Consider the following 56,660-nt stretch of genomic DNA (forward strand, 5'->3'; position numbering starts at 1 on the left):
AACTGCTTGCCATCGATGCGCCGGTTGAAACCGCAGTACCCAAGCCGGCACCGAAGATCATTTCGGTCGAGGAGCCGGCGTCCGACCCGGCGTGACCGGACACATCTAATCGAATTGAACGGAGCCGGCACTTTTCATGCCGGCTCCACGCAGAAAGAATTCTATCCGGCAGCGAAGACTCTCGGCAGGAGCGCGCTTCGCGGCTCCGTGACTGATCGCTTCCTGTTGCATGTCGTTGATGAGCAGACCGAAAAAGAGTTCGGCCAAAATCTCTGGCTCGTAGAGCATCGCGACGCCCTGCGCCTTCCAGCGACTGAACAGTTCGACCAAGGCGAGCCGCGTACGCTGTGCCTTGGTTTCGAAGAACAGCTTGGCGAAATCCGGCTCTCCGATGCTTCGCGCTATCACCAAGCGGGTAAGGGCAACGTCTTCGGTGTGTAGAAACCGTGCGTGTAGCCCCATCCCGATGCGTGTCAGGGTCTCTGCGGGCGACGCATTCAGCGCGGCCATCTCGCGCACTATGGTGACGCCGGGCCGCATCTTCTCTTCCACTACGGCGTCGAACAGCCCCTCCTTGTTACCGAACAGCTTGTAGATCGTCGCGAGCGAACCGCCGGCTTCCTGCACCACCTGCCCGAGAGTTGTCCGCTCGAACCCCTGTTCCAGAAACAGTTTGCGCGCGGCCGCGATAAGCGCGTCGCGGCGTTGGTCGAGCCTGCTCGAAGCTGTCTGCGTACCCATGGTTTCTGTTTTCACGATCAGAAACGCACTTGCAAGCAGAACTGTAATGCCTATTACACCTTCGCACCTGCAACATCGCATCGTCCGAGGCTCCATGCGCAATCTGATTTTCCTTCTCGCAATGCTGCTCGGCGCATGTTCGGCCCCAGAAGAGGCTGCCCCGCCCCCCGCGACCCCTGTTCGCACCATCACCGTCGCACCGGCAGCCATACCGAACATCATCGAATTGCCCGGCCGTGTAGAGCCCGTGCGAGAAGCCGAAGTTCGCGCCCGGGTCACCGGCATCGTGCAACAACGGCTGTACGAGGAAGGCACCGATGTGCGCGCAGGACAGCCATTGTTCCGTATCGATCCGCGCGAACTTCGCGCCAGCTACGCGCAGACCGAAGCCAGCCTCCAGCGGGCCCGCGCAACTGCGTCGAACGCCAGCGCTGTGGTCGATCGCTATCGCCCCCTGGTGAGCGAAAACGCCATCAGCCAGCAGGAATACGACGCGGCCGTCGCTGCCGCACGCGAAGCCGAAGCAAATGTTGCGCAGATACGCGCGCAGCTTGATGCCGCATCGCTGCAACTCGGATATACCACTGTCCGTGCGCCCATCGCTGGTCGGGCGAGTCGCGCGCAGGTTACGGAAGGCGCCCTGGTCAGCCAGACGGAGGGAACGCTTCTAACGCGGATCGAGCAGATCACGCCGGTCTATGTAAGCTTCTCCCAATCGGCGAGCGAAGTTCTCGCGATCCGGCGCGCGATTGCCGCAGGTGAGCTCGATCTCGGAGAAAACGAACAGGTCGAGGTGCGCCTGCAGTTCAGCGACGGAACCGAATATCCCATTCCAGGCTATATCGACTTTCTCGATTTCTCGGTCGACGAAGAGACGGGCACGGTCGATCTGCGCGCCGAATTCCCCAATCCTGAAGGCATTCTTCTGCCGGGCGAGTTCGTTCGCGCGCGCATTTACGCCGGTCGTATTTCTAATGGCATCGCGGTGCCCCAGCGTGCGGTGACCGTGAACGAGGACGGCGGATCGGTCTTCGTCGTCGATGGCAAAGGCATGGCAGCGCTTCGCCCGGTCCAGCTCGGCTCCATGGCCGATGGGCGCTGGGTCATCGAAAGTGGCTTGCGTCCTGGCGACAAGGTCATCGTCAGCAACCTCCAGAAAATTCGCCCCGGTGCTCCGGTAACGATTGCGAACCAGGCATCGCGCGGAAACACCCAGCAACGGGCACGCCCTGCACCGGCCGAGGCACGCTGAGATGCCTCGTTTCTTTATCGATCGCCCCATCTTCGCATGGGTTATTTCCCTCGGCATCCTGCTTGCCGGCTTCCTTGCCCTGCGCGCGCTGCCGATCGAACAATACCCGGAAGTCGCGCCGCCTTCGCTCACTATCGCCGTCGCCTATCCGGGCGCCGATGCGGAAACGCTCGAGCAGAACGTTACGCAGGTTATCGAGCAGCAGCTGAACGGCGTCGAAGGCTTCCTCTACATGGCCTCCAACAGCCGCTCGAACGGAACGGCGGAAATAACGCTGACGTTCGAAGCCGGGACCGACATCGATATCGCACAGACCGAGGTGCAGAACCGCCTCAGCACGGTCGAGGCGCGCCTTCCCGAAGAAGTGCGCCGACAAGGCATCACCGTCCGGCAGGCCAATGCCGGCTTCCTCATGATCATTGCGCTGACATCGGAGACCGGCAGTCTCACCACGACCGATCTCGGCAATATCGCGTCAAACCAGGTGCTCGACGAACTACGCCGCGTGAACGGCGTCGGCGATGTGACCTTGTTCGGCTCGCAATATGCGATGCGTATCTGGCTCGATCCCGAAGCCCTAGCCTCCTACAATCTGTCGCCCGCCGCAGTGCTTGCCGCGATACAGGAACAGAACAGCCAGACCGCGGGCGGTTCGATCGGCGCTCTCCCTTTGACGGACGGGCAACAGATCACCGCCTCGATTTCCACCGACGGCCGCTTCTCCACGGTGCGCGAGTTCGAAAACATCATCTTGCGGGCCAATAGCGGCGGCGCGGCGGTGCGCCTCGGCGAGGTTGCTCGGATCGAGATCGGCGCACAGTCCTATGCCACCTCGACCGAACTCAACGGCCAGCCGATGGCCGGCATGGCCGTTCAGTTGGCAACGGGAGCCAATGCGCTGTCGACTTCGGAAGGCGTGAAGGCGCGGATGGAAGAAATCGGTTCCGGTCTGCCGGCGGGTGTCGACTGGTCGATCCCTTACGACACGACGCCGTTCGTGCAGGCCTCCGTAGACGAAGTGGTGAAGACCTTGGTCGAGGCCATGATCCTCGTCTTCCTCGTCATGTTCCTCTTTCTCCAGAATTGGCGCGCTACGCTGATCCCGGCATTGGTCGTGCCAATCGCGCTTGCGGGGGCCTGCCTCGGTCTCTGGGTTTTCGGCTTTTCGATCAATGTCCTCTCGCTGTTCGGCATGGTGCTGGCCATCGGCATCCTCGTCGACGATGCGATCGTCGTGATCGAGAATGTCGAGCGGATCATGCGCGAGGAAGGCCTGCCGCCGCTGCAAGCCACGCGCAAAGCGATGGACCAGATCACTGGAGCCATCATCGGCATCACTCTGGTCCTCATCGCCGTGTTCGTGCCGATGGCCTTCTTCCCCGGATCGACCGGCGGTATCTATCGCCAGTTCTCGATCACGCTGGCGATTTCGATCTTCTTCTCCGCTCTCTTGGCCCTGACTCTGACGCCTGCCCTGTGCGCGACATTCCTCAAGCCGATGGAGCACGGACCGGACGAGACCGAGGGCGAGGTTCGCGATCCGGTGCCTTTCCCGAAAGGCGGTACGCTACGGGAAAAGGCGTCATGGGCCCGGCAAAAGGCGGCGCGGCTATTCGCACGGTTCAACAGCTGGTTCGCCCGCATGACCAGCAAATACGGCCGTGCGAATGACAGCATCCTATCACGGCCCTTGCGCACCTTCGGCGTGTTCGCGCTGCTGGCAGCGCTGACCGTCTTCCTGTTTACGCGCCTGCCCGGCGGCTTCCTGCCGACAGAGGACCAAGGCTATCTCATTGCCGCGGTACAGGCCCCTCCCGGTGCGACGGTCGAGCGGCTCGACGAAGCGCTCGATCCGATAACGAGCTACTGGCTCAACAAGGAAGAAGTCGAGAACCTGGTCGTCGTCCGCGGGTTCAGCTTTTTCGGACAGGGGCAGAACAATGCTCTGATGTTCGCACCGTTCAAACCGTGGGACGAGAGAACCGGGGACGGCAGTAGCGCCGAAGCCATTCTCGGCGAAGCCATGGGTGTGTTTTCCCAAGTAGAGGGTGCAATCGCCTTCGTCATTCAGCCACCGTCGATCCAGTCGTTGGGGCAGGCGAGCGGCTTCACCCTGAAGCTCGAAGACCGCGGCGGTGTGGGGCGAGACACCCTTGTTGCCGCGCGCGATCAATTGCTGGGGCTTGCGTCGCAAAGCAATGTCATCGCCAACCTGCGGCCTGAAGACCAAGCGCCGAGCCCGGAGGTGGCCGTCGATATCGACCGGCTTCAGGCGCGCGCACTTGGCCTTTCCCTGAGCGACGTGAACGCGGCTCTCTCGATCACGTTCGGTTCCGCCTATGCCAACGACTTCAACCGCGAAGGCCGCGTGTTGCAGGTTCTGGTACAGGCCGATGCCCCTTATCGTATGACGCCGGAGGACATCCTCGCGCTGCGTATACCCAACGATCAGGGCGAACTCGTACCCTTCAGCGCCTTTGCCAAGGCCGAATGGTCCGCCGCTCCGAACAGCCTTGCGCGATATAACGGGTACCCCGCCATGACGCTTTCGGGCATGGCGGCCCCCGGCCAATCGTCCGGTGCTGCGCTGAACGAGATGGAAACCCTGGCGGCGCAACTCCCCGACGGTATCGGCTATGAGTGGACGGGCATTTCCTACGAGGAGAAGCAGGCAGGCGGCCAGATCGGTCTGCTGCTCGGCTTGTCGGTCGTGGTCGTCTTCCTCGTGCTTGCCGCACTTTACGAAAGCTGGGCCGTACCGCTTTCTGTCCTGCTGATCGTACCGATGGGTGTGCTCGGTGCCGTACTCTTCACAATGCTGCGCGGCCTTTCGGCGGACGTCTATTTCAACGTCGGCCTCATTACTATCATCGGCCTCGCGGCGAAGAACGCGATCCTGATCGTCGAGTTCGCGATCGAGGAAGAGGAGCGTGGCCGCTCGATCCTTGATGCCGTGAAAGAAGCCGCCATCCTCCGTTTGCGCCCGATCATCATGACCTCGCTCGCCTTTACGATGGGCATGGTGCCGCTCGTCTTCGCCAGCGGGGCCGGCGCGGCGAGCCGCATTGCCGTTGGCACCGGCGTGATGGGCGGCATGATTACGGCAACGGCCATCGGCATTTTCGTAATCCCTGCCCTTTATCTGATTGTGCGCCAGAGGCTCAGCCGTCAGGACCCGCATAGCGCCGGAGGTACGCCCGAGAAAATAGACCGCCTGCCCGGGGAGCAACCGGCGTGAGACTAACATCGTTCTTTACGCTCGCAGCCAGCGCTGTTCTGATCACGGGCTGCGTCAATCTCGCGCCTGAACACACGCGCCCCGAGCCGGCCGTGGGTCCGGCATTCGAAGCGCTGCTCGCGCCGGACGGAACCGCGGTGGCAGCGGAGATCCCCTACGACCAATGGTTCGTCGACCCCCAGCTTGTCACCTTGCTCGGCACTGCGGTCGAAAGTAACCGCGATCTCATGGCTGCGACTGCGCGCATCGAACAGGCACGCGCGCGCTACCGGATACAGGACGCACGCCGATTGCCGGAGGTTGTCGCAAACGGGAGCGCGACCCGCACGCGGCAGGCGCTGACTGACGGAACTGCTCTGGGCCAGGCCGGCGACGGCCAGCAATTTCCCAACTCGATCACCTTCAACCGTTTCCAGGTCGGCGTCGGCGTCAGCGCCTTCGAACTTGATTTCTGGGGCCGTATCGCGAATCTGAGCGAAGCTGCGCGAGCGGAATATCTTGCGACGATTGCTGCGCAGCGCGCTTTCTATCTCTCGCTAGTCGCCGATGTCGCAACGACCTATTACGAGATCGTCGAGACTCGCGAACAGATCGCTTTGGCAGAGGCGACGGCGGAAAGCCGCAGCGAGGCCTTACGCATCGCCCGTCTGCGTCTCGATCAAGGGGTGACCTCTGCGCTGCCGTACCGTCAGGCCGAAACACTGCTGACCCAGGCCCAGCAACAGCTTTCCTCGGAGCGGTTGGCGCTCGCGCAGCTGCGCAACCAACTCACCGTCCTGGTGGGCGGACGACTCCCCGAAAATCTCCCCGAGGGATACGATCTTGCGCGCCAAGGCAACGGACGGCGGCTGGATGCCAGCGTGCCTTCCACGGTGTTGCTGGTCCGGCCCGACATCATCGCGGCCGAAGAGCAATTACGATCTGCGCGCGCCAATATCGGGGCAGCTCGCGCCGCCTTCTTCCCCTCGATCTCGCTGACCGGAAATGCCGGCCTGACCTCGAACGATCTTGGCGGCCTTTTCGGACCTGATGGTTTCGGATGGACCTTTGGGCCGTCCATTAGCCTTCCAATCTTCGATGCTGGCGCGCGTCGCGCCGATCTCGATCTCGCTCAGGCGCTGGAAGTCGAACAGGTCGCGAACTACGATCGAACCGTGCAGACCGCCTTTCGCGAGGTGGCCGACGCTTTGGCAGGACGCGTTTATCTCACCGAACAGATAGACACGCTGGAACGCGCGGTCGCCGCGCAGGAACGGATCGCCCGGATCGCGCGGTTGCGGTACCGCGAGGGCGTTGCCGATTACCTCGAAGTGCTCGATGCCGAACGCAACCTGTTCAGCGCCCGCCAGCAGCTTCTGACCACCCGCCGCGCCGCCCTGCAGAACAGCGCTACGCTATACGTAGCGTTGGGCGGAGGCGAGGGGGCCGCGCGTACGGACGCACAAGCCGACTAGGCTACGCGGCTGTTCCCGCCATCGATCACGACGCATCGCGCCCTCAGGCTGTCCAGCTTCTGATAGATCTTTGAAACGTCTCTCCGAAGAGAAACTGTTTGGTGCGGTCGAGAAGACTCGAACTTCCACGGGCTTTCGCCCACAACGACCTCAACGTTGCGCGTCTACCAGTTCCGCCACGACCGCACACAGTCAGTATCGGGGCGCTGCCCCGCCGGTAGGTGCGCGCCACTAGCAGCGCATAGGACGGCCCGCAAGCGCCTTGTTGAGGTTAAAGCGGCGCCCAGCCGACATCGGCGAAGACCGCGTTGCGCGGAACGTCGGTGCGGGCCTCGTCGATGGTTACGGTTTCGCCCGGCGCGATCTTCGGCTGCGGCGGCTGAACGACCCAGCTGAAGACTTGTCGCTCACGCCCATCGAGCATTTTGATCAAGACCGGCGGCAGGTTCTGCGTTTCGCGCGACGTGTTCTCGATGACAATCCGTGCGCTGAATAGATATGTCTTGTTCGAAAGCTCGCGCCAGCTTTGCTGATCTTCCGGAAAAGTCAGCTCTAGCCCCGGCTTCGCCGCACCCCATTCGGCCGAACGAAGCGGCCACCATCCGGGCGTTCCGGCAATATTGAGGGTGGCCACGGCCCCCAGAGCCAATATGGCGAATATGGCTGCTGCCCAGGTCCAAAGACGCATCGTATTGCGCTGCGGACGAAACGGCGGTGCGCGATCGAAATGCGATACGCCGGTGTCGATATCATCGTCGCCAACAGGAGGCAGGGGTGAACGCTGATCCCGCGCGTAGGATGGCGGGCGTGTTTTGTCGAAATCGACGTCTTGCTTCGCTTCGACGGCCGTCTCGGAGGTCCCGTCGGCCGACACGGTTTCAGTCGGCTTGGCAGGGGCCGGATCCGGGCCCAGCTGCTCTTCGACGCCATCCTCGTCGGCAATCGCGTCGTGGTCCGCTTCATTTGTAGTCGTAGCGTCCGCAAAAGCGGCTTTGGGCGCGGCGCTCTCAGTGTCGATCGCCATTTCGGACGTCGCACTGTCTTCAGTCTTGGCAGCGTCCGGTTCCGGACCTTCCTGGAACCATGCGTGCTTGCATTTCGCGCAGCGCACCGTCCGCCCCTCTATCCCGATCGCGCTGTCAGGAACGACGTAACGCGTCTGGCAGGCGGGGCAGGCGATAATCATGGTGAACGCTGGCTTAGGGGCCGGCGCGAATCACCACAAGGTTCGCTTTTGCGCGCGAAAGGACCAAAGCGCCTTTTTTCCACACCGATGCATCGTTATAGCGCCATCGGGCGATGACGGGATACGGTCACATATCGGCAGGACCACGGTGTCCGGCATGAACGGCACCGATCCCGGTATCGTGAAGTTCGACAATGTCGGGCTGCGCTACGGGTTGGAAAAGGAAGTTCTGTCGGACATTTCCTTCACGCTGTTTCCCGGGCAATTCTATTTTCTTACCGGAGCCAGCGGAGCGGGAAAGACCTCACTCCTGCGGCTGCTGTATCTTGCGCAGCGGCCTTCGCGCGGTGCCATTCATATGTTCGACAATGATGTAATTGCCGCGCCGCGCGAAACCCTGCCCGCTTTTCGCAGACGTATCGGCGTCGTCTTTCAGAATTTCCGGCTGGTGGACCACTTGTCCGCTTACGACAATATCGCCCTCCCCCTTCGCGTTGCGGGCGTTTCCGAGGGGGAACTCGCCGAACCGGTGACGGATATGCTGGATTGGGTCGGCCTTGCGCAACGTGCAGACGCCCGCCCCGCCTCGCTATCCGGCGGCGAACAACAACGCGTCGCGATTGCGCGTGCGGTAATCTCGCGCCCTGAAATCCTCGTTGCCGACGAACCGACCGGCAATGTGGATGCGGAGATGGCAATCAAGCTCATCCGTCTGTTCCAGGCTCTCAATCGATTGGGCACGACGGTTCTGGTGGCGACGCACGATATGCAATTGCTGCGCAAGGTGCCCGACAGCTTGCTGATGCGGCTGGACAAGGGGCGCTTGTCCGATCCTACCGGTGTGCTCCGCTATCCGCCGCGCCGGGAGGACTGATCGTGGAGCGGCCCCCCGTGATCCGCCCTGCTAGCAAGCGCGGACTTGCCCCCTTTCGAGGTCGGCGGGCCGCATCGCTTCTGCCGCGCACACGGCTCGCCGGTCCGATGCCATGGGTGATGGCGATCATGGTTGCGCTTACGGTCCTCGCTGGCGGCGCCGCCCTTTCGCTCGACAATGTTGCCCAGACGGCCCGCGGAGAACTCGCTGCCGCTGCCACGGTTCAAATTCTTTCCCCCGACCCCGAACGCCGGACAGCGCAGGCGCTGCAGGTCGCCACGATGCTTCGAGAACAAACGGATGTTTCGCAGGTGCGGATCGTCCCTCGCCAAGAAGTCGCCGATTTGCTCGAACCCTGGCTTGGCTCGGCAAGCGGGGGGAATGTGGTTCCGCTCCCCGCCCTGATCGATGTCGTGCTTTCGCGTGAAGCCGATGCCAGCGCGGTGGCCCGTTTGAGAGCGAAGATCGTCGAGATCGCTCCGGATGCGCGGATTGATGCGCAGTCGGAATGGCTCGAACCGGTCCTTGCAGCAATTTCCACGCTGCGCTGGATGGCGGTCGGCCTCATTCTCCTCTTGGGTTTTACCGCCGCCGCTGCCGTATGGCTGGCTGCGCGCCATGCTTTGGGCATCAATCGCGATACGCTGGAAATCGTGCATCTGCTGGGGGGCAGCGACGCGCAGATCGCACGCGTTTTCCAGCGCTCCATCATGATCGATGCGGTTGCAGGCGGCGTTGCCGGCCTTGTCCTCGGCGCAGCTGCTCTTACGCTCATGGCGCGGCAGTTTTCGGCACTCGATTCCGGCATGATTTCCGCAGGCGGCTTGAGTGGTACCGACTGGGCGATCCTCGCGCTTCTGCCGCTTTGCGCAGTCGCGATTGCAGTCTACACGGCGCGCATGACGGTGCTTTCGAGCTTGAGGCGAATCCTGTGATCCTGCGTCTGTTTGCAGCTATCGTGCTCCTCTATGTCGGCGGTTTCCTGACATTTGCGTTGACCCTGCCGCAAGCGATGGCAGGAGCCGCGACCGATGCGGTGATCGTGCTGACGGGCGGGCCGGGGCGGATCCAGCGCGGGCTGGAGGTGCTCGACGAAGGGTTGGCGAAAGAGATGTTCGTCTCGGGCGTCGACCGGGAAGTGAAGTCTCAGGAATTCGCGGCGCAGTTCGATGTGGATGCGCGGACGATGGAATGCTGCGTGCAACTCGGCTATCTCGCGGTCGATACGCGCAGCAATGCGGGCGAGACGGCCCAGTGGATGAAGGATCACGGCTTCACCTCGGCACGCGTGGTGACGACCGACTGGCACATGGCGCGTGCCTTTTCCGAGGTTGCAGAGGCCATGCCTCCGGGCATCAGGCTGGTGCAGGATGCGGTGCCGTCCCACCCCGAACTTGCAACGCTATTTCTCGAATACAACAAGCTGCTCGCGTCCGAAGTGACGCGCGGCGTGCCGAGCCTGCGCGGATGATCTATCTGCGTAATGCCGCCTTCTACGGCGCGTTCTACTTCGGATCGGTATTCGTCACTCTGGCGGCGCTTGCCTGCCTGCCGTTCTCTCGCGCCGCATTTCGCAGGAGGGTCGAAAACTGGAGCGGAATGCAACGCTGGTGCGTGCGCCACCTGCTCGGATGTCCTGTGAGGATCGAGAACCAGCCGCCGCAGCGCCCCGTGCTCTACGCAGTGAAGCACGAAAGCTTTTTCGAGGCGATCGATGCGCCGACCCTGTTCGATACGCCGGCGGTGTTTGCGAAGAAGGAATTGTTCGACATTCCCTTCTGGGGCCGCGCTGCACTCGCCTACGGCCTCGTACCCGTTTCGCGGGGGGATGGCGCCAAAACCCTGAAGGCGATGATCCGCGCGGCGAAAGAAGCAGTGAGCGAGGGACGACCGCTGGTGATCTTCCCCGAAGGCACGCGTGTGCCGCATGGCGAGCGGGCCGAACTGAAGGCGGGGTTCGCGGGGCTTTACAAATTGCTGGGCCTTCCGGTGATCCCGGTTGCGGTGAATAGCGGCCCTCCCTATCACCGCGGCCTGAAGCGGCGCGATCCGATCACCTATCGCTTTGGCGAGGAAATCCCGCCGGGCCTGCCACGCGACGAAATCGAGACCCGCGTGCTCGACGCGATCAATGCGCTGAACTGAGAGCTAGTGGTCCCCGCGGCCGAAATCCGCTCGCCCATCGTCCTGACCCTGCTCGATCACTTGGCGGCGGATGGTGCGCGTGCGCTCGAACAGGTCGAACAGCGTTTCGCCGTCGCCATTGCGGATCGCGCGCTGCAAGGCGGTGAGGTCTTCGGTGAAACGCCCGAGCATCTCCAGCACCGCCTCGCGGTTGGAGAGGAACACGTCGCGCCACATGGTCGGATCGCTGGCGGCGATGCGGGTGAAGTCGCGAAAGCCACCGGCGGAATACTTGATGACCTCGCCCTGCGTCACCTCTTCGAGGTCTGACGCCGTTCCGACGATGGTAAAGGCGATGAGGTGCGGGATATGGCTGGTGACGGCGAGTACACGGTCGTGATGCGTTGCCTCCATGATCTCGACTCTCGCGCCGAGGCCTTCCCAAAGGCCCGACAAATCCCGCACCGCCGCGCCATCTGTGCCGTCGGGCGGGGTCAGGATGCACCAGCGATGGCGGAACAGTTCTGCGAACCCCGCGTCCGGCCCGCTGCGTTCCGTCCCGGCGACGGGGTGGGCGGGCACAATTCGCGCATCGGGCAGGATGGCGGCGAGGGTGTCGGCAATACCGGTCTTGGACGAGCCGACATCGCTGACGATCGCCCCCTTCGGCAGGTGCGAGGCAATGGCGGCGGCAGCGTCTTTCATTGCACCCACGGGCACGCACAGGATGACGCAATCGGCCTCGGCCACCGCCTGGCCCGCCATATCGTGCACCGTCCCGACCAGTCCGCGTTCGGTAGCCCGGCGACGGGTATCGGCGTCGACATCCCAGCCGGTCGTGACGATGTGCGGCAGGCGTCCGCGAAGGGCGAGGCCGATGGAGCCGCCGATGAGGCCCAGTCCGATGATGGCGACGCGGGCGATGGTCATGCGGTTGCTTGCGCTGCTTGGCGCAGGATTTCGGCGATTTCGTCCATCTGCGCGCGCGTGCCGATGGTGATACGCAGCGCATAGGGCAGGCCCTGTCCCGGAAGGTGGCGCACCGCATAGCCGCCCGCCTCTATAGCCGACATCGCGGCATCGGCGCTCAGTTCCCCTTCGAAAAGGACAAGGACGAAATTCGCCTCGCTCGGCACGGCGCGGATCCCGTGATTGCCTAGCGCGTCGATCGCGGCGGTGAACGCGGTGCGCGCTCCGGCATTTTCGGTCTGAGAATGCGAAAGAAACTGTTCGTCGGCCAATCCCGCGAGCGCTGCGCGCTGTCCGGTGGCGGAGACATTGAATGCTCCTCGCAACTTATTGATTGCGCCGACAAGCTCCGGCGCTCCGGTGGCCCAGCCGATCCGCTCGGCTGCCAGCCCGTAAGCCTTCGAGAAGGTCCGCGTCACGAGGACGTTGCCGTGCTCTGCCGCAAGGTCAAGCGCGCCATCGTCCAGTCCAACGCCCAGATATTCGGCATAGGCTTGGTCGACCACAAGCAGCACATCGCGCGGCAAGTTGTCATGCAGGCGCTTCACTTCGCGGAAATCGATCCAAGAGCCGCACGGATTGTTCGGATTGTCGAGCAGCACCACCCGCGTCCGCTCCGTCGCCGCCGCCAGAAGCGCATCGACCGAGACAACGTAATCGTTCATCGGCGCTCCGACCGGCTTCGCGCCGACCTTCATAGCCAGGAGCGGATAAAGCGAGAAGGAATATTCGGCAAACAGCATTTCGTCGCCCGGCCCGGCGAAAGCCTGCACCGCACATTGCAGCATTTCGCCCGACCCAGCCCCGCACGCGATCCGTGCCGGGGCGATCCTGTGCTTCGCACCGATCGCTTCGCGCAAGGCGGTCGCATCGGGATCGGGATAGCGAGCCAAATTGTCCGCATCGCGCAGCGCGGTCAGCGCGTCGGGACTGCACCCCAATGGGTTCTCGTTAGCGGACAGTTTTACGAGCGGCCTGCCCCCCGCCCCGGTCGAGCGGCCGGGGGTGTAGGCATGAATCGCCTCGATCCAGGGTTTCATCTGCGGAGTGTCGGGCATCGCGAATTGCGCAATATACAAATCCGACCCTTCGACAAGGTTAGGGTGAGCGGGTAGAAAGAGGTTACATCCGTTCGAGCCGAGCTTGTCGAAGCACGGCCTTTTGTCCAAAGCCCCGCCCACCGTGAACGCCGCCCTGCAATCCCTTACCCTGCCCGCGCCCCTTCCCCTCGACGGCGGGGGCGAACTGGTGGACGCACGGATCGCCTACGAGACCTACGGCACCCTCACCGCCGACCGCAGCAATGCGATCCTGCTTTGCCATGCCCTGACTGGCGACCAGTATGTCGCCAGCTCTCATCCCGTAACCGGCAAGCCCGGCTGGTGGGAGCGGATGGTCGGGCCCGGCAAGCCGATCGACACGAACCGCTACTTCGTCATCTGTGCCAACGTCATCGGCAGCTGCATGGGCTCGACCGGTCCGGCCAGCACGGCGAGCGATGGCCAGCCCTATGCCATGCGCTTTCCCGTCATTACCGTGCGCGATATGGTGCGTGGACTTGTCGGCCTGCTCGATGCGTTGGAAATCGAGACCCTGCACGCCGTCGTCGGTGGATCGATGGGCGGGATGCAGGCGCTTAGTCTCGCGGCGAACTGGCCGGAACGGGCGCAGCGCGTGCTCGCCATCGCCACTACCAGCCGCCATTCGGCGCAGAACATCGCGTTCCACGAACTGGGGCGGCAGGCGATCATGGCCGATCCGGCATGGGCAGGCGGCGACTATTACACGGGCGAGACCCAGCCCGATGCCGGCCTCGCCGTAGCGCGAATGGCGGCGCACATTACCTACCTGTCCGAAGCCGCGTTGACCAAGAAGTTCGGGCGCAATCTGCAGGACCGGGACGCAAAGAGCTTCGGCTTCGATGCCGATTTTCAGGTTGAAAGCTATCTGCGCTATCAGGGCAGCGGCTTCACCCGGCGGTTCGATGCCAACAGCTATCTCTATATCACGCGCGCGATGGATTACTTCGATCTGGCGGAAGAGCATGGCGGCCTGCTGGCCGACGCCTTCGCCGCTTCTCAGGCACGGTTCTGCCTCGTCAGTTTCGACAGCGATTGGCTCTACCCCACCGCTGAAAGCCGCCATGTGGTGCGCGCTCTCAATGCGGCGGGCAAGGCGGTTAGCTTCGTGGAACTGTCCGCGCCCTACGGGCATGACAGCTTCCTCCTCGATGTCCCCGCGCTCGACCGGGTGGTGAAAGGCTTCCTCGAATGAGCGCCCTGCGTCCCGATCTGCGCGCTATCGCCGACGCGGTAACGCCTGATGCCCGTGTACTGGATATTGGTTGCGGCGACGGCGCCCTGTTAGGAGCTCTGCGAGAGGAAAAGCGGGTCGATGCACGTGGTCTCGAACTCGATCCGACATGCGTCGAACGCTGCGTGGCGCAAGGGCTCTCGGTGGTGCAGGGCGATGCCAATCGCGACCTTGCCGACTATCCTGACAAGGGTTTCGACTACGCGATCCTCAGCCAAACCCTGCAGACCACCGACCGGCCCGACTGGATGCTCGACCAGCTGCTGCGCGTCGGGCGGCAGGCCTTCGTCAGCTTCCCCAATTTCGCCCACTGGCGCACCCGCGCCGCGTTGATGTGGGGCGGGCGGATGCCGGTGACCCGTGCCCTGCCGGTAAGCTGGTACGAGACGCGCAACATCCACCATGTCACGATCGACGATTTCCGCGACCTCGCTCGTGCCAAGGGCGCGCGGATCGAGCGGGAGTGGTTCTTCTCGGGCGAGAAACCGCGCAGCGCCGCGCCCAATTTGCTGGCGGAGTTTGCGGTGTTCCAGCTGAGCCGAGGCTAGAGTTTTTCAGAGCCTGTCGGCACTTCCCGCCGCGCGAACAGGGACCGGATGACCTTGCGCGCCGCAACGATCAGCCACATCATCAGCGCCAGCAGCACCAGTGCGATGGCCAGCGCCACGTAGGGAAACTGATAGGCGAGGAACAGCAGGCCGACGCTCGCCACATCCTCTGCCGAAGAGACGACCGCATTGCTCACCGGCTCGGGGCTGGCATTGACCACACCGCGCGCACCCGCCTTGCCCGCATGCGCCGTGAACGCCGCGCCGCCGCCCAGCAGGAACGCGACAACCTGCGTCGCCGGATCACCCGGATCGACGATCGCCAGCGCCAATAGCGCCCCGCCGAGCGGTCGCACGAAGCTGTGAATAGCATCCCATGCGCTATCGAGCCACATTACCTTGTCCGCGAGGAACTCGATCCCGGCAGCGAAGGCGGCGATGCCCATCACCCACGGGTTCGCCAGCACGTCGAGGCTCTGCAGATGATCGGGCAAAGGGATTGCGCCCAGCCGCATGGCGAGGCCGGTAGCGAAAATGCTCAGATACAGCCGCCAGCCGGCCAGCAAGCTGACGCTGCCGGCGATCCCGATTATTTCCATGATACCCATCGCGCACGTCCCCTATCGATGCGCGATCCGCTGTGTCATGACGGCTCGTGGATCGGGCACCCGTTCTTTTCTGCGCGAAAGCGGACCGAATGGCGATAGGTTTCCTGCCGCGCGCGGTTGGTATTGCCCATGGGGAGGTGGTCCATCACCCCGGTCCAGGGCGAGAAATGCAGGTTCTCGTTTACCTCACGCACCAATTGCTCGTCCCAGCTATCCTGCTTCGGCACGGTGAGGGTCGCGACCGGCTCGAACGGCGAAACGTCCTGCGGCCATTCGACCGAACTGTCCTCCACCGGCTGTTTCTCGATATCGCGCAAAAGCTGCACGCAGAACTCCCATTCCGCGTCGTTCTGCATGAACTGTTCGCGCACGTGGTGGCGCAGCGCATCCCTGTCGTCACCGATCTCGACCGCCTTGCCTTCCAGCGCCTTCATCCAGTCCGCCGCCGGACGCAGCAGGAACTTCGCGACATACTGGCCATAGCGGAACGGCGTGGCGGAGAAATATTCGAGCGCCAGCGGTTCGGAATGCGGAACGCCCCCAAGCGAGGCAAGCGCGGGCGACGGGTCGAGACCGACCTTCTGCCGCGCATCATTGGCTAGCTTGAACGTATCGGCGGCGACCTTCTTCAGCCATTCCGCCTTGTCGGTCGTCTTCGATGTCAGCTTCAGGTTCTTGGCGAACGCCTGCGCATCGGGCGCGGGAAAGGCCGGGGCATTGAGGAAAATAAAGTCCTGCGTGTCGCCGTCGGCATCCGGCAGTCGCGTGCCCTTCACGTCGCAAATCTTGAGCGCGAAGCCGCGCGGCAAGTGGATATTGTCGTGCAGGATATCGCCCGCATTGGTCGACATGCGAATATAGGCATCGTGGCTGCCGGGACGGGCGAAGATGCCCTGCGCCAATTCCGGTGCGAGGTCTTCCAGGACTGTGAAGGTACCCTTCGCGATCCCATGCGATTTGGCATGGACCGCGCGGATGGCGTGGCCCGAATTTTCGTAAGTCGTTTCGAGAATGTCATCGAAGCTGTCGTCGAGGTCGAGGATCGTATCCGCTTCCTTCTTCGGTTCGATGGTCTCGAGATCGGCCGAGAAGGGCACGGGGGCGGAATAGGGCATAACGAACCTCGAAGCAGTGAATATCAGATAGGTAACGCCTGCCCCACCAGTTCGGGTTCCGGTTGAAACGAAGAAGGGCGGCGCCGCTGCCGACACCGCCCTTCGTTTTCGCCTTGATTGAGCCGGATCAGAAGATCTCGAACAGCCCCGCTGCGCCCATGCCGCCGCCGACACACATGGTGACGACGCCGTATTTCGCGCCGCGACGCTTGCCTTCCAGCAATACGTGCCCGGTGCAGCGTGCCCCGGTCATGCCATAGGGGTGGCCGATCGAGATCGAGCCGCCGCTGACGTTAAGCTTGTCGTTATCGATGCCGAGCTTGTCGCGGCAATAAAGCACCTGCACGGCGAAGGCTTCGTTCAACTCCCAGATGCCGATATCGTCGACGTTCAGGTCGAAGCGCTTGAGCAGCTTGGGGATCGCGAAGATCGGGCCGATGCCCATTTCGTCCGGCTCGGTCCCGGCGACCGCCATTCCGACATAACGGCCAAGCGGGGTCAGGCCCTTCTGCTCGGCAATCTTGGCTTCCATCAGCACGCTGGCTGACGAGCCATCCGAAAGCTGCGACGCGTTCCCGGCGGTGATCGTGGTCGGATCGCCCATTACCGGCTTCAAGCTGCTCAGCCCTTCGAGCGTCGTCTGCGGACGATTGCCCTCGTCCTTGTCGATAGTGACTTCGACATCGGAAATCTCGCCGGTTTCCTTGTCCTGCACCTTGTGCGTGGTGGATACGGAGACGATCTCGTCGTCGAACCGGCCTTCTTCCTGCGCCTTGGCAGTACGCTGCTGCGACTGGAGGGCATATTCGTCCTGCTGTTCGCGGCTGATGCCGTAACGCTGGGCGACCGTTTCGGCGGTCTGCAGCATCGGCATGTAGATCGCGCCGTGCATCGCGATCAGTTCGGGATCGGGCATCACGCGCATTTCCTTGGTCTGCACGAGACTGATCGATTCCTGCCCGCCGGCGGCAACCACGTCCATCCGGTCGGTGATGATCTGCTTGGCGGCCGTGGCAATGCTCATCAGGCCGCTGGAGCACTGACGGTCGATCGTCATGCCGCTGGTGCCGATGGGGCAACCGGCGCGAAGGGCAACCTGCCGGGCGAGGTTGCCGCCCTGCGTACCCTGCTGGAGCGCGCTGCCCCATAATACGTCGTCGACTTCGCCGGGCTCGATACCGGCGCGCTCGATCGCGGGCTTCAGGGAATAGGAACCGAGGGTCGGGCCCTTGGTGTCGTTGAACCCGCCCTTGTAGGCACGGCCGATGGCGGTGCGGGCGGTGGAGACGATAACTGCGTCACGTGACATGATGATATCCTTCGTTTGGTAAAGACGTCCGATCTTCCGGGGAGGAGGTCGCGATCAGACGAAATACATCGTCATCCATTCGCAGATCAGGGCGGGCTTGTCCTCGCCTTCGATCTTGATCGTGATTTCCATGGTCTGCTGCCACTGACCCTGCCGCTTCTCGGTCATCTCGAGGAGCTTCCAATGTCCGCGGATGCGCTTGCCCGATTTGACGGGGCTGATGAAGCGCGTCTTGTTGCCGCCGTAGTTCACCGCCATCTTGATCCCGTCGACCCGCGGCACGTCGCTGTTCGCGGTGAGGTAGGGGATCATCGAAAGCGTGAGGAAACCGTGCGCGATGGTGCCGCCGAACGGCGTCATCTTGGCCTTTTCCTCGTCGATATGGATGAACTGGTGATCGCCCGTCGCGTCGGCGAACTGGTTGATCCGCTCCTGGCTCATCTCGACCCATTCGCTGGTGCCGACATCCTGACCGGTTTTCTCGGCGATTTCCTGAGGGCTCATCCATCTCTCCTTGTTCGTTGTATGCGTAAAGTCAGCGATGTCATGGCGCATGGGTTCCACCCGCGCAACAGGCTCGCCGGTGCCGCTACGGCATGGCGCGGCGGTCCGAAGGCACGGGACGGCGAGGCGCACGCCGAACACGACTTTCCGATTCGTTTCGGGACCACGGGCGGTTTCCTTGAGCCTTTCGCGCGCCTACATCGCGAACCGTCATGCGCCGCCAAGTCTCGCTTCTTCTTCGCCGTCGATGGTTTCCGGCCGTGGTGGCCGTGTGGTTCGGGCTCCTGGCTACCGGAACGATCGCTGTTCTGCGGGACGATCTACTAGGCGCGACGTTCGGGGAACTGGCTGGGATCGGCAGGTTCGGCCTCGCGCTCGCGATCGGGTTGGTCATTTTTATCGCCGTGTGGCTGGCCGTTGGATGGATGCTCCAAGACCGGTCGCAGCGGATGCGGGACGTGGACGAAGAAGACCTGGCTGCCGAAATCTACCAAGAAAAGCTGCACGAAGTCGATGAGGTTTCCGAGGCCGTCGAAGAGATCGAAGACGACACGGTCTCGCAGGACACCGAACACGACGAATTTGAGTCGGTCGACGAAAGCGGCCCTTCTGAAGACAATGCACCCGATCCCTTTTCCCCCAACGATGAGCCGATCGCGCGCCCGGGTTCGATGCGGCATGCCTGGCTGCTGCAAACCGGCGAACCCTTGCCGATACCGACAACCGAACTGCCGGCGGACGATCCGGTTGTCGAAGATAAGCCGGCCGAAACGCCTCTCCCCGCCGAACGACCCACCCCGGAAAGTGACGACGCGGCGGTAGAACACGTGGAGCGTCCATCACTTGCGCAGTTGCAGGAACGGTTGGCGGTCGCCATCACGCGCACGGACCGCCCGATGCCAGGCGACTTCGAACCGTCCGACGATCCCGAACCCGACGAAGACGACGACAGGCCGCTTCTGGACGAAGAGGCTCGTGAAGCTGTGAGGCGCGCGCTGGCAAAACTTGAGAGTTTCACCCGCGGCTAAGTTATGCTGCATATGCGTAAAGGCGGCCCGCGCTTGCCGTGCGCGAAATTTTCCTTCGCCGCACGGCCATTGCAAAATGTCGCGCCCTTCGTCAAAACCGGCATTCGCGAAACAATCGATGGTGCCTGTTCGCCACCGCACAAACGAACCGGTTGCCAAGGCGCGACGGCCCATCGGTCGCCGTGCGGAAAGATGACCTGATCACGATGGATAGTACGATGCCTTTTTCGCCCGCCCGCCAGGGCCTTTACGATCCGCGCAACGAACACGATGCCTGCGGCGTCGGCATGGTCGCGCATATCAAGGGCGAGAAAAGTCATTCCATTATCGAGCAGGGGCTCGAAATCCTCGCCAATCTCGATCATCGCGGCGCGGTCGGGGCCGATCCGCTGCTGGGAGACGGGGCGGGCATCCTGCTGCAGATCCCCGATCCGCTGATCCGCAAATGGGCGGCGGACGAAGGGCACGATCTGCCCGAACCCGGCCACTACGCGCTTGCCATGTGTTTCCTGCCGCAGGACGAAAGCGCCCGCGCCTTCGTGGAAAGCCAGCTCGAGCGTTTTGCCGAGAAGGAGGGTCAGAAGGTCATCGGTTGGCGCGACGTGCCGACGACCCGCGACGGGCTCGGCAAGGCTGTCATCGAATCGATGCCGGTCATCCGCCAGTGCGTCATAGCGCGCGGCCAGAACTGCACCGACCAGGCCGCGTTCGATCGCAAGCTGGTCGTCATTCGCAAACAAACGCTGAACCCCCTTGCCGCGCTGGAGGAAAAACACGGCATTCCGGGGCTGACGACGGCCTACATCCCGAGCTTTTCCAGCCGAACCGTGGTCTATAAGGGACTGCTCCTCGCCAATCAGGTCGGCAGTTTCTACGACGATCTGCGCGATCCCGATTGCGTCAGCGCCCTAAGCCTCGTGCACCAGCGTTTTAGTACCAATACCTTCCCCAGCTGGCGGCTTGCCCACCCCTATCGCTTCATGGCGCATAACGGCGAGATCAACACGGTTCGCGGCAATGTGAACTGGATGGAAGCCCGCCGCCGCGCGATGGAAAGCGAGCTGCTGGGCGCCGACCTCGACAAGATGTGGCCGCTCATCCCGCACGGCCAGTCGGATACCGCTTGCCTCGACAATGCGCTCGAGCTGCTAGTTACGGGGGGATACAGCCTCGCCCACGCGATGATGATGCTGATGCCGGAAGCGTGGGCGAAGAACCCGCAAATGGATCCGGCACGCCGCGCCTTCTACGAATACCACGCCGCATTGATGGAGCCGTGGGATGGCCCCGCCGCCGTCGCCTTCACCGACGGGCGGCAGATCGGCGCCTGCCTCGATCGCAATGGTTTGCGTCCTGCGCGCTTCTGCGTGACGAAGGATGATCTCGTCGTGCTCGCTTCGGAAAGCGGGGTGCTGCCGTTCGCCGAGGAGGACATTACGCGAAAATGGCGTTTGCAGCCCGGCAAGATGCTGCTGATCGACCTTGAGGAAGGCCGCATCGTCGAGGACGAGGAACTGAAAAGCGATCTTGCCGCCGCCGAACCCTATGAAGCATGGCTGGAGAAGGCGCAGTACAAGCTTGCCGATCTCGCCCATGTCGAGCCGGAATATGCCGAGATTGCCGAGGCGGAAGGCCCGCTGATCAATCGCCAGCAGGCGTTCGGCTATACGCAGGAAGACATTACCCGCTTTCTCGAACCGATGGCCGCCAATGGCGAGGACCCGGTCGGCTCGATGGGCACCGACACGCCGATCGCCGTGCTGAGCCGGCGTAGCCGACTTCTATACGACTATTTCAAGCAGAACTTCGCGCAAGTCACCAATCCGCCGATCGACCCGATCCGCGAAGAGCTGGTGATGAGCCTGCTTTCCATGATCGGCCCGCGCCCGAACCTGCTCGGGCGCGACGGGGGCAAACACAAGCGCCTCGAAGTCGACCAACCGATCCTGACCAATAACGATCTCGCCAAGATCCGCTCGGTCGAGGTCGGGCTGGACGGAGCTTTCCGCACGCGCACCATCGATGCGACGTGGGATGCCTCGACCGGGGCCGACGGGCTGGCGATGGCGCTGAAAGAAATGTGTTGGGCGGCGACCGAAGCAGTGCTGGGCGATGCCAACATTCTCATCCTTTCGGACCGCGCGCAGGGTCCTGACCGGATCGCCATACCCGCGCTGCTGGCAACGGCGGCGGTTCACCATCAGCTCGTGCGGCAGGGCTTGCGCATGCAGACCGGTCTCGTCGTCGAAACCGGCGAGGCGCGCGAGGTGCATCATTTCTGCGCGCTGGCGGGTTACGGCGCGGAAGGGGTGAACCCCTATCTCGCCTTCGAGACGCTTGAAGACCTGCGCGCCCGCAAGTTCGCACATCTCGATCCGGCGGAGGTTGAAAAGAACTTCGTCAAGGCGATCGGCAAGGGCATCCTCAAGGTCATGTCCAAAATGGGCATTTCGACCTACCAGTCCTATTGCGGGGCGCAGATCTTCGATGCGGTCGGCCTGTCGAGCGATTTCGTCGACACCTATTTTACCGGCACCGCCACCACCATCGAGGGCATCGGCCTTGCCGAAGTGGCGGAAGAAACGGTGCGCCGCCACGGCCAGGCCTATGGGGACAGTCCGCTTTACAAGGGCATGCTCGATGTCGGCGGCATCTACCAATACCGCCTGCGCGGCGAGGATCACGCCTGGACCCCGCAGAACGTCGCCAACCTGCAGCATGCGGTGCGCGGCGGAGATGCCAAGAATTACGAAGAATTCGCGCAAAGCGTGAACGAGCAGTCGGAACGGCTGCTGACCATTCGCGGGCTGATGGAACTGAAGAAGGCGGAGCGCCCGCTCGACATCGACGAGGTCGAACCGGCGAGCGAGATCGTCAAGCGGTTCAGCACCGGCGCAATGAGCTTCGGTTCGATCAGTCGGGAAGCGCACACCACGCTCGCCATCGCAATGAACCGGATCGGCGGTCGCTCGAACACCGGCGAAGGGGGCGAGCAGCCCGACCGGTTCCTGCCGATGGACAATGGCGATTCGATGCGTAGTCGGATCAAGCAGGTCGCGAGCGGCCGGTTCGGCGTGACGACCGAATATCTCGTCAATTCCGACGATATCCAGATCAAGATGGCGCAGGGTGCAAAGCCCGGCGAAGGAGGCCAGCTGCCCGGTCACAAGGTCGATAAGGCAATCGCCGAGGTCCGCCATTCGACGCCGGGCGTAGGCCTGATCTCGCCACCGCCGCACCACGATATCTACTCGATCGAGGATCTGGCGCAGCTGATTCACGATTTGAAGAACGTAAAGCCGACCAGCCGTATTTCTGTGAAACTGGTGAGCGAAGTTGGCGTCGGCACTGTTGCCGCCGGCGTTTCCAAGGCTCGAGCCGATCATGTCACGATCTCGGGCTACGAAGGCGGCACCGGCGCCTCGCCGCTGACCAGCCTGACCCATGCGGGAAGCCCGTGGGAAATCGGCCTTGCGGAAACGCAGCAGACGCTGCTTCTCAACGACCTTCGCAGCCGTATCGCGGTGCAGGTCGATGGGGGGCTGCGGACCGGACGCGACTGCGCGATCGGCGCGCTGCTGGGTGCGGACGAATTCGGTTTCGCCACCGCCCCGCTGATCGCGGCGGGCTGCATCATGATGAGGAAGTGCCACCTCAACACCTGCCCCGTCGGCGTGGCGACGCAGGATCCGGTGCTGCGCAAGCGCTTCGTCGGAACGCCCGAACACGTTATCAACTACTTCTTCTTCGTCGCCGAGGAACTACGCCAGATCATGGCCGAGATGGGCTTTCGCACGGTCGAGGAAATGATCGGCCGGGTCGACCGAATCGACACCCGCCGCGTGCGCCGCCACTGGAAGGCGCACGGCGTCGATCTCGGCCGGATCCTGCACCAGGTGCCGCTCGAAGACGGCAAGCTTCCCCGCCACACTGAAGACCAGGATCATGGCCTCGAAAGCGCGATGGATGTCGAATTGATCGAAGCGACGAACGATGCCGTCGCGAGCGGCACGCCCATCGTCCTCCAGCGCGAAATCCGCAACGTGAACCGCACCGTCGGCGCCATGCTGTCGGGCCGGATCGCAGAGGCGAAAGGGCACACTGGCCTCGCACCCGACACGATCCGCATCGAATTCACCGGTGTTGCCGGGCAGAGCTTTGGCGCATGGGCGGCGCACGGCCTCGTGCTCGACCTCACCGGCGATGCCAATGACTATGTCGGCAAGGGCCTTTCGGGCGGTCGGATCATCGTCAAACCGCCGAAAGGCGCGCCGCGCGAGCCGACCGAGAACATCATCGTTGGCAACACCGTCCTTTATGGCGCGATCGCGGGCGAGGCGTATTTCAGCGGCGTTGCAGGCGAACGCTTTGCAGTGCGAAATTCGGGCGCGGTCGCCGTGGTCGAAGGCACGGGCGACCACCCTTGCGAATACATGACCGGCGGCGTCGTCTGCGTGCTCGGCAGGACCGGTCGCAATTTCGGCGCGGGTATGAGCGGCGGCATCGCCTATGTCTACGATCCCAACGGCACGTTCGACACACGGGTCAATCCCGCCCAAGTCGATGTGCTGCCGATCGCGGCATCCGACGAGGGGTCCGAGCGTAGCTGGGGTGAACCGCAACAACGCCCCCTTTCGGTCGACAATTCGGGCATGGGCGATCCGCTTTATCACGACGCGGCGAGGCTGCGCATCCTGGTGGAGAGGCATCACCTTCACACCGGCTCGGCCCGGGCGAAGGCTCTGCTCGACGATTGGGACAACGCGCTCGGCAAGTTCCTTAAGGTGATGCCGCGCGATTATGCCCGGGCGCTGAAGGCGCTCGAGGAAGAGCGGGAAGACGCCGCGATGGAAGCGGCGGAGTAAGGATTACGATATGGGCAAGGAAACCGGCTTCCTCGAATTCGAGCGCGAAGAGCGTACCTACGCCGATCCGCAAGAGCGGCTGAAGCACTACAAGGAATTCGTCGTCCCGCACGACGAGGCGGCGCTGCAGAAACAGGCCGCGCGTTGCATGAATTGTGGCATTCCGTACTGTCACAACGGCTGCCCGGTGAACAACATCATCCCGGACTGGAACCACCTCGTCTACGAAGACGACTGGCGTAACGCATTGGAAGTGCTGCATTCCACCAACAACTTCCCCGAATTTACCGGACGCATCTGCCCCGCCCCGTGCGAGGCGGCCTGCACGCTCAACATCGTCGATGCGCCGGTGACGATCAAAAGCATCGAATGCGCGATCATCGACCGCGGCTTCAAGGAAGGCTGGGTCAAACCGCAAGTGCCGGAAAAGCAGACCGGCAAATCGGTCGCGGTGATCGGAAGCGGACCCGCCGGCCTCGCCTGCGCGCAGCAGCTTGCCCGCGCCGGTCATGCGGTCACCGTGTTTGAAAAGAGCGACCGGATCGGCGGCCTCCTTCGCTACGGCATTCCCGACTTCAAGATGGAAAAGCACCTCATCAACCGCCGCGCGGTGCAGATGGAAGCCGAAGGCGTGCAGTTCAAAACCGGCGCTGAAGTGGGCGTCGAAGTCAGCTTCGCGGCGCTGAAAGAAAATTTCGATGCAGTAGTACTGGCTGGCGGCGCGGAGGATGCGCGCAAGCTCGACGTGCCCGGCGCCGAGCTGCCCGGTGTGCGCCTCGCGATGGAATTCTTAACCCAGCAGAACAAGCGCAATGCAGGCGACGACGAAGTGCGCGCCGCCCCGCGTGGCAGTCTGACGGCCACCGGCAAGGACGTCATCGTAATCGGCGGCGGTGACACCGGTAGCGACTGCGTCGGCACCAGTAACCGCCAAGGCGCGAAGAGCGTCACCCAGCTTGAGATCATGCCCAAGCCTCCGGAAAAGGAGGACAAGCTGATGACCTGGCCGAACTGGCCGATGAAGCTGCGCACCTCGTCCAGTCACGAGGAAGGGGCTGACCGCGACTGGGCGGTGCTCGCCAAGCGCGTGATCGAGGAAGGCGGCGACGTTTCCGGCCTCGAATGCGTGCGGATCGAATGGGAAGGCCGCGAAATGAAGGAAGTCGCGGGCAGCGAATTCATCCTCCCCGCCGACCTCATCCTGTTGGCAATGGGCTTTACCGGCCCGCTGAAGCGCGGATTGCTGGATCGCGCCGGCGTCGAGCTGTGCGAGCGCGGCAATGTGAAGGCCGACGAACGGCGCTACGCCACCAGCGAGCCGAACGTCTACGCCTGCGGCGACATGCGTCGGGGCCAGAGCCTCGTCGTTTGGGCGATCCGCGAAGGTCGGCAAGCCGCCCGCGCGGTGGACGAAGCGCTGATGGGCAAGAGCGAGCTGCCGCGCTAGGCGCGCTAGCGTCGGCGTGCTTTAAGCAGGGCGACGCCGGGCACAACGCAGGCGACGACGGCAACCAGCAATCCGGCGACGGCGCCGATCGTCATGCCGTGCGTCCCAGCCAGCCATGCGCCGACGATCGCGCCCACCATCGGACAGAGAAGCAGCAGGAAACATCCGAGCGCGGCCATGGACCGGCTTTACCCCGTGTGCCGCAGGAATTGTAAGTCCCTGGGGCGCTGTCGGTCAGGCGGCGCGCGAAGTTACCCCGTCGAACCGCCGCAAAGCGCGTTCGAACTGATCGGTCGCGGCGTCCCAGCTGTAGCTCTGGGCGTAGCGGGCGCAGGCAGCGGGGTCGCGTTTGGCAGCGCGTTCGATATTGGCGGCGAGATCGGGGCCGGTAGCGCCCACGCTGCGGTCGAGAACGTCGCGCGGACCCATCGCGTCGAACGCGGCGACCGGGGTGCCGCAGGCCAGTGCCTCGATCATCACGAGGCCGAACGTGTCGGTGAGGCTGGGGAAGACGAAGACATCGGCCGTGCGATAGGCGGCGGCCAGCGCCTCGCCCGTGCGGCTACCGTGGAAGTGCGCGGTGGGATAGCGGCGTTCGAGTTCGGCGCGTTGCGGCCCGTCGCCGATCACGAACTTTGCCGCGCCGGTGTCGAGCGAGAGGAAGGCTTCGAGGTTCTTTTCTACCGCAAGTCGACCCACATACAGCAATCGCCGCTGGAACCCCGCCGCCGCCACCATGCCATCGTCCAGCGGACCGTCGGGCGAAAAGGCCGCGAGGTCGACGCCGCGGCTCCAGCGATGGGTGTGCGCAATTCCGCGCGAAGCGAGTTCGCTCGCCAGCATGGGCGTCGCGCACAGGACCGCGCTGGAAGATGCGTGAAAGCGGCGCATGAGTTTCCAGATGAAGGCGGGGCTGAGACCGGTGCGGCGGCGGACATATTCGGGGAAATGCGTGTGAAAGGCGGTGGTGAACGGAAGGCCCCGCTTTTTCGCCCAGCGCCGCGCCGCCCAGCCGAGCGGACCTTCGGTGGCGATATGCAACGCATCAGGCGCAAAATCCTCGATGTGCTTTGCAATCTTTACCTTGCCTGCAAGAGCAAGGCGTATCTCGGGATAGGTCGGGCAGGGCATGGACGGGAAGCGGTCCGGCCCAATGATCTCGACCGTATGGCCGCGTGCTTCAAGCCCGGCGCATGTCGCCTGGAGTGTGCGCACCACGCCGTTGACCTGCGGCTCCCATGCGTCGGAAACGATGGCAATGCGCATCATGCGGCCTTTCTTATAGTGGTAACGGTGCGGGCGGCAACTTCGTCCGCCCAGTGAAGGATTTCCATGCGCCCGTCCTCGTGTTCGACCAGCGCGGTGCAACTTTCGACCCAGTCGCCATCGTTGTAATAGGCGATACCGTCGAAATCGCGTTCCTCTGCGGTGTGGATATGGCCGCACACAACGCCGTCGACCCCGTGCTTGCGAGCGGCGGTGGCAACGGTTTCCTCGAACCGGCCGATGAAGGCGACCGCGTCCTTCACCTTGTGCTTGGCATGCTTGGAAAGCGACCAGAACGGCAGGTTCAGCCGGCGGCGTACGGCGTTGATGACGACATTGAGGGTGAGCAGGAAGTTGTACGCCGCATCGCCGAGGAAGGCGAGCCAGCGATGGCCCATCACCACCGCGTCGAATTCGTCGCCGTGAAGCACCAGCAGGCGGCGCCCGTCGGCGGTCACGTGGCGAGCGGAGCGGCGGATTTCCACGCCGCCGAAGTCCATGCCCGAGAACTGGCGAAACATTTCGTCGTGATTGCCGGGGACGTATACTACCCGCGTCCCGCGCTTGGCGCGCTTCATGATCCGCCGCACGATCGCGTTGTGGCGCTCGGGCCAGTAGAAGCGACGCTTCATGCGCCAGCCGTCAATAATGTCGCCGACGAGATAGAGATATTCGCTGTCGCAATGGTCGAGAAAATCGATCAGCATGTCCGCAGCGCAGCCCCGCGTGCCGAGATGCACATCGGAAATCCAGATTGCCCGATAGCGGCGGCGCGGCGCGCCCGAAGGGCCCACCTGCTTGTTCGTCTTCGATAGAACCTTCGCCTGTCCTGCGTAATCCAGTTGCGTCATCGCGCCGCCTCCCGCTTCGTCTCGCGGAGGGGTTAAGCGCGCCAAGGTTACAGCTTGCGGGCGCTATGACGGTTTGAGGTCAATCGAGTCGCCAGTCGACCGGTTCGCGGCCATGCGCTTCGAGAAATGCGTTGGTCCGGCTGAACGGCTGCGACCCGAAAAAGCCGCGATAGGCGGAAAGCGGGCTTGGATGGGGGGTTTCGATAAGCACATGCTGTCTGCCGCCCTGCGCCTCGATCAGCGGAGCCTTGGCTTGCGCATGGCCGCCCCACAGTATGAATACGGTGGGTCTGCCAGACTGCGCGACCGCGGCGATGCAGGCATCCGTCACCGCTTCCCATCCGCGCTTCGCATGGCTGCCGGCCGTACCTGCTTCCACCGAGAGCGATGTGTTCAGCAGCAGGACGCCCTGCCGCGCCCACGCTGTCAGATCGCCGGACCGTGGCGGCGAAATTCCGAGGTCATTTTCCATCTCGCGGTAGATGTTCTTGAGGCTCGGCGGCAGCTTGACGCCATCGGGTACCGAGAATGCCAGCCCCATCGCCTGCCCGGCCCCGTGATAGGGATCCTGCCCCAGAATGACGGCTTTGACCGCATCCGGCGGCGATAAATGCAGCGCGTGAAACCGATCGGCGGGCGGGGGATAGATCGCCTTTCCCGCCGCCTCTTCCGCCGCGAGAAACCGACCAAGCGCCTCCCCTCGCGCGCTTTCCAAGACCGGCGCCAGTACGCCGCGCCAATCCTTGGGCACATCCTGCAACATGGACCATGCGATGCACCCCGCCGCGCGCCTCCGCCAGAGTTTCCTTTCCTACTATCCCCATGTCGCCTAAGGCGCGGGGCATGGCAGTGCATTTCCACGAAGAAGATCTTCCCGAAGGCGTCCTCGCGCCCGGACCCGTCGCCGTCGACACCGAAGCGATGGGCCTAGTCACCCCGCGCGACCGGTTGTGCGTCGTCCAGATCAGCGACGGCAGGGGCGACGAGCATCTCGTCCGCTTTAATCCCGGCAGCGAATACGATGCGCCCAATCTGTGCGCCGTGCTGGCTGATCCTGCGCGCCTCAAGCTGTTCCATTTCGCCCGCTTCGATCTCGCCGCGATCCAGTATTATCTCGGAGTGGAGGCGACCCCCTGCTATTGCACCAAGATCGCCAGCAAGCTGGTGCGTACTTATACCGACCGGCATGGCCTTAAGAACCTCGTCGACGAATTGCTCGGCCAGAACATTTCCAAAGCGCAGCAGAGTTCGGATTGGGGCGGCCCGGATTTGAGCGAAGCGCAGCGTGATTATGCGGCAAGCGATGTGCGCTATCTTCATGCCCTGCGCGAGGAACTGAACACGCGGCTCGAGCGTGAAGGCCGCATGGACATGGCGCAGGCCTGTTTCGACTTCCTTCCCACCCGCGCCCGGCTCGACATCGCCGGCTGGGCGGATCACGACATTTTCAGCCACGCGTAAGGCGCGGCGGAGCAAAGCCACCTCATGTCCTTCGCCAAGGCCCGGATCGAGACGCAGCAGGCCCAAGCGCTGCGTTCCCGCCGGCAGCGGTTCGCCGCCCCGGGTGGCAGCCACGATCGCCTGGTCCGTTTCCTGTCGCGCGCGCTGCCGATGGCGATGGGGGTGCTTGCCGCGCTAATGATTATTACCCCGCTTAGCCCGCGGGGAGAGATTAGCTTTCTGCTCGATCGCAACAAGGTCGCAGTCGTGAAGGACCGCCTGCGCGTCGATAATGCGCTCTATCGTGGGCAGGACAATCAGAGCCGGCCCTTCTCCCTGACCGCGGGCGAAGCGGTGCAGCGTTCCAGCGCCGAAGGCATCGTGCGGATGGACGATCTCATCGCGCGCATCCTGCTACCGGAAGGCCCCGCGCGCGTGGAAGCAGGCGGCGGGCAGTACGATATCGATCAATCCGTCGTCTCGCTCGCCGGGCCGATGGAATTCACCGCAGCCGATGGATACCGGATGACGGCGCGCGGCGTCTCGCTCGACCTGAAAGACAAGCACCTGACCGGCGCGGGCGGCGTCGAAGGTGCGGTGCCCGCCGGCACATTCCGCGCAAACCGGCTCGATGCCGATCTCGGTGCTCGCACCGTAACCTTGAGCGGAGACGCACGCCTGCGCATGGTGCCCGGCCAGATGAGGATGCCCTGATGACGACACGCCTGCCCGTGATGATCCGCTCCGCACTCGGCGGTTTCGTGCTGACGGCGGCAGCGATGGCTGGTATTACGTTGAGCGCACAAGGGCTCGGCGGGCACAATTCAAATGCGCCCGTCTCTTATGCTGCCGACCGGATCGAGTTGCAGGACCGGCAGAACCGTGTCGTGCTCTCGGGCGACGTTCGGATCACGCAGGCCGGCCTCTCGCTCAATGCGGCGCGCACCGTGGTAAACTACACGGACGCCGGAACGCTGCGCATCCAGCGCATCTTGGCAACCGGCGGCGTCGATGTGCAGCGCGGTAACGAGCGGGCGCGGGGCGACAATGCGGTGTACGATTTCAACCGCCGGATCATTACGATGGCCGGCAATGTCCGCCTCAATCGCGGCGGCGACACGTTGAACGGTGGCCGGCTGGTGATCGACCTTGCGAGCGGGGTGTCCAGCGTAGACGGCAATGCCAGCGGCGGATCGTCCGTCGGGGGGACGAGCAGCCAGAGTTCAGGCGGCCGGGTGACGGGCTCGTTCTCGGTACCCGACAACAACGACTGACACCCTGACGGCAGGCGGCGCTCAGCGCCGCCCGGCCCCCGCAAGCTGCGCTAGGCTCGTCAGCCCCTGCGCCAGCAGCAATTCCGACGCCTGGCTGTTGGTCAGCATTTCGCGATGCAGCCGGGTCAGGCCGAGCGTAAGCCGGTCGAGTCGGTCGCCGCGCCAGCGCTGAACCTGTTCGCCGATCTCGCGCTCTTCCTTCCAGAAGATGCCGAGCCGCGCCTTCTCGCCCTTGTCGAGATCGCCGTAGCGCCGATTGCCGAGCGCCGCGCCGATGCGCGCCAGTTGCGCCGCGCGCCGCTCTACCGCCAGCAGCGTGCCGACCGGGTTCATGCCCAGATGCCGCATCCGCGCGATCTCGGTGCCGACTTTCGTGCCCTGCCCCGCGAGCACCGCGTTGACGAGCGGCATGAACCCGTCGTCCTCGCTGATCGCGCCGACTGCGTCGAGATCGTCCGGGCCCGCGCTCTTGGGGGCCTGCGTCGAGGCGTCGAGATAGGTGGAAAGCTTGGTAACCTCGCTCTGCGCGAGCCTCACATCGAGGTTTGCGCCGCGCGCAATCCGCTCCGCCGTGCCGCCATCGAGGCGCACGCCCGCCGCATCGCCCATTGCCCGCACGGCCTGTGTGACAGAGCGCAGGTCGGGCGGATAGAACAGGGCAACCAGCGCATCCTTGCGCTTTTCCAGCAGCTTGGCGGTGCGCGACTTGTCGGTCGCGCCGCTGGCGACGACGATGACCGGACACGCATCGCCCGCGCCCGCCTCGCCGGTTTCGATGAGGATCTGCAGGGCTGCCAAAGCCTCGTCGCCCGACACACGGACCCAGATATGCCGCTTGTCGCCGAATAGCGAGGTGGAGCGCGCTTCGTCGCCAAGCTTGGCCGGATCGGGGCGCAGTTCCGCGCCGCTCATCTCCACCCGCTCGCCCGTATCGGGCAGTAATGCGACAAGGTCGGCCGCGGCGGCGCTGGCCCCCGCCTCATCCTGTCCGCAGAAGAAGAAGATGCCGCACGACGCCGCCGCGCCGCGAATCTTCGCCGCATAATCGCGGCTGGTCAGCTTCATTGCGCGCGGCGGAGCGTCAGCGAGAGGCGCGTCACGATCTCGTCCGCCAAGACCTGCGAGAGGTTTTCGAGCGCGGCCTGTTCGGCCGCGATAGTGGCGTATTCGCTCGAGACGACGTCGATCCCGGCATCGCTCCCGTCGGTCGCGTCGAGCAGGATTTCGCCGCTCGCAATGTCGACCAGCTGATAGCGGGCGCGCAAGGTGCGGCGTTCGCGGCTCACCGTATCGTCGGCGAGAATGCCGAGCGCTTCGAGTTCGTCGTCGAGCCGGACGTCGAGCCGGTAGCGGGGGCTCTCTGCCCCCGCCGCGCCGAGCCTGTCGGCAAGGGCATTGCGCATCAGCCAGCCGGCGCGCCCCTCGATCGGCGCCACTTCGACCGCTGCCAATCCGCGCGCCACTTCTCCACTGCCGCCGCCGGCATACATGGGCGAAAGACTGCAGGCCGACAGAGTGAGCAGGGCGAGAGGGGCAAGGACGGCGCGCATCAGGTGACGATATTCACCAATCTGTCCGGCACCACAATGACCTTGCGCACCGCCGCCCCGTCGAGGCTGCGCTGCACCTTCTCGCTGGCTAGCGCCATCTCTTCCAGTGCTTCCTTCGAGGCGCCTTTGGGTGCAGTCAGCGTATCGCGCAGCTTGCCCTTGTGCTGCACGGCGATGGTGACCTCGTCTTCCACCAGCAGCGCCGGATCGACCTCGGGCCAAGGAGCGTCCGCGACCATACCATCCTGCCCGATCGCTGCCCACGCCTCTTCGGCCAAATGCGGCATCATCGGCGCGGCGAGCTGCACCAGCGTGCGGATCGCGGCGCTGCGGCTAGCGGACGGCTGGGCCTTCTCGACCGCGCCGGTAAGTTCGTAAATCCGCGCGACCGCCTTGTTGAAGCCCAACGATTCGATGTCGTCGGCGACGGCGGCGATGGCCTGATGCGTGCGGCGGTCGAGCGCCTTGTCCTCGCCTTGCGCTTGGGGATCGTAAGCCGAGAACAGCCGCCAGAGCCGGTGGACGAAGCGCGAGCAGCCTTCGATTCCGGCTTCGGACCACGGCAGGTCGCGCTCGGGCGGGCTATCGCTGAGCATGAACCAGCGCACCGCATCCGCACCGTAGTGGTCGATGATGGTGTCGGGGTCGACGACGTTCTTCTTCGACTTCGACATCTTGATGACGCGGCCCACATCGACGGGTGCGCCATCCTCGATCCGAACCCAGTCGCTTCCGTTCTTGCGGACCTGATCCGGGCTGAGATAGCTGCCATCGCCGAGCTGATAAGTCTCGTGTGTCACCATGCCTTGCGTGAACAGCGAGGCGAAGGGTTCCTTCACGTCGATCAGGCCGATGCGGGCAAGCGCTCGAGTCCAGAAACGGGCATAGAGCAGGTGCAGGATCGCGTGTTCGACCCCCCCTATATACTGGTCGACCGGAAGCCATTTGGCGATCTCGTCGCGGTCGAACGGCTTACCCGAAGGCTGGCTGGCGAAGCGCAGGAAATACCAGCTCGAATCGGCGAAGGTGTCGAGCGTATCGGTCTCGCGCCGCGCCGCGCCGCCGCAGGTCGGGCAGTCGACCTTGCTCCAGGTCGGATGGCGTTCGAGGGGATTGCCCGGCGTTTTGAAGTCGACGTCTTCGGGCAGGGTAATCGGCAGACTGTCCTTCGGCGCGGGGACCACGCCGCAAGTCTCGCAGTGGATGAAGGGTATCGGTGTGCCCCAATAGCGCTGGCGGCTGACGCCCCAATCGCGCAAGCGCCACACGGTCTTGCCCTCGCCCCGTCCCTGCGCCTCGATGCGAGTTATGATCTCGCGCTTGGCATCGTCAACGGCCATACCGTCGAGGAAGTCCGAATTGACGAGCACGCCCTCGCCTGCCTCGGCCTCGCCGTCGAACGGCTTGCCGGCTTCTTCGACGCCCGGCGCAACGACGCGGGGTATCGGCAAGTCGTATTTGGTGGCGAATTCGAAGTCGCGCTGGTCGTGGCCGGGTACCGCCATGATTGCACCGGTCCCGTAATCCATGAGCACGAAGTTCGCGATATAGACGGGCAGGTCCGCGCCGGTGAACGGATGTCTGGCCGTGATGCCGGTATCGAAACCGAGCTTTTCGGCCGTTTCCAGCTCCGCCGCCGTCGTGCCCCCGCGCTTGCACAACGCGATGAACTCGCGCGCCGCTTCGCTATCCAGCGCTTGGGCGACCGGATGGTCGGCGGCGACCGCCACGAAGCTCGCGCCGAAGATGGTGTCGGGCCGGGTAGTATAGACCGGCAGCGTCTCGCCGTTCGAGAGGTCGAAGCTGAACTCGAGCCCCCGCGACTTGCCGATCCAGTTCTCCTGCATCAGCTTGACCTTGTCGGGCCAGTTGTCGAGGCCGCCCAGACCTTCCAGCAGGTCTTCGGCAAAGTCGGTGATCTTCAGGAACCACTGCGCCAGCTTGCGCCGTTCGACCGGGGCGCCGCTGCGCCACCCTTTGCCATCGATCACTTGTTCGTTGGCAAGCACGGTCATGTCTACCGGGTCCCAGTTGACCTCGCTCTCCTTGCGATAGACCAATCCGGCCTCGTACAGGTCGAGAAACAGCGCCTGTTCGTGGCCGTAATAGTCCGGCTCACAGGTCGCCAGTTCACGGCTCCAGTCGAGCGCGAAGCCGAGGCGCTTCAACTGCGCCTTCATGTGTTCGATGTTGTCGCGCGTCCAGCCGCCGGGATGCACGCCCTTTTCCATCGCCGCGTTTTCCGCCGGCATGCCGAACGCGTCCCATCCCATCGGGTGCAGAACTTCGTGCCCGGTCGCCCGCTTGTAGCGCGCCAGTACGTCGCCCATCGTGTAATTTCGGACGTGGCCGATATGGATGCGCCCACTGGGATAGGGGAACATCTCCAGCACGTAGCTCTTGGGCTTCGCGCTATCGCTGTCGGCGCGGAAGGTCTGGGCATTCTCCCACGCGGCCTGCCAGCGTGGGTCGGCCGAAGCCGGATCGAAACGGGTATCGCTCATGGCGCCGATGCCTTAGGCATTCTGCGCGTAAATGGAAGGTCCGGCGTGGCCTACGAAGCGATCGCCTGACGGCGAAGTTCGCGCGCCTTCGTAAGGATGATGTCTTCCAGCTTCTGCACCGTTGCTGCCTGCACCGGCGCATCGGTCCACTGCCCGCCCTGATTGACCTGACGACTGGCGGCGACGCGCACCGCATCGGCCCGCAGATCGGTATCGAGCACGGTCACCGTCATCTTTACCCGCTCGTTCGGGTTCTCTGCGCGCGAATACCAGTCGGTGACGATGACGCCGCCAGCGCTGTCGGCCTGAAGCAACGGCGCAAAGCTCACCGTTTCGAGCGAGGCGCGCCACAGATAGGAATTCACCCCGATGGTCGACACCTGCGAGGCCGCGAGGTCGGCGCGCGGACGGTCGCTCCCACCGCAAGCCGTCACGGCCGCGATCGCGGGTACGAGCGAGGCGATGAGAACGGGGCGGCGGTTGAGGATCGATACGCGCATGGACGGTCCTTCGAAGGATCGGAAAAAGGAAATATGCGGCGGCTCTATAGTCCGTATGACAGCAGGAGCAAGGGAGCCGGGTTGAACGCCTTACAAAGAGCCGCAGCCGTGAACCGCCGCTTAATCCTCCAACGCGGTGTGCGCGAATCGTCACACCTTCGAAGTTTCATCATCTCATCGCGGCTAAGGTGTGGCAGGACTGGTCGGAGGTGCCTATCTCCTTGTCATGGAGTCGGATTTTAAGTCGGCTCAGGAACCATTCAGCCGCTCGTGCGAAGTATTCATACGAACCGGTGCGATAACAGGGTGCGGACGTTCGATGGGCAAGACACGGATCAGCAAGGGCATGGGGCGGTTATCTCCGCTCGTGCTGGCTGGTGCGATTTGCGCATTCGCTCTGCCCGGCGCCGGGCTCGCTGTTGCCGCGAACCAGACTGTCGCCGCTGATAGTGCGGACATCGATTTCCTTCCTTTTACGCCTGCCGGTGTCGACCCGACGTTAGCGCGCAAGGTTGCGGCTTTGGTGGGTGAAGACGCGCTGCGGTTCACCCCGGCAACGAAGCCGCGCCCGGCCGGCGACCGCACGGTGACCTTTGCGGTGCGTGTGGATGAGAATATCGCCCGCTCGATCGGCGGCCGCTCCGCCATCGATCAGGTTATGAACGCGCCGAAGACAGGCGATAGCGCACCGACGATTTCGTCGAGCCGCTACAATCTCGGTATCGCGCGCGGATATCAGAGCTTCGCGGCGCCCGCCTCGAAGGCATCGATGGGTACGTCGAACGCCGAGATCGCCGTGCGCGATTTCTCGATGCCCGATCTTCGCGAACTCAAGACCGAACGCAAGGGCAAGCCCAGCCGCTTCCAGTCGCGGGTCGCCCTCGAACAGCAGGATCTCGCCGGACGCGCGCCGCTCACGATCGAAGGCGCGGGTGAGCAGCGGCTCGATCTGCGAACCTCCTATCGCCTCAGTCGCAATCTCGACGTTACCGCTGGTGTTCGCCTTTCGCAGGATCGCGACCGCCTCGCGCCGTTGACCGATGGCGTCGAGGACGATCAGGCCGTCTACGTGGGCACGCAGATCAAGTTCTGATCCGGCCGCCGCGGTCCGCTCCATTCCTCGATTTCCCGACGTTACGGCATCGCCGCAGAAACGCCTTGTCGCGCGTCCCTTCTCTCGCATAGAGCGTTGCGACAACAATCGAGCATACGGAGAAGGATCATGGGTAAGGTTGCCATCGTCACCGGCGGAACGCGCGGTATCGGCAAGGCCATTTGCGAAAAGCTGCGCGACGATCTCGGCGCGACCGTGATCGCTAATTATGCCGGCAACGACGATGCCGCCAAAGCCTTTTCCGACCGGACGGGCATCCAGACGGTGAAGTTCGACGTGGGCGACCATGAGGCGGCGGTGGCCGGCTGCAAGAAGATCGAAGAAGAACACGGCTCGATCGATATGCTCGTCAACAATGCAGGCATCACGCGCGACGGCACGTTGCTCAAAATGGACTTCGACGACTGGAACGAAGTCATGCGCATCAATCTCGGCGGCTGCTTCAACATGGCGAAGGCGGCATTCCCCGGCATGAAGGAGCGCGGTTGGGGCCGGATCGTCAATATCGGCTCGATCAACGGCCAGGCAGGGCAATACGGACAGGTCAATTACGCGGCGGCGAAGAGCGGCATCCACGGTTTCACCAAGGCGCTGGCCCAAGAAGGCGCGCGCTTCGGCATCACGGTGAACGCCATCGCACCGGGCTATATCGACACCGACATGGTGGCCGCCGTGCCCGATGCCGTTCTGGAAAAGATCGTTGCCAAGATTCCGGTCGGCCGCCTCGGCCAAGCCGAGGAAATCGCACGCGGCGTCGCCTTCCTGTGCAGCGAAAATGCGGGCTTTGTCACCGGCTCGACCATGAGCATCAATGGCGGTCAGCATATGTATTAAGAGTAGGGGGAGCCGGCGGAGCGAACATCGCGTCCGCCGGCATTTGACCTGCTTATTCGATGTAAATCCCCGCGACCTTCCACGCACCGCCTTCCTTTTGCATCGAAAGGGTCTCAACCTTGGTTTCGTCGGCTTCGGCAAACCGCGTATCGTAAGTAACGATCACATAGCCCTGTGGAGTCGGCGGTGCCTCGACCGAACGCAGGGAGCGCGATAGGGCTTCTCCCAAAGGCGCACGAACCGTCTGCGAAACCTCGGTCCATACGTCCAGCGTATTGGCCTCGCGAAATGCCGCCGCAGTTCCTTCATAGCCCGCTTCCCAGTTTCCTTCGTCTCCGAGTTGGAGCCAGTCGCGTGCGGCAGCTTCGGCGGATTGCGTGTATTCGGACGATGACGGTTCGCCGGAAACGCCGGTTCCGGGAAGGCCCCCGGCGAGGGCAAGTGCAAGAATGGCTGAAAACATGAGTGTTGCTCCGATACTCCAGGCGACGATCCGCCTGCGGTCCCGCGCTTCGGGACGACGCGCTTCGGACTGTGCTGGAGATTGTGGCCCATGATCCGCCGGACCATCCCCCAAATCCTTGCCCACAAGCAATTCCGGGGGTGGCCCCTCGGCTTCAAGCAGCAGCCGCGCGGCCTCGCGGCTGCTGGTGACGGACAGCTTGCGCCGGGCCGAGCGCAACCGGTCGTTGATCGCATGTACCGAAAGATCGAGCTCGCGCGCCATCGACTTGGCATCGTGGCCAAGCAGCATGAGGCGCAGGCTTTCTTTCTCCTTGTCAGTTAGCGCTGCGATCCCGTCGGTCATGGCCTTGGGGCTTATGCCCCGTCAGCCATGCCGCACACCCCAAATAATTCGTGGGGCTTCCGCGCTGCGCTGTTAAGCGGGCCTATGACCGCGCCGTATCATCCGCCCCGCAAATATTCGGTGAGGATCGAAGGGCATCGCACCTCGATCAGTCTCGAACCGGTGTTCTGGGATATGCTGATCGCGACCGCCCAGCGAGAAGATGTACCCGTCAACGCGCTGGTCGCGCGGATCGATGCGGAGCGGATCAGGGCCGAGACGCCGCCGGGTCTCGCCAGCGCAATCCGCGTCTGGCTCGTTACACACGGCACATGAAAACGGCGACAGGATCGCTCCTGCCGCCGTCTTTCGAATTAAAGAGCGACCCTCAGTATTTGGCGGTCGCGTCGCTCGCCGGATAGGTCTCGTCGAGCGCTTCGTCGGTGGCGCTCATCGTGTCACCGCGAGTTGCCGTCGCTTCGGAACCGGCATCGCGGAAGGCGCCGCGGGGCTGACCGTCGGCAAATGCTACGCCGTTGCGGTCACGCTGCGAGCTTTCGTAATACTTGTAGCCAGCGTAGCCGATGGCGCCGAGCGTCGCGAGTTTGAGAAGCATATTGTTTTCCTTTCGAAATCGTGTGCCCATCAAACGTTCGGCGTGGCGGAAGGGTCCGGCGTGCAGCGTTTAATCGTCGCCGACCCGCTCTATATCCGCGCCGACCAGTTGGAGCTTCTCTTCCAGCCGCTCATATCCGCGGTCGAGGTGGTAGAGGCGGCGAACGGTCGTCTCGCCTTTTGCAGCCAATCCGGCGATCACGAGGCTCATCGAAGCGCGCAGGTCGGTCGCCATCACTTCGGCTCCGGTCAACTCCTCCACCCCGCGCACGATTGCGGTGCGACCCGAGGTTTCGATATCCGCGCCCATGCGGGCCAGTTCGGGCACGTGCATGAAGCGGTTCTCGAAGATCGTTTCGGTCAGCACACTGGTCCCTTCCGCCATGCACAGCAGGCTCATCAGCTGCGCTTGCATATCCGTGGCGAGGCCCGGGAACGGCGCAGTGGTGAGATTGTGGGCCTTCAGCTTGCCGTTGGCCGCGATCTTGACGCCGCCCTTGTCGCTTTCGACCTCCACGCCGATATTGCGCAAGGCATGGATGGTGGAAGCCATGTCGTCCGCATCCGCACCGTCTAGCCGCACTTCGCCGCCGGTTATGGCCGCAGCGCAGGCATAGGAGCCGGCCTCGATCCGGTCGGGCATGACACGATAAGTCGCGCCGTGAAGCTTCTTGACGCCGTGGATCGTCAGTTCGGACGAGCCGATGCCTTCGATATCCGCCCCCATCGCGGTGAGCAGCTTGCTCAGATCGACGATCTCGGGCTCGCGCGCGGCGTTGATGAGCTTACTGGTTCCGTTCGCGAGGACGGCGGCCATCAACGCATTCTCCGTCGCGCCGACCGAGACCACGGGAAAGTCGAACTCGCCCCCCGGCAAGCCGCCATCGGGGGCGCTGGCCCTCACATAACCTTGCGCCAGTTCGATCTCGGCTCCGAACGCTTCCAGCGCTTTCAGGTGCAGGTCGATCGGGCGGTTGCCGATGGCGCACCCACCGGGCAGCGACACGGTCGCCTCGCCCGTCCGCGCAAGCAGCGGACCAAGCACGAGGATCGAAGCGCGCATCTTGCGCACCAAGTCGTACGGCGCGACCGAGCTGGTAATCCGCATCGCCTCGAGGGTAACGTTGCGGCCGAACTCCTCGGGCCGCTTGCCGGGGATCGTGTGGCTGACGCCGAACTGGCCCATCAGGTGCTGGAACCCATCGATATCGGCAAGCCGCGGCAGGTTTCGCAGCGTCACCGCTTCTTCGGTCAGCAGGGCGCAGGGAATGAGCGTGAGGGCGGCGTTTTTCGCGCCGGAAATCGGGATCGATCCGGAAAGGCGCGTGCCGCCGTTGATTACGAGTTTGTCCATGCACTAGTCCTAGCGCTGGATGGCAGCGGAGCAAGGGTTAGGTATGCTTCCCGATTGACCGCGCCATTCTGCTTACATAGGCCATATTCATGACCCACAAACCGATCAAGAAAGCCGTCTTCCCCGTCGCCGGGCTAGGCACGCGTTTCCTCCCCGCCACCAAAGCAATCCCGAAGGAATTGTTGCCGATCGTCGACCGGCCGCTGATCCAGTATGCGGTGGACGAAGCGCGCGAAGCGGGGATCGAGCAGATCATCTTCGTTACCGGCCGGGGCAAGACAGCTATCGTCGAACATTTCGACATCGCTTTCGAACTGGAAACGACGATGGAAGAGCGCGGCAAGGATCTCTCCGTTCTCGACCCGACCCGAGCGACCCCCGGCGACATCATCACCGTGCGTCAGCAGGTTCCCCTCGGCCTCGGCCACGCGATCTGGTGCGCTCGCGCCATCGTGGGCGACGACCCCTTCGCCATCCTCCTTCCAGACGAGCTGATGATCGGCAAGCCGGGCTGTATCAAGCAGATGGTCGAGGCGTATAACGATGTCGGCGGCAACCTCATCTCGGTATTGGAAGTGCCGCAGGAGGAGGTCTCGAGCTATGGCGTGATCGCACCGGGTGAAGTGAAAAGCGACACGCTGACCGAGGTGACCGGTCTCGTAGAAAAGCCCGCCGTGGCGGATGCGCCGTCGAACAAGATCATTTCCGGTCGCTACATCCTGCAACCCGAAGTGATGCGAGTGCTGGAAGATCAGGGCAAGGGCGCGGGCGGCGAGATCCAGCTGACCGATGCGATGGCGCGCATGATCGGCGACCAGCCTTTCCACGCCGTCACCTTCGAAGGCAGTCGCTACGATTGCGGTAGCAAGGTGGGCTTCGTCGAAGCAACCTTGGCACTGGCTCTGGAGCGCGAAGACATGGGCGCGGACGTGCGCGACATTGCGGAGCGGCTGCTGGCACGCTGACCTTGGGTGCGGATTGGCAAAGCGCGATCGGGCGGGCGCGAGCCCATGCGCCATACCTTGTCCGCAACCTCGACCGCTTCCCCGAACTCGCCGACTTGCTGGATGCGGGGGCGGGGAAAGATGCCTTGCAGCGCGCCAAACATGCGGGCGACGATGCGGGCGACACCATGCGCGCGCTTCGGCTCGAAAAGAATGCGCTCGCCCTTGTGCTCGCCATCGGCGATCTTACGGGCGGGTTCTCGCTCGGCAAGGTCATGCGCGAGCTTTCGACCTTCGCAGACCGGGCGCTGCACCGCGCCATCGAAGCCGCAATAACGCGCCGAGTGCCAGAGGCCGAGCCGGCTGGGTTCATCGCTCTCGCACTCGGCAAGCACGGCGCGGGCGAACTCAATTACAGCTCCGACATCGATCCCATCCTGCTCTACGATCCCGCGCGCCTGCCCCGCCGCGAACGGGACGAACCGGGCGAAGCGGCCCAGCGCTATGCCCGTGAGACGGTGCGCCTGCTTTCCGAAGTCACACCTGATGGTTACGTCTTTCGCGTCGATCTGCGACTGCGACCGGCGAGCGAGGTCAGCCCGCTCGCCATTCCGCTGGGCGGTGCGATCACGCATTACGAGGGATCGGCGCTCGCATGGGAGCGCGCCGCCTTTATCCGGGCCCGCGCTTGCGCGGGAGACATCGCGGCAGGCGAGGCATTTCTCGATCATATCCGCCCCTTCGTCTGGCGACGCAGCCTCGATTTCGGGGCGATCAACGAGGTGCGACGCCTCACCCACCGCATCCGCGAGAAGACCGCCGGGCCGCGCGAACCGGAGCCCGGCTACAATCTCAAGCTGGGGCGTGGCGGTATTCGCGAGATCGAGTTCTTCGCTCAGACCCACCAGCTTATTCATGGGGGCCGCGACCGGACGTTGCGCACAAGAGGCACCCGCGCCACGCTCGACGCCTTGGCGGCAACCGGGCGAATCGAACCCCGTACTGCGCGGGCGCTTGGCGAAAGCTATGACGGACTCCGGACGATTGAGCACCGGCTCCAGATGGTGGACGATCGCCAGACCCACTCGCTTCCCTCCGGCGAGGCGCTCGACAATGTGGCGAAGCTGCACGGCCTTGCCGACGGTCGCGCTTTAGTTGAGCACGTGTGCGAGTTGGCCGCGCCGGTAGCCGAGGCCTACGATGCTCTGCTCGACGAGGACCGTATCTCGGTCGCGAGTTCGGCGCTTCATCTGGAAGCGGAGGGCACCGGCGCCATCTTGGATGCCGACCTTGGCGAACGCATTTCCCATTGGACGGACGGGCGCTACCAGCCGTTGCGCAGCAGCGCAGCGATCGAAGCATTCGAGGAGGTCCGCCCCGAGCTCGAAGCGGCGCTTGCCCGCTCGTCCGATCCGACGCGTGCGGTCGCCCGGTGGGAGACGGTGCTTTCACGCATGCCGTCGGCGATCAACCTGTTCCGTCTGCTGCAGGCGCGTCCGGGCCTCTTCCAGCTCGTCGTCGATATCCTGACCTTGTCTGAGCCGCTCGCCGACGCCTTCGCTCGCCGACCGGAACTGCTCGATACGCTGATCGATCGCACCGCGCTGGACTTTCCCGGAAGCGTCGCCGAACTCGTCGAGCAGATGCAGCAGAATGAGCGCGGCGACACGTACGAGGACGCGCTCGATCGCATCCGCATCGTCACCGGCGAAACGCGGTTCGCGCTCGGCGTGCAACTGCTCGAAGGCAAGCACGATCCGCTCGATGTCGGGCAAGCCCTTTCACGAGTAGCCGAAGCCGCCCTTCTCGCAGCGCAGCAGGCCGCAAGCCGGGAATTCGCGCGACGTCACGGCATCATCGTGGGCGGTGATCTGATCATTCTCGGACTGGGACGGCTCGGCGGCGGCATGCTGACCCATGCCTCGGACCTCGATCTCATTTTCCTGTTCACCGGATCGCATACGGACGAATCGGATGGCGAGCGTCCGCTTGGCGCGACACTGTATTTCAATCGCCTCGCCCAGCGGGTGACCGCGGCATTGTCCGTCCCGACGGCGGAAGGCGCGCTGTACGAAGTCGATACGCGGCTTCGCCCTCAAGGTGCGCAAGGGCCGCTCGCTGTCAGCACTGAGAGCTTCGCGCGATATCAGGAGGAAGACGCCTGGACATGGGAGCACATGGCGCTCACTCGCGGGCGGGCGCTGACCGGCGGCGAAGGCGATCGCGCGGCGCTGGAGCAGGCAATCCGCAGCGTGCTGAAACGGTCGCGCGAGAGCGATGCGCTGTTCGAAAGCGTGCTGGAGATGCGAGCCGAGATGGCGCGGCACAAATCGCCGAAAGGCCCGCTCGACGCCAAGCTTCTTCGCGGCGGGCTGGTCGATCTCGAATTCCTCGTCCACGCGCTGCAACTTCGCGACGCGGTGGGGCTAACGCCCGATCTCGGCGCGGCGATCGCGGCCACGGCCGAGCAGGGTCTCCTCCCGGCGTCTCTCGGCGAAGCGCACGACTTGATGACCCGGCTGCTGGTCAGTACCCGCCTGATCGCGCCCGATCTGCAGCCGCCGGGCGAGTATGCCTGCGCCTTGCTGGCCCGACTGTGCAGCGCGGAGGATTACGCCGCGCTCGAAACCGCATTCGCAAGGGCACGGAACGTTGTGGCAGAGGCATGGCGGCAGGTGTTCGGCCAGGAATTGGAGTTGGAAGCATGAGCGAGTATGAAGCGGGTAACGCTTTTCCGGAATTCGCGATGGAAACGCCGGATGGCGGCACGATAACGAAGGCCGATCTTGCCGGGCGCAAGGCGGTGATTTTCTTCTATCCGAAGGACAACACCCCCGGCTGCACCACCGAAGCGACCGATTTCTCCGCGCTCAAGCCGGATTTCGAGAAAGCCGGCGTCGCGCTGCTGGGCGTAAGCAAGGATTCGGCGCGCAAGCATCGCAACTTTATCGAGAAGCACGATCTCACCGTCGACCTCGCGACCGATGCGCAGGAGGGCGGTTTGTCGGACGCGCTCGGCATCTGGACCGAGAAGACCAATTATGGCCGCACCTATATGGGTATGGTTCGCACGACCTACCTGCTGGACGAGAGCGGGACGATCCTGCGGGTCTGGCCCAACGTTCGCGTCATGGATCACGCGGCGCAGGTGCTGGACGCCGCACGAGCGGTATGAGTACGCGCTCGTTATCTTGCGCCATTCGCGAGGCTTTGTTGACGGGTGAAGCGAAGGAGAAGGTTTTCGCCGCCCGCACCATAGCGCGCGACTGGCGGATGGAGCGCCTGGAATGGCAGTTCGAGTGCGCTATGCCCGACCGCCCGGCCTGGCCCCGCGATCTGCATCTGGCCGCGCCGGGAAAGATGCCGAAGCGCGGGAAGGGCGGCAGCGAAAAGGGTCGCATCGCGCTGTGGCATGCACTCGCGCATATTGAATTTGTGGCAATCGACCTCGCGCTCGATATGGCCGGCCGGTTCGGCGAACAACGCGGTCCGCAGTTCATGTCGGATTTCCTCTCCGTCGCTGCCGACGAGGCGATGCATTTCGCCCTGCTCGATCGCAAATTACGTTCGCTCGGATCCTGCTACGGGGCGCTTCCGGTACATGACGGCTTATGGGAAAGCGCCGCGCGCACGGCGCATGACGTAAAGGCCCGCCTGGCCATCGTGCCCATGGTGCTCGAAGCGCGTGGGCTCGACGTTACGCCCGCTACGCTCGAACGCATAAAGCGGCAGGGCGACGAAAATGGCGCGCGGATCTTACAGCGAATCCTTGACGACGAGATTCGCCATGTAGCGATCGGCACAAGGCATTTCCATGAAACGTGCCGGGACGACGACGAAAACCCCCAGAAATTGTGGCGGAATTTGGTCAGGCGATACTTTTCGGGAGGGCTGAAGCCGCCGTTCAACGACTCGGCGCGTTCGATGGCCGGTTTATCGCGCGCCTTTTACGCCGGTCTTGCTTGATTAACTTTTAGCCCGTTAATTCCAACTCACGACTTGCCGGGGGGTTCCGGCGGATTTGGGAAAGCTCGAACATGCGGCGGGGGCCGCCGTTCGGGCATAGAGAAAGCGCGGAAAACCGCGCGTTTGGACGGGTTAGACATGATCAACAAGCGCATCACGCTTGCCATCGCGGCAACCACGGCAACCTTCGGCATCGCAGCGGCACCCGCCCAAGCCGAAGAGGCGACCGCCGCCGCGGCAGCCGGAGCGATCGACATGTCCAAGGTCGCCGAAAATCAGGTTCCGGGCGACGATGCGCAGTTCCAGGAACTTTTCGCCAAATGGGAAAATCCCAACCAGCCAGCAGTCCTCGCCGGTCCGATCGTCACGGTCCCGTCGCGTATGCCGGTCGAACATGCCCGCCTCAGCAGCGGTTACGGCACCCGCACCCATCCGGTGCTCGGCCGCCGCATGGGCCATAAGGGCATCGACCTTGCCGCCCCGATCGGCACCCCGATCTATGCGACGGCGGATGGCACGGTCAGCCGGGCCGGCCCGTTCTCGAGCTATGGCAATTATGTCGCGATCGAACATGGCGGCAGCATCCAGACCCGCTATGCCCACATGTCGCGTATCGCCGTGGCGACCGGCGCGACGGTCAAGAAGGGCGACATCATCGGTTATGTCGGATCGACCGGCCGTTCGACCGGTCCGCATCTTCATTACGAAGTCCGGGTCGACGGCGAAGCGGTCAATCCCGTGCCCTATATGATCGAATCGCAGACGCAGCAGGCCTTCGCGCTCGCGACCGGAGAGTAATTCACACCGTCTCCTATCGGAAACGGACGGACTGAGGCGTCGGGGCGACCCGGCGCCTTTTTTCTTGTGTGTGCGCGCACGACGGGTAGTCTTTCGCAACGCAAATTTGATCGGAGAGCGGCCCGCCAACGAGGCTGCCCCGAAGAGAGGCCGGCCATGCATCCGATTACGCACGCGCAGACGCGCCCCGATCACCCCGCCATCGTCATGGCGGGCAGCGGGGAGACGGTGACCTATGGCGAGATGGACGCCTACGCCAATCGCTTCGCCCAATTGATGCGCGCACGCGGATTGAAGCGCGGCGACCACGTCGCCGTGCTGATGGAAAACAGCGCGGATCATCTCCAGATCGTATGGGGATCGCAGCGCGCAGGCACGATGATCGTGCCCATTTCCACGCGGCTGACCGCACCGGAAATCTGCTACATTCTAAAAGACGCAGGCGTGAAGCTGCTGATAACGTCGCGCGTTTTCGACGAAGTGGCGGCGGGCATTCGCAAGACTTGCGCCGATGTGCCCCTGCTCGTCGTCGGCGGAGATGGCGGCGAGGATTACCGGGCCGCGCTCGCTGCGCAAAGTAGCGAGCCCATCGCGGATCAGGCCCCCGGACAATACATGCTATATTCGAGCGGTACGACAGGCCGGCCCAAAGGCGTCCGCCCCGCGCCGCCCGAGAGCGACGATATCCTCGCGACGAACCCGCTGGTGGGGCTTGCCGTGATGGGCGCCGGCTGGCCGTCGGACGGCTCGATGGTCTATCTCTCGCCCGCTCCGCTTTACCATGCCGCGCCATTGGGATGGTGCACCACGGCGCATCGGCTCGGCGCGACTGTGATCGTCATGGAGAAGTTCGATCCCGAAACGGCACTGGCCGCAATCGAGAAATACGGGGTGACGGACAGTCAGTGGGTGCCGACGCACTTCGTACGCATGCTAAAGTTAGACCCGGCACTCCGCACGAAATACGACCTTTCGACCCACGCACGCGCAATTCATGCTGCCGCGCCGTGCCCGGTGCCGGTCAAACGCGAGATGATCGAATGGTGGGGGCCGATCATCATCGAATATTACGCCGGATCCGAAGGCATCGGCATGACGCTGATCAAGAGCGAGGACTGGCTGGCGCATCCCGGAAGTGTGGGCAAGGCGATCCACGGCAAGGTCCATGTCTGCGGACCCGATGGCGAGGAATTGCCGCCGGGCGAGGACGGGCAGCTGTTCTTCGAGAACGACACCATTCCGACCTATCACAACGATCCCGAAAAGACCGCCGATGCCATGCACCCGGAAGGCTGGATGACGCTGGGCGATATCGGCCATCTGGACGCAGACGGTTACCTCTACCTCACCGATCGAAAGAGCCACATGATCATCTCCGGCGGGGTTAACATTTACCCGCAGGAGATCGAAAACCTGCTGGTGGCGCATGAGAAGGTAATGGATGCGGCAGTCATCGGTGCGCCCTGCCCCGATTTCGGCGAGAAGGTCGTCGCCGTGGTGCAGCCGGTAAGGATGGATACCGCGGGCGAGGCGTTGGAGGCCGAATTGCGCGATTATCTCGCGCCGGAACTTGCCCGGATCAAGATGCCCAAACTGTTCGACTTCCGCGCCGAATTGCCGCGCGAGGCGAACGGCAAGCTCTACAAACGCGAACTGCGCGACGAATACGCGCGCCGCGCCGAAGAAGAGACCGAACGCGCCGGATAACGTTCTGCGGAGCGCGCCGACGGATCGACGAAATCGGTAATAGCGTTCCCGATTTTTCTACCCAAATCGCCGGCTTTCTGCTAGGTGAACCACATGATTACAACAGTAGGACGATGCGCTTTCGGCTCCGGCTGACGGCGCGTTTTCCCGCATCGGGAAAAAGGGGGGACACATGACTTTGCTCGAACCGTACAACATGCCGTTCGCCGTCGCGCTCGGCCTGATGCTGGTGCTGTTTGTGATCCAGTTGCTCGGCTTTCTCGATATCGACTTCGATCTCGACACCGATGCAGATGCGGAGGTTTCGGCCGGTCCTGTCGAGGGGCTACTGACGCTGCTCGGCCTTGGGCGGATACCGCTCACCGTATGGCTGGTGATTTTCCTGCTTTTCTTCGCCGGCATCGGCGTGAGCCTGCAGGACTTCGCCGCCAGCCTGACCGGCAACCCGCTTGATGCGTGGTTGGCAGGACTGATCGCAGGCGGGGCAGCGGTGCCGGTGACGGGGGTTCTGGCCCGCCCGGTCGGTCGCATCCTGCCTAAGGACGAAACCAGCGCGGTCAGCACCGATACTTTGCTCGGTCGCCGCGCGCGGATTACCGAAGGCGTGGCCCGCAGCGGCTCGCCTGCCCGCGCCAAGGTGCGCGATGTGCATGGGCAAAGCCATTTCGTGATGGTCGAACCGCACGAAACTGCGTCTGAATTTCACGCCGGAGATGAAATCGTTCTCGTCCGGCGGGAGAACAACACTTTTTTTGCGACTGCGCTGGCAGAGCGCCGCCTGTCGCCGCTGAACTGACCCTGGGGGTATTGAGGAGGGAACTATGGATATTCTATCGAACGGCCTCGTGCTGATCATCGCGGTAATCATCGCCGTTTTCGTGATCGGCCTGTTTCTGGCCAAGCTTTATCGCCGCGCCGCGAAGGAGACCGCTTTCGTGCGTACCGGCGTAGGCGGCGAGAAAGTCGTGATGAACGGCGGCGCCCTGGTGCTTCCGGTCTTTCACGAGACCATGCCGGTCAACATGAACACGCTGGTGCTCTCGGTCGTCCGCCGCGACGGCGAGGCGCTTATCACGCTCGACCGGTTGCGGATCGACGTGAAGGCCGAGTTCTACGTCCGCGTGAAGCCCGATAGCGAGGCGATCGCGATGGCCGCGCAGACGCTGGGTCAGCGCACGATGCAGCCGGAAATGCTAAAGGACCTCGTGGAGGGCAAGTTCGTCGACGCGCTGCGCTCCGTCGCGGCCGGCATGACCATGAACGAGTTGCACGAACAGCGCGCCGACTTCGTCCAAAAGGTGCAGCAGGTCTCGTCCAACGATCTTGCGATGAACGGGCTCGAACTGGAATCGGTCTCACTCACCGGTCTCGATCAGACAAGTATCGAGCATTTCAACGCCAACAACGCCTTCGACGCTGAAGGTCTCACCAAGCTGACCGAACAGATCGAGGCGCGCAAGAAACTGCGCAACGATATCGAGCAGGACACGCGCGTGCAGATGGAGACCAAGAACCTTGAGGCCGACATGCGCAGCTTCGAGATCAGTCGCGACAACGAATATGCCCGGCTGGAGCAGGAGCGCGAAGTGGAAACCCGCCGCGCCAAGCAGACCTCCGAAATTGCCCGCGAACAGGCGGAGCGCAACCGCGAGGCCGAGGCTGCCCGGATCGAGGCGAAGAAGCAGGTCGACGCGCAGCAGATCGAGGCCGACCGTCTGGTCGAAGAGGCACGGATCGACCAGATGCGCGCGCTCGAAATCGCTCGGCAGGAACAGCAGATCGCGGTGCAGAACAAGAGCCGCGAGGAAAGCCAGGCTAAGGCGGAGGCCGACGAGGCGCGGGCCAAGGCGGTCGCTGCGGAGGAACAGGTCGCGACCAGCCGCGAGAGTGAGGTGGCCGAACGCCAGAAGAAGATCGAATTGATCGAAGCATCGAAGCAGGCCGAGCGCGACGCGATCAAGATCCGCGTCGACGCCGAAGCCGAAAAGGACGCCGCATCGAACCGCGCCGAAGCCGCCCGGCTGGAAGCGCAGGGCGAGGCGGAAGCCGAAAAGCTGCGGGCCGAAGCCGCGCGGGTGCGCTTCGAAGTCGAGGCGGCCGGTCAGCGCGCGATCAACGAAGCGGCGAACATCCTGTCGTCCGACCAGATCAGCCTGCAGACCAAGCTGGCGCTACTTAATGTCCTGCCCGAGCTGGTGCGCGAGAGCGCCAAGCCGATGGAGGCAATCGAAAGCATCAAGATCGTGCAGGTCGATGGGCTCACCAATGGCGGCGGCAAAGGCGCCGGCGGCGGCGCGGGCGCGTCGAATGGCGGCGGATCGGGAAATCTCGCGACCGACGCAGTCAGCGCGGCCTTGGCCTACCGTGCTCAGGCACCGGTGCTCGACGGGCTGATGAAGGAGCTGGGCCTCGATGGGTCTTCGCTCAACAGCCTCGTGAAAGGTCCGGCCGAGCAGACCGGCGGCATGAAGGCCAGCGATGAGCGGAAGGAGCCGAAGGACGAACGCAAGGCGATCGGTTCTAACGGCAAAGCCAAAGAGCCTTCGGTCGAATACGATTACGACTTCGACGAGGAGGACGGCGACTCCGCCGACGCATAAGCGCCCGAAACAATTAGGGGGATGCGAGCAATCGCGTCCCCCCCCCTTTTTTTCATTTCATACCTATCGTTCGCCCCGAGTTTGAAATCTCATTGATTAAAACCGCCGCTTTCCCCAACCGAACGGCATGACCTCTCACCGGTATACCATGCCCCCCGAATGGGCGCCGCAGGACTGGCTGTGGATCGGCTTCCCCCATGACGCCGAAGAATGGCCCGAGGTTCTCCCCCGCGCGCAGGAGCAGATCGCGGCCTTCGCCAATGTCGTTGCCGAAAGCGGACAGGCGGTGCGCCTGCTGGTGCGCGATGCGGCGAACGAGGCACGCGCGAAGGCGCTCGTTTCCGGCGCAGTCACGCTCGAGTGGCGAACCTATGGCGATGTCTGGCTGCGCGATACCGGGCCGCTGATTGTCGCCGATGCCCAAGGCGAGCGGGCGGCGCGGCGCTTCGCCTTCAACGGCTGGGGCGGCAAATACCTGATGGACGGAGACCGGACCATCGGCGCCGAACTGGCGGCCAACGAAAACCTCCCCCTTAAAACTGCGGACTGGATCCTCGAAGGCGGCGCGGTGGATAGCGACGGAACGGGCCTCGCCGTGACGACGGAGCAATGCCTCCTCAACCCGAACCGCAATCCCGATCTGACCCGCGAGGACATCGAGCAGCGTTTGGCGGACACGCTTGGCTTCACGCGCATCCTCTGGCTCGGCGACGGACTGATCAACGATCACACCGATGGACATGTCGACAACCTCGCCCGCTTCGTCGCCCCGAACACGCTCGCTTTGCCCCGCGCGACGGGCAAGGACGATCCCAATGCCGACATCTATGCCGATGCCAAGGCGCGGGCCGAGGCCGCAGGCGTCACGGTGAAGGAGATACCCTCGCCCGGCCGCGTTACGAGTGGCGAGCGGATAGAGCCGGCGAGCTACGCCAATTTTGCCGTCACCAGCAATCTCGTGGTCGTGCCGACCTTCGGCAGCCCATATGACGAAGAGGGGGTTGCCGCCATCGCCGCCCTATTTCCCGATCGCGCGACCATCGGCCTGCCCGCCGATGCCGTGCTTGCGGGCGGCGGCGGTTTCCACTGCGCGAGCCAGCAAATGCCGAGCGCGGGTTGGCGCGTTTAACGCTTCGTTAGGATATTGCGCGCAGAATGCAGGGCATGGCAAAAGCTGTCGCCCTCGCTCGCACTCATATCGCGCCGCTTCGTATGGCCGATTATGCCCGTGCCGCCATCGTCAGCGGCTGCGGGATCGCATTGGCGCTCGCCGGGCCGATCCTCCCGCTCTGACGAATTAGCCGAGCGCTTTCACCAGCGCCGCCACCGCGGCCGCGCCCAGCACCACGCCCACGCATATTCGCCAGGTCCGGTCCGCGATCCGGCCCGATGCCTTGTCGCCCAGCCAATTGCCCAGCAGCACGGCAGGAAAGAGCAGCGCGGCCAGCACCGCGAGCGTCCCGTCGAGCACGCCGATTGCCGCCCCGCTGGCCAGCCCGGTGGTAGAGGCGCAGGTAAAGATCAGCAGCATTGAGGCCTTGGCGGTCTCGCGCGGAATGTCGCGTCCCACATAATAGGGCACGACCGGCGGGCCGGGCATTCCCGCATAACCCGTCATCAAGCCGCTTAATATGCCGACCCCTCCGGTAGTCGCCGGATGGTGCGACATCGCGCCGCGCCGCGGGAGCAAAATCGCGGCGAAGGCCGACAGGGCGATGAAGGCGATGACCACGCGTGCGACGGCCGGAGTGGTCAGGGTAAGAACATAGAGGCCGACGGGCGTCGTCACCGCGACCAGCGCGATAATGATCCATGCCGATCGCTCCGCATTACGCAACAACCGCCGGATTTCCGACAGGCCGATGAAGACCGATAGGAAATTCGTCAGCAGGACGGCATGAACCGGAGACAACGCCAGCGCGAGGATCGGCACCAGCAGGATCGCCATCCCGAACCCGGTCAATCCGCGCACGAATGCCGATCCGAACGCGGCCAGCAGCACGGCGAGAATTTGGGCGGCGGTGAAAGCGTCGAGCATGCTTATCGTGGCGGCCCGAAGGTCACGAGCCACACGTCCGGCGGCGCGCCCAGGCGCAGGGGCAGGATGCTGGTGCCGAGGCCTGCGCCCACGAACACGGTCTGGCCGCCGTCACGGATCTTTCCGCAAGCGAAACGGTCGCCATAGCGCGACATGGTTGCGATCGGGCCGATGACAGGCAGGCTGATCTGCCCGCAATGCGTGTGCCCGGCGAAGATGGCGGAGACGGGGCGCGGCAGACCGGGCACGATATCCGGCGTATGGCTGACGATCAGGGTCGGACCGGTGCCCAAGGCATCGAGCGCGGCGAATGTCGCGGGGATATCATCATGGCCTGTGTAATCGTCGTCCACTGCACCGATCCGCACCGGACCGCGCCGCACCGCTTCGTTCCGAAGAACGGTAATCCCGCGTGTCTCGAGCGCCGCGATCATCGCGTCGAGATCGACCCAGTGATCGTGATTACCCGGCGCTACGATCATGCCGTAGCGCGCTTTGAACGCGGCGAAGGGCGCGGCAACCTGCTCTTCAGTATAGATCTTCGTTGCGGTGCCCTTTTCGCTGATGAGGTCGCCCGCAATCAAGATAAGATCGGGCGACAGGCGGTTCAGCCGCTCGGCAATCCGCACGACGCGTTCGGGCGGCATGTCCGGCCCCGAAACATGGACATCCGACAGGGCCAGTACGCGCAGCGGCGGTACACCGTCCGGCCAATCGCTGACCGGGACATACGCTTTACGGACGATCGGATCGGCGCGCGCATTGGAATAACCCAGTGCGAGCAGTCCGATGCCGAGTGCCAGAGCGGCAAGCAGGGCGAGGCCGAGATTCCGGCGCAAGGTCCGGTCAGCTTTCGCGCAAGTCCGGCGGCGTCGCGGCGTCCTTCAGCATGGCAATGGCGTCATCGAGCGGCATGATTTGCTGCTCCTTCTCGCCCAGCGTGCGGACGGCGACGGTGCCCTCCTCCGCCTCGCGCTTGCCGACCACGAGCAGGTGCGGGACTTTGGCAAGACTGTGTTCGCGCACCTTGTAATTGATTTTCTCGTTCCGAAGGTCGCTTTCCACACGGATGCCCGCCGCCTTCAGCTTGGCAACCGCCTCTTCCGCATAGCCGTCGGCATCCGACACGATGGTCGCCACCACCGCCTGCACCGGGGCAAGCCAGACGGGCAGACGCCCGGCGAAGTGCTCGATCAGAATACCGATGAACCGTTCATACGATCCGAAAATAGCGCGGTGAAGCATGACGGGGCGATGCTTCTCGCCATCCTCGCCGACATAGCTCGCATCGAGCCGGTCGGGCAGCACGCGGTCGCCCTGGATCGTGCCGACCTGCCAGGTGCGGCCGATCGCATCGGTCAGGTGCCATTCGAGCTTGGGCGCATAGAACGCGCCTTCGCCGGGCAGTTCCTCCCAACCATACTCCTCGTTCGCCATGCCTGCTTCGGCCACCGCGTCGCGCAGCTCCTGTTCGGCCTTGTCCCAGTCCGCCTCGCTGCCGAAGCGTTTTTCGGGCCGCAGCGCCAGCTTCACATCGTAAGTGAAGCCGAAATCGGAATAGACCTCGTCCGCCAGCTTACAGAAGGCGCGGACTTCCTCGACCACTTGCGCCTCGGTGCAGAAGATGTGCGCATCGTCCTGCGTGAACTGACGCACGCGCATCAGCCCATGTAGCGCGCCATGCGGTTCGTTGCGGTGGCAACAGCCCATTTCGCCCAGCCGGATCGGCAGGTCGCGATAGCTGGTAATTCCCTGTTTGAAGACGAGGACATGCGCCGGGCAATTCATTGGCTTGATCGCCATCCAGTCCGCATCGGACGCGACCTTGGGGTTCGCGCCCTCGCCGTCATTGTCGTCGCCTAGCCCGTCAACCTCCGGGACGATGTCCGGCACGGCGAACATGTTCTCAGCATATTTGCCCCAATGGCCGGACTGCTCCCACTGGCGCACATCCATCAGTTGCGGCGTCTTGATCTCGCGATAGCCCGCATTGTCCATCTTGCGGCGCATATAGGCTTCGAGCTCGCGCCAGATGCGATAGCCCTTGGGGTGCCAGAAGACGCTGCCGTGCGCCTCTTCCTGCAGGTGGAACAGATCCATCTCGCGGCCCAGTTTGCGATGGTCGCGCTTGGCGGCTTCCTCTAGCCGGGTGAGGTGGGCGGCAAGCTGCTTCTTGTTGAGCCAGCCGGTGCCATAGATACGCGTCAGCTGCGGATTGTTCTGGTCGCCGCGCCAATATGCACCCGCCACCCGCGTCAGCTTGAACGCCTGCGGATCGAGCTTGCCGGTGCTGGCAAGGTGCGGGCCGCGGCACATGTCGAGCCAGTCCTCGCCCGACCAATAGACGGTGAGTTCCTCGCCGTCCGGCAGTTCTTTCGCCCATTCGGCCTTGAAGACCTCCCCGTCCTTCTCCCACTTCTCGATCAGCGCTTCGCGGCTCCATACCTCGCGGCGGAGCGGCTTGTCGGCTTTGATGATGCGGCGCATTTCCTCCTCGATCGCGGGAAGGTCGTCCACGCTGAAGGGATCGCGGCTGTCGGGCGCCTTGACGTCGTAATAGAAGCCGTCGTCGGTCGAGGGGCCGAAGGTGATCTGCGTTCCGGGATAGAGCGACTGCACCGCCTCGGCCAGCACATGGGCATAGTCGTGACGGGCGAGTTCGAGGGCGTCCTCCTCGTCGCGGCTCGTTACCAGCGCCAGCTCGGCATCGGCTTCGAACGGGCGATTGATGTCGCGCAATTCCCCGTCGACCCGCGCGGCGATAGCAGCCTTGGCGAGACCCGGCCCGATGGCGGCGGCGATATCGGCGGGGGTCGCGCCCTCTTCCACTTCACGCACCGAGCCATCCGGCAGGCTGATCTTGAGCAATTGCGTCATGTCTTCGTCATCCGTTTGATCTCGGCGCGCCTGTGCCACAAGGCGGCGCGCACCGGAAGGGCGGTGTCGCTCGGAGAGTACGGTTTCGGGTAGGGGACACCGACCGCCCGAAACCGGGCGGCGGTGCTCGCGTCAATCCGCGCGCACCCGCCCCCGGCTGACCGGGGTGGTGGTAGTGCGCGTGGTGAACGGCGTTTGCATGTGGCAGGAGATAAGCAAAATCACCGCACCGATCAAGCTACGGTTATCTTGCGCTGTCCGGCGAGCGTGGTCAGGCGCTGTGTCGCGACCACATCCGAAGCCTTGTCGCGGACATTGCCGATGAAGCGGTATTCGCTGCTCGCCCGCTCCGGCGTCAGCTCCAGCGCCATATAGCCCCGCCGCGACGTATCGGCCCAGGCGAGCTGCGGATTGGCCTCCCGCAACGCCTGCGCGAGCCGTTCTGGCGGAAGCGTGGGAGGTGCGCTTTCATAGCCGGGCGAGGTGACCGAATGGCCCGCGAACTCGACGCCCGCTCGCTCACCAGCATGGTCGAGATTGAAGCCCCAGCCATTATGCGAATCGCCCGACAGGACCACGAGATCCGCATCCGCCTCGCGCGCCGCCGCCAGCACCCTGTCGCGCGCGGCGGGATAGCCGTCCCATGCATCCATGTTGAGGGGCAATTCCTCGCGCGCCGCCGCCGCGCCGAGCAGGATGCGCTGGCGAACGTAATCGGGCACGTCGGCGGGCAGGCTATCCAGCAGTCCGGTCGGCGTTTTCAGCTTCCCCATGATGACCTGCTGCGCCAGCACCTGCCACGTCTTGCCTGCCCGGCGGGAGGATTGCAGGCCGTCGAACAACCAGGCTTCCTGCTCCGCGCCGAGCAACTGCCGGGCGGGATCGACATAGTCCCCATCCCGGAAGGCGGCAAAGGCGCGCGCGATCCGGTCCGGAGAGGTCTCGGCTCCGATCAACGCGCCGAAATCGAATTGTTCGTCGCGCCCGAGAAGCCGCGTATCCAGCGCGAAAAGGGTCGCCAGATCGCCGATCTCGTAACGTTTATAGGGCGCGTCCGACACCGGCAGCCATTCGCGGTAGGCGCGGATCGCCGCGGCCTTGCGTACGTCCCATGGTCCTTCGGTGTCCGGCTGGTGATTCTGCGCGCCGTCCTCCCAGGAATCGTTGGCGCTTTCGTGATCGTCCCACACCATGATCATGGGATAGAGTTGCGTCAGCCGCTGCAAATCGGGATCGCGGCGATAATCGGCATGGCGCAGGCGATAGTCCGCAAGCGAGACGATCTCGGTTTCCGGCGTCAGCACCCGCCCCGGCTCGAATTGCTCGCGCGAGGGATAGGTGCCGAGCCCGTATTCGTAGATATAATCGCCGAGATGCGCGACCATGTCGAACGCATCGGCTTCGGCGGCATGGCGGTAGGCGTTGAACCAGCCGAAGCCGATGTTCGAGCACGAGAACACCGCCATCCGCCAGCGCGCGGTCGGTCCTTGCGGCAAGGTGCGGGTGCGTCCGATATCGGATTGCGAACCGTCGGGCGCGGTAAAGCGGTAATAATACCACGTGCCGGGTGCGAGGCCGCTTACCTCGGCCTTGGCGCACCAGTCGCGCTGCGGCGACGCAGGCGTCGAGCCCTCCGCAACCACACGACCGGTCGAAGGGTCCGTCACTTCCCACGCTAGCGACGTATCTTGCTCGGCGACGAACCGCGTCCAAAGCAGCATCCCGTCCGACGACGGTTCCCCGCTGGCGATGCCATGCGTGAAACCACGCTCGCGTGTTTGCGCCGCGAGAGGCGAGGCCAGCAATCCGGCGCCAAGGGCTGCGCCTTTGAATAGACCACGCCGGTCGAGCGCAGGGAGGCGGGCGGCGGCGGGCGGAGCGGTATCGAGTATGGGAATCGTCCTTTCTGCAACACCCGATGCCCTGCCGTCATAACGCCTTCATGACAATCGCGCACCTATTCCGAGCTCTTCTTCGTAAATCGTTGACATTCGATCGGCTACAGCCGCATCCTGCACGAGGGATCGAGTGGGGGAATACGATGAATACCATGTCCGACATGCGGG

General features: G+C 63.8%; 53 protein-coding genes and 1 tRNA gene (2 of these 54 cut by a window edge). 30 read left to right on the forward strand and 24 right to left on the reverse strand.

The features are described 5' to 3' along the window. Positions 1–95, forward strand: the 3' portion of a protein-coding gene (locus E3U23_RS08890; protein ID WP_279350892.1) for a carbonic anhydrase. It extends 571 nt beyond the left edge of the window; the window shows 95 of its 666 coding nt (coding positions 572–666); its start codon lies beyond the left edge, outside the window; the stop codon is at positions 93–95. A 10-nt stretch (positions 96–105) separates the two neighbouring features. Here the strand turns inward: E3U23_RS08890 and E3U23_RS08895 are convergent, their stop codons facing one another. After that, the gene (locus tag E3U23_RS08895) at positions 106–741 is read right to left on the reverse strand and encodes a TetR/AcrR family transcriptional regulator (protein WP_279350893.1); all 636 of its coding nucleotides are present in this window, start codon (positions 739–741) and stop codon (positions 106–108) included. 94 nt (positions 742–835) lie between these two features. On the opposite strand from E3U23_RS08895, the gene E3U23_RS08900 reads away from it, so the two are divergent. Genes E3U23_RS08900 through E3U23_RS08910 form a run of 3 tightly spaced genes read left to right on the forward strand, consistent with a single transcriptional unit; the run spans position 836 to position 6,685 of the window. Then, complete coding sequence (locus E3U23_RS08900) at positions 836–1,993, forward strand: efflux RND transporter periplasmic adaptor subunit (protein ID WP_279350894.1); 1,158 nt, start codon at positions 836–838, stop codon at positions 1,991–1,993. 1 nt (position 1,994) lies between these two features. Then, positions 1,995–5,231 (forward strand): multidrug efflux RND transporter permease subunit, encoded by a 3,237-nt coding sequence (locus E3U23_RS08905; RefSeq protein WP_279350895.1) that lies wholly within the window; start codon positions 1,995–1,997, stop codon positions 5,229–5,231. After that, on the forward strand, positions 5,228–6,685 hold the full coding sequence (locus tag E3U23_RS08910; RefSeq protein ID WP_279350896.1) for an efflux transporter outer membrane subunit: 1,458 nt from the start codon (positions 5,228–5,230) through the stop codon (positions 6,683–6,685). Before E3U23_RS08905 ends, E3U23_RS08910 begins: the two co-directional genes overlap by 4 nt. Positions 6,686–6,784: 99 nt before the next feature. On the opposite strand, the gene E3U23_RS08915 is transcribed toward E3U23_RS08910, so the two are convergent. Both E3U23_RS08915 and E3U23_RS08920 read right to left on the reverse strand, forming a co-directional pair. Next, positions 6,785–6,871 (reverse strand) — tRNA-Leu (locus E3U23_RS08915). Between the two features lie 85 nt (positions 6,872–6,956). Further along, positions 6,957–7,871 carry a zinc-ribbon domain-containing protein gene (locus E3U23_RS08920; RefSeq protein ID WP_279350897.1) on the reverse strand — a complete coding sequence of 305 codons (915 nt, stop codon included), beginning with the start codon at positions 7,869–7,871 and terminating at the stop codon, positions 6,957–6,959. Positions 7,872–8,028: 157 nt separating this feature from the next. Between E3U23_RS08920 and ftsE the strand changes: the two genes are divergently transcribed. From ftsE to E3U23_RS08940, 4 genes are read left to right on the forward strand one after another with little or no spacing between them, the layout of a single operon-like run. Then, a complete protein-coding gene (gene ftsE / locus E3U23_RS08925; protein WP_279350898.1) occupies positions 8,029–8,745 on the forward strand; it encodes a cell division ATP-binding protein FtsE in 717 nt (238 codons plus the stop codon). A 2-nt stretch (positions 8,746–8,747) separates the two neighbouring features. Continuing rightward, a complete protein-coding gene (locus tag E3U23_RS08930; protein ID WP_279350899.1) occupies positions 8,748–9,680 on the forward strand; it encodes a cell division protein FtsX in 933 nt (310 codons plus the stop codon). Continuing rightward, the gene (locus E3U23_RS08935) at positions 9,677–10,216 is read left to right on the forward strand and encodes a YdcF family protein (RefSeq protein WP_279350900.1); all 540 of its coding nucleotides are present in this window, start codon (positions 9,677–9,679) and stop codon (positions 10,214–10,216) included. The genes E3U23_RS08930 and E3U23_RS08935 overlap by 4 nt, the downstream gene beginning before the upstream one ends. After that, the gene (locus E3U23_RS08940; RefSeq protein ID WP_279350901.1) at positions 10,213–10,890 is read left to right on the forward strand and encodes a lysophospholipid acyltransferase family protein; all 678 of its coding nucleotides are present in this window, start codon (positions 10,213–10,215) and stop codon (positions 10,888–10,890) included. The genes E3U23_RS08935 and E3U23_RS08940 overlap by 4 nt, the downstream gene beginning before the upstream one ends. 3 nt (positions 10,891–10,893) lie before the next feature. Here the strand turns inward: E3U23_RS08940 and E3U23_RS08945 are convergent, their stop codons facing one another. After that, the gene (locus E3U23_RS08945; RefSeq protein ID WP_279350902.1) at positions 10,894–11,799 is read right to left on the reverse strand and encodes a prephenate/arogenate dehydrogenase family protein; all 906 of its coding nucleotides are present in this window, start codon (positions 11,797–11,799) and stop codon (positions 10,894–10,896) included. After that, positions 11,796–12,896: a pyridoxal phosphate-dependent aminotransferase gene (locus E3U23_RS08950; protein ID WP_279350903.1), complete on the reverse strand. Its 1,101-nt coding sequence runs from the start codon at positions 12,894–12,896 to the stop codon at positions 11,796–11,798. The genes E3U23_RS08945 and E3U23_RS08950 overlap by 4 nt, the downstream gene beginning before the upstream one ends. Positions 12,897–12,999: 103 nt before the next feature. On the opposite strand from E3U23_RS08950, the gene metX reads away from it, so the two are divergent. Together metX and metW are read left to right on the forward strand one after the other, a co-directional pair. After that, a complete protein-coding gene (gene metX / locus E3U23_RS08955; RefSeq protein WP_431732674.1) occupies positions 13,000–14,112 on the forward strand; it encodes a homoserine O-acetyltransferase MetX in 1,113 nt (370 codons plus the stop codon). After that, positions 14,109–14,699: a methionine biosynthesis protein MetW gene (gene metW / locus E3U23_RS08960; protein WP_279350904.1), complete on the forward strand. Its 591-nt coding sequence runs from the start codon at positions 14,109–14,111 to the stop codon at positions 14,697–14,699. Before metX ends, metW begins: the two co-directional genes overlap by 4 nt. Here metW and E3U23_RS08965 read toward each other — a convergent pair. The 4 genes from E3U23_RS08965 to E3U23_RS08980 form a co-directional block, all read right to left on the reverse strand. After that, positions 14,696–15,307 (reverse strand): DUF4126 domain-containing protein, encoded by a 612-nt coding sequence (locus tag E3U23_RS08965; protein ID WP_279350905.1) that lies wholly within the window; start codon positions 15,305–15,307, stop codon positions 14,696–14,698. The two genes, metW and E3U23_RS08965, sit on opposite strands and share 4 nt — an antisense overlap. A 35-nt stretch (positions 15,308–15,342) precedes the next feature. After that, a complete protein-coding gene (locus E3U23_RS08970; protein ID WP_279350906.1) occupies positions 15,343–16,422 on the reverse strand; it encodes a catalase family protein in 1,080 nt (359 codons plus the stop codon). Positions 16,423–16,549: 127 nt separating this feature from the next. Beyond that, entirely contained in the window at positions 16,550–17,731 is a 1,182-nt protein-coding gene (locus E3U23_RS08975; protein ID WP_279350907.1) for an acetyl-CoA C-acyltransferase, read from the reverse strand. Between the two features lie 54 nt (positions 17,732–17,785). Next, positions 17,786–18,235: a MaoC family dehydratase gene (locus E3U23_RS08980; protein WP_279350908.1), complete on the reverse strand. Its 450-nt coding sequence runs from the start codon at positions 18,233–18,235 to the stop codon at positions 17,786–17,788. Between the two features lie 212 nt (positions 18,236–18,447). Between E3U23_RS08980 and E3U23_RS08985 the strand changes: the two genes are divergently transcribed. The 3 genes from E3U23_RS08985 to E3U23_RS08995 all read left to right on the forward strand — a co-directional run bounded on the left by E3U23_RS08985 (position 18,448) and on the right by E3U23_RS08995 (position 25,575). Then, a complete protein-coding gene (locus E3U23_RS08985) occupies positions 18,448–19,263 on the forward strand; it encodes a hypothetical protein (RefSeq protein ID WP_279350909.1) in 816 nt (271 codons plus the stop codon). A gap of 218 nt (positions 19,264–19,481) precedes the next feature. Further along, the gene (gltB, locus tag E3U23_RS08990) at positions 19,482–24,128 is read left to right on the forward strand and encodes a glutamate synthase large subunit (RefSeq protein WP_279350910.1); all 4,647 of its coding nucleotides are present in this window, start codon (positions 19,482–19,484) and stop codon (positions 24,126–24,128) included. Between the two features lie 10 nt (positions 24,129–24,138). Beyond that, positions 24,139–25,575 (forward strand): glutamate synthase subunit beta, encoded by a 1,437-nt coding sequence (locus tag E3U23_RS08995; protein WP_279350911.1) that lies wholly within the window; start codon positions 24,139–24,141, stop codon positions 25,573–25,575. Between the two features lie 5 nt (positions 25,576–25,580). Here E3U23_RS08995 and E3U23_RS09000 read toward each other — a convergent pair whose 3' ends face one another. From E3U23_RS09000 to E3U23_RS09015, 4 genes are all read right to left on the reverse strand, one after another. After that, the gene (locus E3U23_RS09000; protein ID WP_279350912.1) at positions 25,581–25,754 is read right to left on the reverse strand and encodes a hypothetical protein; all 174 of its coding nucleotides are present in this window, start codon (positions 25,752–25,754) and stop codon (positions 25,581–25,583) included. Between the two features lie 55 nt (positions 25,755–25,809). Continuing rightward, complete coding sequence (locus E3U23_RS09005; protein ID WP_347710017.1) at positions 25,810–26,844, reverse strand: glycosyltransferase family 4 protein; 1,035 nt, start codon at positions 26,842–26,844, stop codon at positions 25,810–25,812. Next, complete coding sequence (locus E3U23_RS09010; RefSeq protein ID WP_279350913.1) at positions 26,841–27,692, reverse strand: UDP-2,3-diacylglucosamine diphosphatase; 852 nt, start codon at positions 27,690–27,692, stop codon at positions 26,841–26,843. The genes E3U23_RS09005 and E3U23_RS09010 overlap by 4 nt, the downstream gene beginning before the upstream one ends. Positions 27,693–27,771: 79 nt before the next feature. Further along, the gene (locus tag E3U23_RS09015; protein WP_279350914.1) at positions 27,772–28,455 is read right to left on the reverse strand and encodes a uracil-DNA glycosylase; all 684 of its coding nucleotides are present in this window, start codon (positions 28,453–28,455) and stop codon (positions 27,772–27,774) included. Positions 28,456–28,535: 80 nt separating this feature from the next. Here E3U23_RS09015 and E3U23_RS09020 point away from each other — a divergent pair, with 80 nt between their 5' ends. From E3U23_RS09020 to E3U23_RS09030, 3 genes are read left to right on the forward strand one after another with little or no spacing between them, the layout of a single operon-like run. After that, positions 28,536–29,153 (forward strand): ribonuclease D, encoded by a 618-nt coding sequence (locus E3U23_RS09020; RefSeq protein ID WP_279350915.1) that lies wholly within the window; start codon positions 28,536–28,538, stop codon positions 29,151–29,153. Between the two features lie 24 nt (positions 29,154–29,177). Then, complete coding sequence (locus E3U23_RS09025) at positions 29,178–29,846, forward strand: LPS export ABC transporter periplasmic protein LptC (RefSeq protein WP_279350916.1); 669 nt, start codon at positions 29,178–29,180, stop codon at positions 29,844–29,846. After that, positions 29,846–30,406, forward strand: coding sequence for an LptA/OstA family protein (locus E3U23_RS09030; RefSeq protein WP_279350917.1), 561 nt, complete (start codon positions 29,846–29,848; stop codon positions 30,404–30,406). The genes E3U23_RS09025 and E3U23_RS09030 overlap by 1 nt, the downstream gene beginning before the upstream one ends. A gap of 21 nt (positions 30,407–30,427) precedes the next feature. On the opposite strand, the gene E3U23_RS09035 is transcribed toward E3U23_RS09030, so the two are convergent. Genes E3U23_RS09035 through E3U23_RS09050 form a run of 4 tightly spaced genes read right to left on the reverse strand, consistent with a single transcriptional unit; the run spans position 30,428 to position 34,960 of the window. Continuing rightward, positions 30,428–31,471 carry a DNA polymerase III subunit delta gene (locus E3U23_RS09035; RefSeq protein WP_279350918.1) on the reverse strand — a complete coding sequence of 348 codons (1,044 nt, stop codon included), beginning with the start codon at positions 31,469–31,471 and terminating at the stop codon, positions 30,428–30,430. Next, complete coding sequence (gene lptE, locus E3U23_RS09040; RefSeq protein ID WP_279350919.1) at positions 31,468–31,956, reverse strand: LPS assembly lipoprotein LptE; 489 nt, start codon at positions 31,954–31,956, stop codon at positions 31,468–31,470. The genes E3U23_RS09035 and lptE overlap by 4 nt, the downstream gene beginning before the upstream one ends. Next, positions 31,956–34,460 (reverse strand): leucine--tRNA ligase, encoded by a 2,505-nt coding sequence (leuS, locus tag E3U23_RS09045; protein ID WP_279350920.1) that lies wholly within the window; start codon positions 34,458–34,460, stop codon positions 31,956–31,958. The genes lptE and leuS overlap by 1 nt, the downstream gene beginning before the upstream one ends. A 50-nt stretch (positions 34,461–34,510) precedes the next feature. Beyond that, on the reverse strand, positions 34,511–34,960 hold the full coding sequence (locus E3U23_RS09050) for a DUF3576 domain-containing protein (RefSeq protein ID WP_279350921.1): 450 nt from the start codon (positions 34,958–34,960) through the stop codon (positions 34,511–34,513). Between the two features lie 319 nt (positions 34,961–35,279). Between E3U23_RS09050 and E3U23_RS09055 the strand changes: the two genes are divergently transcribed. Then, on the forward strand, positions 35,280–36,053 hold the full coding sequence (locus E3U23_RS09055) for a hypothetical protein (RefSeq protein ID WP_279350922.1): 774 nt from the start codon (positions 35,280–35,282) through the stop codon (positions 36,051–36,053). A gap of 129 nt (positions 36,054–36,182) precedes the next feature. Continuing rightward, positions 36,183–36,908, forward strand: a complete 726-nt coding sequence (phbB, locus tag E3U23_RS09060) for an acetoacetyl-CoA reductase (protein ID WP_279350923.1) — start codon at positions 36,183–36,185, stop codon at positions 36,906–36,908. A 52-nt stretch (positions 36,909–36,960) separates the two neighbouring features. Here the strand turns inward: phbB and E3U23_RS09065 are convergent, their stop codons facing one another. Continuing rightward, the gene (locus E3U23_RS09065; protein WP_279350924.1) at positions 36,961–37,716 is read right to left on the reverse strand and encodes a helix-turn-helix domain-containing protein; all 756 of its coding nucleotides are present in this window, start codon (positions 37,714–37,716) and stop codon (positions 36,961–36,963) included. Between the two features lie 84 nt (positions 37,717–37,800). Here E3U23_RS09065 and E3U23_RS09070 point away from each other — a divergent pair, with 84 nt between their 5' ends. Beyond that, complete coding sequence (locus E3U23_RS09070) at positions 37,801–38,031, forward strand: ribbon-helix-helix domain-containing protein (RefSeq protein ID WP_279350925.1); 231 nt, start codon at positions 37,801–37,803, stop codon at positions 38,029–38,031. A 52-nt stretch (positions 38,032–38,083) separates the two neighbouring features. Here the strand turns inward: E3U23_RS09070 and E3U23_RS09075 are convergent, their stop codons facing one another. Together E3U23_RS09075 and murA are read right to left on the reverse strand one after the other, a co-directional pair. Beyond that, on the reverse strand, positions 38,084–38,311 hold the full coding sequence (locus E3U23_RS09075; protein WP_279350926.1) for a hypothetical protein: 228 nt from the start codon (positions 38,309–38,311) through the stop codon (positions 38,084–38,086). A gap of 69 nt (positions 38,312–38,380) precedes the next feature. Continuing rightward, on the reverse strand, positions 38,381–39,664 hold the full coding sequence (murA, locus tag E3U23_RS09080; RefSeq protein ID WP_279350927.1) for a UDP-N-acetylglucosamine 1-carboxyvinyltransferase: 1,284 nt from the start codon (positions 39,662–39,664) through the stop codon (positions 38,381–38,383). 89 nt (positions 39,665–39,753) lie between these two features. On the opposite strand from murA, the gene galU reads away from it, so the two are divergent. From galU to E3U23_RS09130, 10 genes are all read left to right on the forward strand, one after another. After that, positions 39,754–40,629: a UTP--glucose-1-phosphate uridylyltransferase GalU gene (gene galU, locus E3U23_RS09085; protein WP_279350928.1), complete on the forward strand. Its 876-nt coding sequence runs from the start codon at positions 39,754–39,756 to the stop codon at positions 40,627–40,629. A 2-nt stretch (positions 40,630–40,631) separates the two neighbouring features. Next, on the forward strand, positions 40,632–43,316 hold the full coding sequence (glnE, locus tag E3U23_RS09090; protein ID WP_279350929.1) for a bifunctional [glutamate--ammonia ligase]-adenylyl-L-tyrosine phosphorylase/[glutamate--ammonia-ligase] adenylyltransferase: 2,685 nt from the start codon (positions 40,632–40,634) through the stop codon (positions 43,314–43,316). Beyond that, positions 43,313–43,783, forward strand: coding sequence for a peroxiredoxin (locus tag E3U23_RS09095; protein ID WP_279350930.1), 471 nt, complete (start codon positions 43,313–43,315; stop codon positions 43,781–43,783). Before glnE ends, E3U23_RS09095 begins: the two co-directional genes overlap by 4 nt. Further along, complete coding sequence (locus tag E3U23_RS09100) at positions 43,780–44,574, forward strand: ferritin-like domain-containing protein (protein WP_279350931.1); 795 nt, start codon at positions 43,780–43,782, stop codon at positions 44,572–44,574. Before E3U23_RS09095 ends, E3U23_RS09100 begins: the two co-directional genes overlap by 4 nt. A 138-nt stretch (positions 44,575–44,712) precedes the next feature. After that, positions 44,713–45,372 (forward strand): M23 family metallopeptidase, encoded by a 660-nt coding sequence (locus E3U23_RS09105; protein ID WP_279350932.1) that lies wholly within the window; start codon positions 44,713–44,715, stop codon positions 45,370–45,372. Between the two features lie 156 nt (positions 45,373–45,528). Then, positions 45,529–47,079 (forward strand): acyl-CoA synthetase, encoded by a 1,551-nt coding sequence (locus E3U23_RS09110; RefSeq protein ID WP_279350933.1) that lies wholly within the window; start codon positions 45,529–45,531, stop codon positions 47,077–47,079. 172 nt (positions 47,080–47,251) lie between these two features. Further along, complete coding sequence (locus tag E3U23_RS09115; protein WP_279350934.1) at positions 47,252–47,875, forward strand: YqiJ family protein; 624 nt, start codon at positions 47,252–47,254, stop codon at positions 47,873–47,875. A 25-nt stretch (positions 47,876–47,900) separates the two neighbouring features. Continuing rightward, positions 47,901–49,679 carry a flotillin family protein gene (locus E3U23_RS09120; protein ID WP_279350935.1) on the forward strand — a complete coding sequence of 593 codons (1,779 nt, stop codon included), beginning with the start codon at positions 47,901–47,903 and terminating at the stop codon, positions 49,677–49,679. A 127-nt stretch (positions 49,680–49,806) separates the two neighbouring features. Next, positions 49,807–50,808: an agmatine deiminase family protein gene (locus E3U23_RS09125; RefSeq protein WP_279350936.1), complete on the forward strand. Its 1,002-nt coding sequence runs from the start codon at positions 49,807–49,809 to the stop codon at positions 50,806–50,808. Between the two features lie 26 nt (positions 50,809–50,834). Then, the gene (locus tag E3U23_RS09130; protein WP_279350937.1) at positions 50,835–50,972 is read left to right on the forward strand and encodes a hypothetical protein; all 138 of its coding nucleotides are present in this window, start codon (positions 50,835–50,837) and stop codon (positions 50,970–50,972) included. A 4-nt stretch (positions 50,973–50,976) separates the two neighbouring features. On the opposite strand, the gene E3U23_RS09135 is transcribed toward E3U23_RS09130, so the two are convergent. From E3U23_RS09135 to E3U23_RS09150, 4 genes are all read right to left on the reverse strand, one after another. Beyond that, the gene (locus tag E3U23_RS09135; RefSeq protein ID WP_279350938.1) at positions 50,977–51,717 is read right to left on the reverse strand and encodes a sulfite exporter TauE/SafE family protein; all 741 of its coding nucleotides are present in this window, start codon (positions 51,715–51,717) and stop codon (positions 50,977–50,979) included. Positions 51,718–51,719: 2 nt separating this feature from the next. Next, a complete protein-coding gene (locus E3U23_RS09140; protein ID WP_279350939.1) occupies positions 51,720–52,556 on the reverse strand; it encodes a metallophosphoesterase in 837 nt (278 codons plus the stop codon). 7 nt (positions 52,557–52,563) lie between these two features. Continuing rightward, on the reverse strand, positions 52,564–54,594 hold the full coding sequence (gene thrS / locus E3U23_RS09145; protein ID WP_279350940.1) for a threonine--tRNA ligase: 2,031 nt from the start codon (positions 54,592–54,594) through the stop codon (positions 52,564–52,566). A gap of 233 nt (positions 54,595–54,827) precedes the next feature. Continuing rightward, positions 54,828–56,399: an alkaline phosphatase D family protein gene (locus tag E3U23_RS09150; RefSeq protein ID WP_279350941.1), complete on the reverse strand. Its 1,572-nt coding sequence runs from the start codon at positions 56,397–56,399 to the stop codon at positions 54,828–54,830. Positions 56,400–56,635: 236 nt separating this feature from the next. Between E3U23_RS09150 and E3U23_RS09155 the strand changes: the two genes are divergently transcribed. Then, positions 56,636–56,660 carry the 5' end (the start) of a YjgN family protein gene (locus E3U23_RS09155; protein WP_347710018.1) on the forward strand. Its footprint extends 1,073 nt past the window's final position, so the window shows 25 of its 1,098 coding nt (coding positions 1–25); it begins with the start codon at positions 56,636–56,638; its stop codon lies off the right edge, out of view.

This window comes from Erythrobacter litoralis, from assembly GCF_029760855.1.
GTDB classification, from domain to species: Bacteria; Pseudomonadota; Alphaproteobacteria; order Sphingomonadales; family Sphingomonadaceae; genus Qipengyuania; species Qipengyuania litoralis_A.

Coding starts and splice junctions, on each gene's coding strand:
- E3U23_RS08895 (WP_279350893.1), bottom strand. CDS start 741: ATGGGTACGCAGACAGCTTCGAGCAGGCTCGACCAACGCCGCGACGCG.
- E3U23_RS08900 (WP_279350894.1), top strand. CDS start 836: ATGCGCAATCTGATTTTCCTTCTCGCAATGCTGCTCGGCGCATGTTCG.
- E3U23_RS08905 (WP_279350895.1), top strand. CDS start 1,995: ATGCCTCGTTTCTTTATCGATCGCCCCATCTTCGCATGGGTTATTTCC.
- E3U23_RS08920 (WP_279350897.1), bottom strand. CDS start 7,871: ATGATTATCGCCTGCCCCGCCTGCCAGACGCGTTACGTCGTTCCTGAC.
- ftsE (WP_279350898.1), top strand. CDS start 8,029: ATGAACGGCACCGATCCCGGTATCGTGAAGTTCGACAATGTCGGGCTG.
- E3U23_RS08940 (WP_279350901.1), top strand. CDS start 10,213: ATGATCTATCTGCGTAATGCCGCCTTCTACGGCGCGTTCTACTTCGGA.
- E3U23_RS08945 (WP_279350902.1), bottom strand. CDS start 11,799: ATGACCATCGCCCGCGTCGCCATCATCGGACTGGGCCTCATCGGCGGC.
- E3U23_RS08950 (WP_279350903.1), bottom strand. CDS start 12,896: ATGCCCGACACTCCGCAGATGAAACCCTGGATCGAGGCGATTCATGCC.
- metW (WP_279350904.1), top strand. CDS start 14,109: ATGAGCGCCCTGCGTCCCGATCTGCGCGCTATCGCCGACGCGGTAACG.
- E3U23_RS08965 (WP_279350905.1), bottom strand. CDS start 15,307: ATGGGTATCATGGAAATAATCGGGATCGCCGGCAGCGTCAGCTTGCTG.
- E3U23_RS08970 (WP_279350906.1), bottom strand. CDS start 16,422: ATGCCCTATTCCGCCCCCGTGCCCTTCTCGGCCGATCTCGAGACCATC.
- E3U23_RS08975 (WP_279350907.1), bottom strand. CDS start 17,731: ATGTCACGTGACGCAGTTATCGTCTCCACCGCCCGCACCGCCATCGGC.
- E3U23_RS08980 (WP_279350908.1), bottom strand. CDS start 18,235: ATGAGCCCTCAGGAAATCGCCGAGAAAACCGGTCAGGATGTCGGCACC.
- E3U23_RS08985 (WP_279350909.1), top strand. CDS start 18,448: ATGCGCCGCCAAGTCTCGCTTCTTCTTCGCCGTCGATGGTTTCCGGCC.
- gltB (WP_279350910.1), top strand. CDS start 19,482: ATGCCTTTTTCGCCCGCCCGCCAGGGCCTTTACGATCCGCGCAACGAA.
- E3U23_RS08995 (WP_279350911.1), top strand. CDS start 24,139: ATGGGCAAGGAAACCGGCTTCCTCGAATTCGAGCGCGAAGAGCGTACC.
- E3U23_RS09000 (WP_279350912.1), bottom strand. CDS start 25,754: ATGGCCGCGCTCGGATGTTTCCTGCTGCTTCTCTGTCCGATGGTGGGC.
- E3U23_RS09005 (WP_347710017.1), bottom strand. CDS start 26,844: ATGATGCGCATTGCCATCGTTTCCGACGCATGGGAGCCGCAGGTCAAC.
- E3U23_RS09010 (WP_279350913.1), bottom strand. CDS start 27,692: ATGACGCAACTGGATTACGCAGGACAGGCGAAGGTTCTATCGAAGACG.
- E3U23_RS09015 (WP_279350914.1), bottom strand. CDS start 28,455: ATGTTGCAGGATGTGCCCAAGGATTGGCGCGGCGTACTGGCGCCGGTC.
- E3U23_RS09020 (WP_279350915.1), top strand. CDS start 28,536: ATGGCAGTGCATTTCCACGAAGAAGATCTTCCCGAAGGCGTCCTCGCG.
- E3U23_RS09025 (WP_279350916.1), top strand. CDS start 29,178: ATGTCCTTCGCCAAGGCCCGGATCGAGACGCAGCAGGCCCAAGCGCTG.
- E3U23_RS09030 (WP_279350917.1), top strand. CDS start 29,846: ATGACGACACGCCTGCCCGTGATGATCCGCTCCGCACTCGGCGGTTTC.
- E3U23_RS09035 (WP_279350918.1), bottom strand. CDS start 31,471: ATGAAGCTGACCAGCCGCGATTATGCGGCGAAGATTCGCGGCGCGGCG.
- lptE (WP_279350919.1), bottom strand. CDS start 31,956: ATGCGCGCCGTCCTTGCCCCTCTCGCCCTGCTCACTCTGTCGGCCTGC.
- leuS (WP_279350920.1), bottom strand. CDS start 34,460: ATGAGCGATACCCGTTTCGATCCGGCTTCGGCCGACCCACGCTGGCAG.
- E3U23_RS09050 (WP_279350921.1), bottom strand. CDS start 34,960: ATGCGCGTATCGATCCTCAACCGCCGCCCCGTTCTCATCGCCTCGCTC.
- E3U23_RS09055 (WP_279350922.1), top strand. CDS start 35,280: ATGGGCAAGACACGGATCAGCAAGGGCATGGGGCGGTTATCTCCGCTC.
- phbB (WP_279350923.1), top strand. CDS start 36,183: ATGGGTAAGGTTGCCATCGTCACCGGCGGAACGCGCGGTATCGGCAAG.
- E3U23_RS09065 (WP_279350924.1), bottom strand. CDS start 37,716: ATGACCGACGGGATCGCAGCGCTAACTGACAAGGAGAAAGAAAGCCTG.
- E3U23_RS09070 (WP_279350925.1), top strand. CDS start 37,801: ATGACCGCGCCGTATCATCCGCCCCGCAAATATTCGGTGAGGATCGAA.
- E3U23_RS09075 (WP_279350926.1), bottom strand. CDS start 38,311: ATGCTTCTCAAACTCGCGACGCTCGGCGCCATCGGCTACGCTGGCTAC.
- murA (WP_279350927.1), bottom strand. CDS start 39,664: ATGGACAAACTCGTAATCAACGGCGGCACGCGCCTTTCCGGATCGATC.
- galU (WP_279350928.1), top strand. CDS start 39,754: ATGACCCACAAACCGATCAAGAAAGCCGTCTTCCCCGTCGCCGGGCTA.
- E3U23_RS09095 (WP_279350930.1), top strand. CDS start 43,313: ATGAGCGAGTATGAAGCGGGTAACGCTTTTCCGGAATTCGCGATGGAA.
- E3U23_RS09100 (WP_279350931.1), top strand. CDS start 43,780: ATGAGTACGCGCTCGTTATCTTGCGCCATTCGCGAGGCTTTGTTGACG.
- E3U23_RS09105 (WP_279350932.1), top strand. CDS start 44,713: ATGATCAACAAGCGCATCACGCTTGCCATCGCGGCAACCACGGCAACC.
- E3U23_RS09110 (WP_279350933.1), top strand. CDS start 45,529: ATGCATCCGATTACGCACGCGCAGACGCGCCCCGATCACCCCGCCATC.
- E3U23_RS09115 (WP_279350934.1), top strand. CDS start 47,252: ATGACTTTGCTCGAACCGTACAACATGCCGTTCGCCGTCGCGCTCGGC.
- E3U23_RS09120 (WP_279350935.1), top strand. CDS start 47,901: ATGGATATTCTATCGAACGGCCTCGTGCTGATCATCGCGGTAATCATC.
- E3U23_RS09125 (WP_279350936.1), top strand. CDS start 49,807: ATGACCTCTCACCGGTATACCATGCCCCCCGAATGGGCGCCGCAGGAC.
- E3U23_RS09130 (WP_279350937.1), top strand. CDS start 50,835: ATGCAGGGCATGGCAAAAGCTGTCGCCCTCGCTCGCACTCATATCGCG.
- E3U23_RS09135 (WP_279350938.1), bottom strand. CDS start 51,717: ATGCTCGACGCTTTCACCGCCGCCCAAATTCTCGCCGTGCTGCTGGCC.
- thrS (WP_279350940.1), bottom strand. CDS start 54,594: ATGACGCAATTGCTCAAGATCAGCCTGCCGGATGGCTCGGTGCGTGAA.